The organism is Streptomyces sp. NPDC059740 (assembly GCF_042733155.1).
Classification (GTDB): domain Bacteria; phylum Actinomycetota; class Actinomycetes; order Streptomycetales; family Streptomycetaceae; genus Streptomyces.
In genome coordinates, this window is sequence record NZ_JBHWGP010000011.1 from 168,827 (window position 1) to 225,466 (window position 56,640).

General features: G+C 73.2%; 52 protein-coding genes and 1 tRNA gene (2 of these 53 only partly in view). 32 read left to right on the top strand and 21 right to left on the bottom strand.

Translation table 11 applies throughout. The annotated features are described in order from the left end of the window. The 3 genes from ACFV3R_RS16175 to ACFV3R_RS16185 all read left to right on the top strand — a co-directional run. Positions 1-92: the end of a GNAT family N-acetyltransferase gene (locus tag ACFV3R_RS16175; protein WP_385582267.1), read on the top strand. 532 nt of this gene lie to the left of the window's left edge; 92 of the gene's 624 nt are visible here — the last part of the coding sequence; the start codon falls outside the window, past its left edge; it ends in the stop codon at positions 90-92. A 151-nt stretch (positions 93-243) separates the two neighbouring features. Beyond that, entirely contained in the window at positions 244-1,311 is a 1,068-nt protein-coding gene (glpR, locus tag ACFV3R_RS16180) for a gephyrin-like molybdotransferase receptor GlpR (protein ID WP_385582079.1), read from the top strand. A 76-nt stretch (positions 1,312-1,387) separates the two neighbouring features. After that, positions 1,388-1,460 (top strand) — tRNA-Ala (locus tag ACFV3R_RS16185). Positions 1,461-1,544: 84 nt separating this feature from the next. On the opposite strand, the gene ACFV3R_RS16190 is transcribed toward ACFV3R_RS16185, so the two are convergent. The 8 genes from ACFV3R_RS16190 to ACFV3R_RS16225 form a co-directional block, all read right to left on the bottom strand. Further along, positions 1,545-1,658, bottom strand: coding sequence for an integrase (locus ACFV3R_RS16190; RefSeq protein ID WP_385582082.1), 114 nt, complete (start codon positions 1,656-1,658; stop codon positions 1,545-1,547). 850 nt (positions 1,659-2,508) lie between these two features. Continuing rightward, entirely contained in the window at positions 2,509-3,072 is a 564-nt protein-coding gene (locus ACFV3R_RS16195; protein ID WP_385582085.1) for a hypothetical protein, read from the bottom strand. A gap of 551 nt (positions 3,073-3,623) precedes the next feature. After that, complete coding sequence (locus ACFV3R_RS16200; RefSeq protein WP_385582089.1) at positions 3,624-3,884, bottom strand: YrhB domain-containing protein; 261 nt, start codon at positions 3,882-3,884, stop codon at positions 3,624-3,626. After that, on the bottom strand, positions 3,884-4,681 hold the full coding sequence (locus ACFV3R_RS16205; RefSeq protein ID WP_385582093.1) for a toxin glutamine deamidase domain-containing protein: 798 nt from the start codon (positions 4,679-4,681) through the stop codon (positions 3,884-3,886). Before ACFV3R_RS16205 ends, ACFV3R_RS16200 begins: the two co-directional genes overlap by 1 nt. An 18-nt stretch (positions 4,682-4,699) precedes the next feature. Beyond that, positions 4,700-5,044 carry a WXG100 family type VII secretion target gene (locus ACFV3R_RS16210; protein ID WP_385582096.1) on the bottom strand — a complete coding sequence of 115 codons (345 nt, stop codon included), beginning with the start codon at positions 5,042-5,044 and terminating at the stop codon, positions 4,700-4,702. Next, positions 5,041-5,367, bottom strand: coding sequence for a WXG100 family type VII secretion target (locus tag ACFV3R_RS16215; protein WP_385582099.1), 327 nt, complete (start codon positions 5,365-5,367; stop codon positions 5,041-5,043). The genes ACFV3R_RS16210 and ACFV3R_RS16215 overlap by 4 nt, the downstream gene beginning before the upstream one ends. A gap of 166 nt (positions 5,368-5,533) precedes the next feature. Further along, the gene (locus ACFV3R_RS16220; RefSeq protein ID WP_385582101.1) at positions 5,534-6,106 is read right to left on the bottom strand and encodes a M23 family metallopeptidase; all 573 of its coding nucleotides are present in this window, start codon (positions 6,104-6,106) and stop codon (positions 5,534-5,536) included. Positions 6,107-6,212: 106 nt separating this feature from the next. Next, positions 6,213-6,689 (bottom strand): GNAT family N-acetyltransferase, encoded by a 477-nt coding sequence (locus ACFV3R_RS16225; protein WP_385582104.1) that lies wholly within the window; start codon positions 6,687-6,689, stop codon positions 6,213-6,215. Between the two features lie 171 nt (positions 6,690-6,860). On the opposite strand from ACFV3R_RS16225, the gene ACFV3R_RS16230 reads away from it, so the two are divergent. Both ACFV3R_RS16230 and ACFV3R_RS16235 read left to right on the top strand, forming a co-directional pair. Next, positions 6,861-7,673 carry an exodeoxyribonuclease III gene (locus ACFV3R_RS16230; RefSeq protein ID WP_385582106.1) on the top strand — a complete coding sequence of 271 codons (813 nt, stop codon included), beginning with the start codon at positions 6,861-6,863 and terminating at the stop codon, positions 7,671-7,673. 180 nt (positions 7,674-7,853) lie between these two features. After that, the gene (locus tag ACFV3R_RS16235) at positions 7,854-8,048 is read left to right on the top strand and encodes a DUF1059 domain-containing protein (RefSeq protein WP_385582270.1); all 195 of its coding nucleotides are present in this window, start codon (positions 7,854-7,856) and stop codon (positions 8,046-8,048) included. A gap of 47 nt (positions 8,049-8,095) precedes the next feature. Here ACFV3R_RS16235 and ACFV3R_RS16240 read toward each other — a convergent pair whose 3' ends face one another. After that, positions 8,096-8,881 (bottom strand): MerR family transcriptional regulator, encoded by a 786-nt coding sequence (locus ACFV3R_RS16240; protein ID WP_385582109.1) that lies wholly within the window; start codon positions 8,879-8,881, stop codon positions 8,096-8,098. A 588-nt stretch (positions 8,882-9,469) separates the two neighbouring features. Here ACFV3R_RS16240 and ACFV3R_RS16245 point away from each other — a divergent pair. The 5 genes from ACFV3R_RS16245 to ACFV3R_RS16265 all read left to right on the top strand — a co-directional run bounded on the left by ACFV3R_RS16245 (position 9,470) and on the right by ACFV3R_RS16265 (position 14,582). Next, on the top strand, positions 9,470-11,005 hold the full coding sequence (locus ACFV3R_RS16245; RefSeq protein ID WP_385582112.1) for a flavin-containing monooxygenase: 1,536 nt from the start codon (positions 9,470-9,472) through the stop codon (positions 11,003-11,005). Next, complete coding sequence (locus tag ACFV3R_RS16250; RefSeq protein ID WP_385582115.1) at positions 11,002-11,985, top strand: alpha/beta fold hydrolase; 984 nt, start codon at positions 11,002-11,004, stop codon at positions 11,983-11,985. Before ACFV3R_RS16245 ends, ACFV3R_RS16250 begins: the two co-directional genes overlap by 4 nt. After that, positions 11,982-12,884, top strand: a complete 903-nt coding sequence (locus tag ACFV3R_RS16255) for an SDR family oxidoreductase (protein ID WP_385582119.1) — start codon at positions 11,982-11,984, stop codon at positions 12,882-12,884. Before ACFV3R_RS16250 ends, ACFV3R_RS16255 begins: the two co-directional genes overlap by 4 nt. A gap of 274 nt (positions 12,885-13,158) precedes the next feature. Next, entirely contained in the window at positions 13,159-14,037 is an 879-nt protein-coding gene (locus tag ACFV3R_RS16260) for a hypothetical protein (protein ID WP_385582122.1), read from the top strand. A gap of 137 nt (positions 14,038-14,174) precedes the next feature. Beyond that, entirely contained in the window at positions 14,175-14,582 is a 408-nt protein-coding gene (locus tag ACFV3R_RS16265; protein ID WP_385582125.1) for an ArsR/SmtB family transcription factor, read from the top strand. Between the two features lie 32 nt (positions 14,583-14,614). On the opposite strand, the gene ACFV3R_RS16270 is transcribed toward ACFV3R_RS16265, so the two are convergent. Beyond that, positions 14,615-17,992: a S41 family peptidase gene (locus ACFV3R_RS16270; RefSeq protein WP_385582127.1), complete on the bottom strand. Its 3,378-nt coding sequence runs from the start codon at positions 17,990-17,992 to the stop codon at positions 14,615-14,617. A gap of 49 nt (positions 17,993-18,041) precedes the next feature. Then, complete coding sequence (locus tag ACFV3R_RS16275; protein WP_385582130.1) at positions 18,042-19,433, bottom strand: MFS transporter; 1,392 nt, start codon at positions 19,431-19,433, stop codon at positions 18,042-18,044. A gap of 592 nt (positions 19,434-20,025) precedes the next feature. Here ACFV3R_RS16275 and ACFV3R_RS16280 point away from each other — a divergent pair. The 6 genes from ACFV3R_RS16280 (at position 20,026) to ACFV3R_RS16305 (ending at position 25,497) form a co-directional block, all read left to right on the top strand. Beyond that, positions 20,026-21,231 (top strand): energy-coupling factor ABC transporter permease, encoded by a 1,206-nt coding sequence (locus ACFV3R_RS16280; protein ID WP_385582133.1) that lies wholly within the window; start codon positions 20,026-20,028, stop codon positions 21,229-21,231. A 1-nt stretch (position 21,232) separates the two neighbouring features. After that, entirely contained in the window at positions 21,233-21,994 is a 762-nt protein-coding gene (gene cbiQ / locus ACFV3R_RS16285) for a cobalt ECF transporter T component CbiQ (RefSeq protein ID WP_385582136.1), read from the top strand. After that, complete coding sequence (locus ACFV3R_RS16290; RefSeq protein ID WP_385582139.1) at positions 21,991-22,755, top strand: energy-coupling factor ABC transporter ATP-binding protein; 765 nt, start codon at positions 21,991-21,993, stop codon at positions 22,753-22,755. The genes cbiQ and ACFV3R_RS16290 overlap by 4 nt, the downstream gene beginning before the upstream one ends. Positions 22,756-22,914: 159 nt before the next feature. After that, positions 22,915-24,171 (top strand): serine hydrolase domain-containing protein, encoded by a 1,257-nt coding sequence (locus tag ACFV3R_RS16295; protein WP_385582272.1) that lies wholly within the window; start codon positions 22,915-22,917, stop codon positions 24,169-24,171. Between the two features lie 108 nt (positions 24,172-24,279). Continuing rightward, positions 24,280-24,582 carry a DUF6204 family protein gene (locus ACFV3R_RS16300; protein WP_385582141.1) on the top strand — a complete coding sequence of 101 codons (303 nt, stop codon included), beginning with the start codon at positions 24,280-24,282 and terminating at the stop codon, positions 24,580-24,582. A gap of 132 nt (positions 24,583-24,714) precedes the next feature. Further along, positions 24,715-25,497, top strand: coding sequence for an SDR family NAD(P)-dependent oxidoreductase (locus ACFV3R_RS16305; RefSeq protein ID WP_385582144.1), 783 nt, complete (start codon positions 24,715-24,717; stop codon positions 25,495-25,497). 37 nt (positions 25,498-25,534) lie between these two features. Here the strand turns inward: ACFV3R_RS16305 and ACFV3R_RS16310 are convergent, their stop codons facing one another. Then, entirely contained in the window at positions 25,535-26,419 is an 885-nt protein-coding gene (locus ACFV3R_RS16310; protein ID WP_385582147.1) for an EamA family transporter, read from the bottom strand. A 324-nt stretch (positions 26,420-26,743) separates the two neighbouring features. Then, entirely contained in the window at positions 26,744-28,399 is a 1,656-nt protein-coding gene (locus ACFV3R_RS16315; protein WP_385582150.1) for a penicillin-binding transpeptidase domain-containing protein, read from the bottom strand. A gap of 392 nt (positions 28,400-28,791) precedes the next feature. Here ACFV3R_RS16315 and ACFV3R_RS16320 point away from each other — a divergent pair, with 392 nt between their 5' ends. After that, positions 28,792-29,628 (top strand): PIG-L family deacetylase, encoded by an 837-nt coding sequence (locus ACFV3R_RS16320; protein ID WP_385582152.1) that lies wholly within the window; start codon positions 28,792-28,794, stop codon positions 29,626-29,628. Between the two features lie 135 nt (positions 29,629-29,763). On the opposite strand, the gene ACFV3R_RS16325 is transcribed toward ACFV3R_RS16320, so the two are convergent. From ACFV3R_RS16325 to ACFV3R_RS16335, 3 genes are all read right to left on the bottom strand, one after another. Beyond that, complete coding sequence (locus tag ACFV3R_RS16325; protein ID WP_385582155.1) at positions 29,764-31,137, bottom strand: cation:dicarboxylate symporter family transporter; 1,374 nt, start codon at positions 31,135-31,137, stop codon at positions 29,764-29,766. Positions 31,138-31,270: 133 nt separating this feature from the next. Continuing rightward, positions 31,271-31,774, bottom strand: a complete 504-nt coding sequence (locus ACFV3R_RS16330; protein ID WP_385582158.1) for a DUF3515 domain-containing protein — start codon at positions 31,772-31,774, stop codon at positions 31,271-31,273. 136 nt (positions 31,775-31,910) lie between these two features. Further along, complete coding sequence (locus tag ACFV3R_RS16335) at positions 31,911-33,629, bottom strand: dolichyl-phosphate-mannose--protein mannosyltransferase (protein ID WP_385582161.1); 1,719 nt, start codon at positions 33,627-33,629, stop codon at positions 31,911-31,913. Positions 33,630-33,791: 162 nt separating this feature from the next. Between ACFV3R_RS16335 and rsmI the strand changes: the two genes are divergently transcribed. The 6 genes from rsmI (at position 33,792) to ACFV3R_RS16365 (ending at position 41,191) form a co-directional block, all read left to right on the top strand. Continuing rightward, positions 33,792-34,661 carry a 16S rRNA (cytidine(1402)-2'-O)-methyltransferase gene (gene rsmI, locus ACFV3R_RS16340; protein WP_385582164.1) on the top strand — a complete coding sequence of 290 codons (870 nt, stop codon included), beginning with the start codon at positions 33,792-33,794 and terminating at the stop codon, positions 34,659-34,661. Between the two features lie 282 nt (positions 34,662-34,943). Continuing rightward, entirely contained in the window at positions 34,944-35,465 is a 522-nt protein-coding gene (locus tag ACFV3R_RS16345) for a hypothetical protein (RefSeq protein WP_385582167.1), read from the top strand. A gap of 114 nt (positions 35,466-35,579) precedes the next feature. Continuing rightward, positions 35,580-36,470: a TatD family hydrolase gene (locus ACFV3R_RS16350; RefSeq protein WP_385582171.1), complete on the top strand. Its 891-nt coding sequence runs from the start codon at positions 35,580-35,582 to the stop codon at positions 36,468-36,470. A gap of 1,262 nt (positions 36,471-37,732) precedes the next feature. Then, positions 37,733-38,956 carry a ubiquitin-like domain-containing protein gene (locus tag ACFV3R_RS16355; protein ID WP_385582274.1) on the top strand — a complete coding sequence of 408 codons (1,224 nt, stop codon included), beginning with the start codon at positions 37,733-37,735 and terminating at the stop codon, positions 38,954-38,956. Between the two features lie 169 nt (positions 38,957-39,125). After that, on the top strand, positions 39,126-40,073 hold the full coding sequence (gene rsmA, locus ACFV3R_RS16360; RefSeq protein WP_385582174.1) for a 16S rRNA (adenine(1518)-N(6)/adenine(1519)-N(6))-dimethyltransferase RsmA: 948 nt from the start codon (positions 39,126-39,128) through the stop codon (positions 40,071-40,073). A gap of 182 nt (positions 40,074-40,255) precedes the next feature. Next, the gene (locus ACFV3R_RS16365; RefSeq protein WP_385582177.1) at positions 40,256-41,191 is read left to right on the top strand and encodes a 4-(cytidine 5'-diphospho)-2-C-methyl-D-erythritol kinase; all 936 of its coding nucleotides are present in this window, start codon (positions 40,256-40,258) and stop codon (positions 41,189-41,191) included. Between the two features lie 76 nt (positions 41,192-41,267). Here the strand turns inward: ACFV3R_RS16365 and ACFV3R_RS16370 are convergent, their stop codons facing one another. Then, on the bottom strand, positions 41,268-42,215 hold the full coding sequence (locus ACFV3R_RS16370) for a helix-turn-helix domain-containing protein (RefSeq protein ID WP_385582180.1): 948 nt from the start codon (positions 42,213-42,215) through the stop codon (positions 41,268-41,270). Positions 42,216-42,333: 118 nt separating this feature from the next. Here ACFV3R_RS16370 and ACFV3R_RS16375 point away from each other — a divergent pair, with 118 nt between their 5' ends. Genes ACFV3R_RS16375 through ACFV3R_RS16385 form a run of 3 tightly spaced genes read left to right on the top strand, consistent with a single transcriptional unit; the run spans position 42,334 to position 44,632 of the window. Continuing rightward, positions 42,334-42,945, top strand: a complete 612-nt coding sequence (locus ACFV3R_RS16375; protein ID WP_385582184.1) for a non-oxidative hydroxyarylic acid decarboxylases subunit B — start codon at positions 42,334-42,336, stop codon at positions 42,943-42,945. 2 nt (positions 42,946-42,947) lie between these two features. Then, complete coding sequence (locus ACFV3R_RS16380) at positions 42,948-44,378, top strand: non-oxidative hydroxyarylic acid decarboxylases subunit C (protein ID WP_385582186.1); 1,431 nt, start codon at positions 42,948-42,950, stop codon at positions 44,376-44,378. Positions 44,379-44,404: 26 nt separating this feature from the next. Beyond that, entirely contained in the window at positions 44,405-44,632 is a 228-nt protein-coding gene (locus tag ACFV3R_RS16385; protein WP_385582189.1) for a non-oxidative hydroxyarylic acid decarboxylases subunit D, read from the top strand. A 97-nt stretch (positions 44,633-44,729) separates the two neighbouring features. Here the strand turns inward: ACFV3R_RS16385 and ACFV3R_RS16390 are convergent, their stop codons facing one another. Next, entirely contained in the window at positions 44,730-44,909 is a 180-nt protein-coding gene (locus ACFV3R_RS16390; RefSeq protein ID WP_385582192.1) for a hypothetical protein, read from the bottom strand. 101 nt (positions 44,910-45,010) lie between these two features. Between ACFV3R_RS16390 and ACFV3R_RS16395 the strand changes: the two genes are divergently transcribed. Further along, a complete protein-coding gene (locus tag ACFV3R_RS16395) occupies positions 45,011-46,840 on the top strand; it encodes an ABC-F family ATP-binding cassette domain-containing protein (RefSeq protein ID WP_385582195.1) in 1,830 nt (609 codons plus the stop codon). A gap of 43 nt (positions 46,841-46,883) precedes the next feature. Here ACFV3R_RS16395 and ACFV3R_RS16400 read toward each other — a convergent pair whose 3' ends face one another. Continuing rightward, entirely contained in the window at positions 46,884-48,326 is a 1,443-nt protein-coding gene (locus ACFV3R_RS16400; RefSeq protein WP_385582198.1) for an APC family permease, read from the bottom strand. 521 nt (positions 48,327-48,847) lie between these two features. On the opposite strand from ACFV3R_RS16400, the gene ACFV3R_RS16405 reads away from it, so the two are divergent. Then, positions 48,848-49,543 carry a LuxR C-terminal-related transcriptional regulator gene (locus tag ACFV3R_RS16405; protein ID WP_385582201.1) on the top strand — a complete coding sequence of 232 codons (696 nt, stop codon included), beginning with the start codon at positions 48,848-48,850 and terminating at the stop codon, positions 49,541-49,543. Between the two features lie 84 nt (positions 49,544-49,627). On the opposite strand, the gene ACFV3R_RS16410 is transcribed toward ACFV3R_RS16405, so the two are convergent. Both ACFV3R_RS16410 and ACFV3R_RS16415 read right to left on the bottom strand, forming a co-directional pair. Further along, positions 49,628-49,936, bottom strand: a complete 309-nt coding sequence (locus ACFV3R_RS16410; protein ID WP_385582204.1) for a hypothetical protein — start codon at positions 49,934-49,936, stop codon at positions 49,628-49,630. 32 nt (positions 49,937-49,968) lie between these two features. Continuing rightward, positions 49,969-51,639, bottom strand: coding sequence for a sodium:solute symporter family protein (locus ACFV3R_RS16415; protein ID WP_385582207.1), 1,671 nt, complete (start codon positions 51,637-51,639; stop codon positions 49,969-49,971). Positions 51,640-51,901: 262 nt separating this feature from the next. Here ACFV3R_RS16415 and galT point away from each other — a divergent pair, with 262 nt between their 5' ends. From galT to ACFV3R_RS16435, 4 genes are all read left to right on the top strand, one after another. Further along, positions 51,902-53,002, top strand: a complete 1,101-nt coding sequence (gene galT / locus ACFV3R_RS16420; RefSeq protein WP_385582210.1) for a galactose-1-phosphate uridylyltransferase — start codon at positions 51,902-51,904, stop codon at positions 53,000-53,002. Then, positions 52,999-54,006: a UDP-glucose 4-epimerase GalE gene (galE, locus tag ACFV3R_RS16425; RefSeq protein WP_385582213.1), complete on the top strand. Its 1,008-nt coding sequence runs from the start codon at positions 52,999-53,001 to the stop codon at positions 54,004-54,006. The genes galT and galE overlap by 4 nt, the downstream gene beginning before the upstream one ends. Continuing rightward, positions 54,003-55,163: a galactokinase gene (gene galK, locus ACFV3R_RS16430; protein WP_385582216.1), complete on the top strand. Its 1,161-nt coding sequence runs from the start codon at positions 54,003-54,005 to the stop codon at positions 55,161-55,163. The genes galE and galK overlap by 4 nt, the downstream gene beginning before the upstream one ends. A 310-nt stretch (positions 55,164-55,473) precedes the next feature. After that, a protein-coding gene (locus ACFV3R_RS16435) for an aromatic acid exporter family protein (RefSeq protein ID WP_385582219.1) crosses the window boundary here: on the top strand, positions 55,474-56,640 show its 5' portion. It continues 276 nt past the right edge of the window; the window shows 1,167 of its 1,443 coding nt (coding positions 1-1,167); it begins with the start codon at positions 55,474-55,476; the stop codon falls past the right edge of the window.

Below are 56,640 nucleotides of genomic sequence, written 5' to 3' on the forward strand. Positions count from 1 at the left end.
ACCACATGGTCTTCGCCCTCACGGTCGAGGAGGTGCCGGAGGGATTGCTGCACCGCTATCGGCGCTCACGGCCGGCGACACCAAGAAATTAAGAAATTTGTTCGAATGTCATTGCTGTATGTATGCGCACGCATACAGCGGAACTCAACAATCGCAAAAAAAGTTCGAGATATCAGTCGGCGCGAGCGACACACCGAGCCGATTGGCGGATAGCCTCCCCGAAACCCCTCTACGGTGTGAGACGTGAGCAGCAGCGGCCTCATCTACGCAGTCATCGTCGGGGCCTGGGCCGCCTACCTGGTGCCCATGTGGCTCCGGAGGCAGGACGAGCTCAACGAGGCCCGGCCGACGGAGCGCTTCAGCACCGCCATCCGGCTGCTGTCGGGGCGGGCGGCCATGGAACGCCGCTATGCCAAGGGGCAGGGCGGACGGGCGCTCGGCGATGACGCGGCAGATCCGGAAAGCCCGGACACCTCCGCCACCACGGTGGAGGCCGGGCCCCTGGCGCTACCCCGCGCCGGCCAGTCCCACGTCCCGGAGCCGCACGAGGCCGACCGTGCCGCGGCCCGTCCGGCCCCCCGGTCGACCGGCCCCAGGTCCCCGCTCGCCGAGCGCGCCGCCCGCGCCAAGGTCCTCGCCCGCCGGCGCCGCACCATCACCGTGCTCTTCCTGGTCTTCACCGCGGGAGCGGTCGTGGCGGGCGTCGGCGGCGTCACCTTCCTCTGGGCGCCCGCGGTGCCCGCGCTGCTGCTGAGCGCGTACATCGTCTACCTGCGCTCGCAGGAGCGCCGGCGCTTCGCCTTTGTGATGGACCAGCGGCAGGCCGAGGCGGCGGCCCGCCGGCTCCGGGAGAGCCGCCGCAGCTCCCGCCCCTCGGCGCCCGCCGCCGGCGCCGAGGAAGGCGCTGCCGACGCACGCGTGGACGCCCCCGCCGAGACCTCCCAGGGCCACTCGACGGGTACCGGCCGCAACCACCGCGCCGTGGTGGAGGAGACCGACCACGCCGAGTGGGTCGACCAGCAGCGCGCCTCCTCGCGTCCCGAGCCCGAGGGCTGGGACCCGGTGCCCGTCCCGCTGCCCACCTACGTGACGGCGCCGGTGGCCCCGCGCGCCACCGGCCACGTCGACCTGGACGCCGACGACGCCTGGAGCTCCGCCCGCTCCAGCGCCGCCGCCGACCCGACGCCCCGCCCCGCCCCGCGGCGCTCCCGGCACCGCACCCCGCTGTTCGACCAGTACGCCAACCCGGCGCGCGACCCCGGCGCCGACCCGGCCGAGGACCTGGACCGCCCCCGCGCCGCGAACGAGTGACCTTCCCTCCGCTGACCAGGAACGAAAGCGATTTTTGCCCACCCTCGCGGGGATGCTAGAGTTTCACTCGTCGCAAGGGCCTGTGGCGCAGCTGGTAGCGCACCTCGTTCGCAACGAGGGGGTCAGGGGTTCGAATCCCCTCAGGTCCACACAGCTCAGAACCCCCGCCGGTGATCACTGGCGGGGGTTCTTGCGTTGCGTACAGCAGCGAAGTACAGCAACCGCTGTGGCTCTCAGCCCTTCAGATGCTTGCCCAGCTTCCGCAGCGCCTTGCGGGTCGCCTCGGAGGGCACGTGCGTGTAGATCTCCATTGTCACGGCGATCTTGCTGTGTCGGAGGATCTGCATGGCGATGCGGGGATGGACGTCAAGGGCCGCCAGGAGCGAGCCGCAGGTGTGCCGTGTGTCGGCAGCACGAGCACGTAGGCCGGGTAGAGCGGATCACCGGTTACCCGAGCGGACTCCAAGAAGGTCCGTGCCTCTTCCACCGACCAGGGATGCGGCTTGGGCTTCCGAGCCGGCGGCACCTTGACCAGGCTTGCCACGTTCTTGGAGATCTCCTCTTCCCGCATGGCATTGCTGAGGGCGGAGCGGAGGACGGTACGGGCGCCCTGGACGGTCCGCCGTGAGACGGTCTGGTCGCAGCACTGGCCGATGGCGCAGCAGCGTTGGCTTCGGGTCGGGTTGCGGTCCTCCTGCGGTCGTGCCGCGTCCTTTCCCCGGGCGCAGCACTGGCACTGGGACAGCCGAGAGCTGTTACAGGTTTCTCTACCTCACCAAGCCCCGGCTGCGCTCCCGCGCCGCCGGGCGCGCTCCCGGCTCCGCTGCGCGCAGGCGCTCCTGCTTTCGGCCTGCTCAGCCCTGGCTGTGCCGACGCACGCCCACAACCCATGCCCAGTGTGACCGATGAGTGAGCACCTGCCGCTACAAGCAGATGCCTCCGGCGGGGGCTCGGCCGGCACCGGGACAGAAGGAGCTTCGTAGCCGTCTGCCGGTACGTCGCTTCCATCCCGTCCACCATCAACCCAGGCAGAGCCGAGCAGGCGTGGTCCATGGCGTCCGATTCGTTCGACAGTTGCGCGCTCCACCTGGACACCCTGGACCACGCCCGCTCCACGGTGTGCGGGTCGACGGGCGGACGGGATAAGAGCTGGGGGCGAGGCGGGTGGTGGGCAGGGGGGGTACGTCCCTTACTTGATCAGTACGACGCTTCTCTGGGCTCCCTGTCCTCGTTCCGATGCACCCGCCGCTCTGCCTCGTCTTCCAGGCGAGTGATTGCCATTCGTGCCCCCTTGAGACGCTTCTGCGCACGGATGGAGTCCAACGTGACCACGTATCCGGGAAGAAGCGTGATGAAGGCCAGCGCCAGCGTGATCGCCCAGAAGATGAACCGCGCATTCCCTGAGGCTGGCCCGGACTCCTTACCAGGGCCACCGTCTTCACAGAGCCAGCGGAGCGCGGTGGCGGTGCAGGCCACCATCGATGTGCTCAGAGAGAGCCATAACCCGTACAGCCCGAACGGAGGTAGAGGTCTGCGAGTCCAGCCAGTGCGGGCACTCTCCCATCCCTCTCGTGCCCGGGCGAGACTTCCCCGATCTGCCGCTTCAGCCATGGCGACGTGAGCTTCGTTGTAGTCCTGGAGCATCTCGTCATTCCACGCTCGGAGTCTCCTACTGAGTTGTTGCACTTCGATCGTCCCGATGGCCCAGACGACAGGAGCCAATGCTGCAGCTGTGGTTGCGAAGCCCTCCGACATTTGCATCTCGCCATTATGGAGAGTCGGTCGCCCTCTTCGGGATGGGCCGGAGGGCTCCCGCCCGAAGCTGAGCAGCGCTTCAGGATCGACTGTGACGTCTGGAGGGCTAACGCGAGTGTTGTCGTACAGCAGCGAAGTACAGCTGGAGTTCTTCCACACGGTCGACCTGGACTACCCGGCCGCACTCGCCGTAGCCCAGCCCGTTCGGGAAGGGATGCCGCACAGGATGGCCGCTGCTCTGATCGCCACGGTGGAACCGAAGGCGTGTGAGGGGTGCGGGTTTCCTGCCTACGGCCTCCGTCGTTGACAGCTACGCTGCCCGGGTGTGTAGCGGGCGCGGGGGCGGCCGGAGTGCGCCTGTCTGAGGTCGGCTGAGTGGGAAGCGTGCCTCGTCGGTGAGGGCAACGGGCTTGGGGCAGGGCGCCACACGGGCCGCCGTGGAGAGCGGCCGGGATGACGGCTGGCCCGCGGCAGTCCGGCGGGCCGTCGGCGCACTGCCCACAAGAGCTCCGTGGTGCCACAATGCAGGCACCGCCACCAGGAGCGGTCTTTGTCACTCACATCCAGATGTGGCGGTCCATGATGGTGCCCATGCGGGCTTTGCCCGTCGCGAGGTCGACCAGGATCGGCCAGCAGTCGAGGAGCATGTCCGCTGCATCGCGAGTGTCCAGGTACTGAACGGAGTTGAACGGAATGATCAGGATTCCGTTCCTCTCCTCGACGTTCTCGTAGTCGATTTCCAGTTCCGGGTCGTCAGGGTTGGTCTCGCTGCTCAGCAGGGATTCTGCGCGGCTGATGGCTTCCGAGTGGTTCAGCATCAATTCGTCCTCATGAATCGGTAGTCGGCCCAATTGTAAGCATGTCCCGCGTGGCCGATCTGGCCGTCCAGGAAAATCACGTCTCCACTGCGGTTGATCACGTTGAAGACGTGACCGCCGTACTTGTCGTTCCCGAACACGATGCCGCGTGCGCCGTCTCCGGCATTTTTCATGTCCCTGACTATCCAAGAGAAAGATCTTGGGTGAAAAGACCTGCCGGGAAAGTTCTTTTCAATGGTGGCCAGGGAGCCTCGGCTCAGAGTGGGGAGGGCAGAGGCCGGTGCACCGGAGAGGGTTCGGTCGACGGATATTGTGCAGGCTCGGCAGTTGGTCATGCCGCCGCCGGGGTTGATGAGCTTGGGTAGATCGGTCGTGATCGGTGTTCTGTAGGTATCGCCGAGAAGGGTCGTCCCGCCGCCGCCCTCCCCCCAGCGCACATTGCCGACGCCGTCAAAGGCTGACGCTCTGCCGCCGAGAGCACGCTCGGCCACCCCGGTGCCGGCGCCGAGGGCCCCACCCAGCTCCCCGGTCACGGCGGCTGCGCTGAGTTCGTGGAGATCGATGCCCTGCTGGTCGCCCAGGAGGTTGCGTCCGCCCTGTGCCACCACAGCGTCGACGGTGACGGCTTCCATGCCGCCTACGGCGGCGGAGGCAAGAACGGTCCCTGCGATGTCGGCGACGGTGGCGGAGACAGCGACGCCCGCGCTGCTCGCAGCGGCCACGATGGCCTCGGTCGCCGCCCCGGCCGCCGCCTCTGAAAGCCCGCCGGTGAAGAGGGCCAAGGCTGTACCGGCCACGAGGACGGCACCGGCTATCTACAGCTCGTGCTCGATCTTCCGCTCGGCCTCGGCGACCTCGTCCGCGAAACGGTCCAGGGCCCGGGCCATGACCCGTGCTGCGCCGGCGAGGTCATCCAGGTAGCCCCTTCCACCACCGTGGTACCTGCGCCAGAAATCACTGAAGGCCTCGATTCCAGGGCCTTTGTTGGTGTCGATGACATCCTGGGCCTTCTTGTGGCATGCGGCGGTGCAGTCCTCGACGTCGTCGGCGAAAGTGCGCCAAGCGCGGGCGGCCTCGTGCAGCTGGTCCGGATCGCCTTCCGGCCACCACATGCCGGTGAGGTCCTGCACTATCTCCTTTGCTTTGTCGGCTGCGCTCACCTCTCCCTCCGGTGAGCGTCGAACCCGGAGGCCGACCGGTGGTCCGCCTCCTCGTGGTTGGCTGCCATGTCGCGCATTGCGTCGTGGATACTGTGCAGGCCCTTCGTGAGGGCGGCTGTGGCCTTCTCGATGCTGTGCAGATGCGGGGTGTAGACGTGGGCGAATTTCTGGCCCTGCTCGTCTTCACCCCAGGGTTCGCCGAGGCCGGCCAAGGCATGCCGGAGCCTTGAAGCAGCTTGGGCGACGGCGGATGCCTCCCTGCTGAAGGCGGGAGCCGAGTTCTTGAGCTGGTCGACGTCCACATCGAATCCGGAGTCGGACACGAGCCCCCCTGTCCTTACGCGTGTACCGGTTGATTCAACGTACCCGGAAGCACCGACACGGATGGCTGGTGCCCTGCGTTGCCCCCTTTGCCTTCATGGCGCTGGGGGCAGGGGCTGATGTGGTCTGGACGGACTTTCCTTGCACAGCGGTCCGGGTCCTCGTCCGTCAGTCGTGGTGGTCCGGCACTGCTGCCTCTCCCGGGGTGGCCCGGGTGGAGAGCTTCACGCCGTGGGCGGCGAGGTGGGCGAGGGGGTCGACGTCGGAGCCGTAGTTCTGGTTGCGGCGGATCTCGAAGTGGAGGTGGGGGCCGGTGACGCGGCCGGTGGCGCCGCTGTGGCCGAGGAGGGTGCCGGAGGCCACGGTGCGGCCGGGGGAGACGGCGACCCGGGACAGGTGGGCGTAGAGGGCGTAGTAGCCGTCGGCGAGGCGCAGGAGCACGGTGTTGCCGTAGTTGCCGTAGGGGCCGGCCACCAGGACGGTGCCCTCGCTCACCGCGCGGACGAGGGTGCCGGTCGGGACGGCGAAGTCGACTCCGGTGTGGTGTCCCGCCAACCAGTCGCCGGGCACGCCGTAGGCGCTGGAGACGCGCAGCGGCACCGTCATCGGCCGGCTCCACGGGGCGGGGCCTGCGGCGGCGGAGGAGAGGCCGGTCAGGCAGAGCGCCGCGAGGAGGGCCGCCGGGGCCAGGCGGCGGGCCGGCCGGCGTCGCGAGGTCGAGCTGCGTGGTGTGGGGTGCATGGTCCGAGCCAAAGCCCGGGCCGGGCGTCCCGCACCTCGGGCGGAGGCCGGGCCGCTCGAAAGGGGGAGGTGGGGCGGCTTCCCGGAGGCGTCCGGGAAGCCGGGCTCAGTGCAGCGGCTTGGCCATGTGGATGCTGCCCTCCTGGTCGCGGTAGCAGCCGAAGCCGGGCACCGGGGTGTAGCCGCTGGAGCGGTAGAGGGCCACGGCCTCGGGCTGCTGGTCGCCGGTCTCCAGGACCATGCGGAGCCGGCCCGCCTCCCGTGCGTCGGACTCCAGACGGCCCAGGATGCGGCGGGCCAGGCCCTGCCCCCGTGCCTCCTCCAGGACGAACATCCGCTTGATCTCGGCGTCGCCGTCGCGGTAGCCGTCCTCGCCCTCGGCCATGGAGCGCCAGCCACCGGTCGCCAGCGGGCGGTCGTCCTCGTAGGCGATCAGGTAGATGCCGTTCGGGGGGCGGAACATGTGCGGGGACAGCGGTGTCACATCGCCCTCGTCGCCGTAGCGGCGGGCGTACTCCTGCTGGACGAGGCCGTCCAGCTTGACCGCGTCGGGGTGGTCGTAGCCGACGGTACGGATCTCCATTCGAGCAAGGGTACGGCGGGTCGGGGGCCCGCGGGTGGGGGTGTGAGGCGCCTCGCACGCCCGGGGAGGCGCGGTGCCGGCGCGGTGGGTGGCGGTTGCGGGGGCACCGCGGGCCGGGGCGCGTTTCGGTTAGGGTTCGGCGGCGAAGTGTCCGGATCGAGGAGTCCCGCTGTGCTGACCGTCTCCAGCGTCAACGTCAACGGCCTGCGTGCCGCCGCCAAGAAGGGGTTCGTGCCCTGGCTCGCCGGGACCGGTGCGGACGTCGTGTGCCTCCAGGAGGTGCGGGCCGAACCGGAGCAGCTGCCGGCCGGGGTGCGCGAGCCCGAGGGCTGGTTCGCGGTGCACGCGCCGGCGGCGGCGAAGGGGCGGGCCGGGGTGTCGCTCCTCACGCGGCGCGAGCCGGAGCGGGTGCAGGTGGGGTTCGGCTCGCCCGAGTTCGAGGACGCCGGACGGTACGTCGAGGTGGACCTCCCCGGCCTCACCGTGGCCAGCCTCTACCTGCCCTCCGGCGAGGTCGGCACCGAGCGGCAGGAGGAGAAGGAGCGGTTCATGACCGCCTTCCTCCCCTACCTGCGGGACCTGCGGGTGCGTGCCGCGGCGGCCGGGCGTGAGGTGCTGGTGTGCGGGGACTGGAACATCGCCCACCGCGAGGCGGACCTGAAGAACTGGCGGGCCAACCGGAAGAACGCCGGGTTCCTGCCGGAGGAGCGGGAATGGCTCGGCAAGGTGCTGGACGAGGGCGACGGCGGCTACGTCGACGTCGTGCGGGCCCAGTACCCGGAGGCGGACGGGCCCTACTCGTGGTGGTCCTACCGGGGCCGGGCCTTCGACAACGACTCCGGCTGGCGCATCGACTACCACGTCAGCACCCCGGGTCTGGCCGCCCGTGCGGTGAAGGCGGAGGTGGAGCGGGCCGCCTCGCACGACCTGCGGTGGAGCGACCACGCGCCGGTGACGGTCACGTACGACATGGCGGCCGGCTGAGGGGAGCCGCTCCGCTGCGGGGTTCCCTTCGCCGCCAAGGCGGGCGCCGCCGCCGCTCCGGGCCGGCCGGCCCCCGGGTCCCCGGGACCGCGTGAGCGGGTGGTTTGGCCCCGGGGCCCGGCGGCGCGACCCTGGGGAGTGAGCACCGACGACGTCGCTGAGCGGAAGAAGGTGTCCTCGATGCGCAAGGTGGCCGACTGCCGGGACTACCCGAGCGAGTCGAACTGCACGCTGACCATCTCCGGCGAGGAGGACGAGGTGGTGCGGGCCGCCGCGGAGCACGCGGTGTCCGTCCACGGCCATGACGACTCCCCCGAGATGCGGGAGCAGATCCGCGGCATGCTCAAGGAGGAGAGGACGCCGCAGACCGCCTGAGAGATCCGGTCCGGCGGGTGTGCTCCCTCCCGCCGTCCGTCCTCCCGTTATCCGTCCCCGCCCTCCGCCGCGTCCCCGTGCGCCGGCGGGGGGTTCTCGTGTGGCGCGTCCGGGCGGCGGCCGGTGCGCAGCCACCCCTCGACCTCGGAGCGGATGCGGCGGTCCATGGCCATGGACATCTCTGCGTCCAGGATGGCCTGGGTGACGGGGCGGAGCTGTTCCAGCAGGGCTGTGAGCTCGGCGACGCGTTCGGTCTCCGGGACGTCCGAAGGGCCGTGCGTCAGCAGCGGGGTGACGACGTGGTGGTGGAGCACGTCGGTGAAGAGCCGGGCCAGGGCGTCGGCGTGCTCGCGCACCCTGCGGCCGGCGGCGAGCACCGCGGCGAGCGGCACGCCCTTGTCGACGAGCGTGGTGGAGGCGTCCAGCAGGCGGCGGCTGACGTGGACGAAGTCGTCACCGTCGACGGCCAGGTAGCCGATGTCCAGGGAGTCGGCCAGGTTCTCTGCCGTGACGTCGTCCTTGAAGTGGTCGGCCAGCTCCTCGGCGGTGAGGCGCACCGGGGTCTCCTGGGACCAGGGCGCGACCAGCGGTTCCCGTACCCCCAGCAGTTCGCCGACGTCGTGTCCCTGGTCGAAGGCGGAGAGCAGCTCGGCGATGCCGCTCAGGGCGTGGCCGCGTTCCAGGAGGCCGCTGATGATCCGCAGGCGGGCCAGATGGTGCTCGTCGTACCAGGCGATGCGGCCCTCGCGGCGGGGCGGCGGCAGCAGCCTGCGTTCCCGGTAGAAGCGGATGGTGCGGACGCTGACGCCTGCGCGTTCGGCGAGCTCGGTCATGCGGAACTCGCGCACGGGTGAGGGGGAGCCGGCCGGAGGGTGCGGTGTGTCCGCGGTCCGCGGTGGCGTGGCCGTGTCCCGGGCGGCTCTCTCGCCGGTCCGGTCGCCCGGTCCGGGCTCCGCTTGCTCGTGCCTCGTGTTGCCTTCTGCCACACGATTCACCTTAGAGGTCCTTGCAAGATGCCCGCCCGGGCCGCGTGGTCTGGCACCGCACCTCGCGGCGTTGCCGAAAAGTCCTGGTAGCTCCGCCACGAGGACTCCCCGGCGCCTTGCGATGCACGGCACCGGACCACGCGACTTCATCGGACGCTCATATGGCAAGGACCCCTCAGAGGGCGGGGCGGCGGAGCGGACGGGCGTCGGCCGGGGAGCCCGCCCGGCAGGGACCGAGAGGGGCGCCGGCAGGGCGAACCGTCGGTAACTTCCCTTGTCCGCACCCCTACCGCTCGGTACGCGACTGTCCTACCCTCCCATTGTGCCAGTGATTGCTGGCGCGATCAGTCGGCCGGGTCCGGCGCGCCCGCGGGGGCGGTCGTCGCGGGCCGGTCGCGGCACAGCGGCCGAGGAAGTCACGACGCGGGAGGCGGCATGGCGACGCGTGAACACGCACACGTGAGGGTGGCGGTGATCGGATCCGGGTTCGGTGGCCTGGGTGCGGCGATACGCCTGCGCCGGGAGGGGATCACCGACTTCGTGATCCTGGAGCGGGCCGACGCGGTCGGCGGCACCTGGCGCGACAACAGCTACCCGGGGTGCGCCTGCGACGTGCCCTCCCACCTCTACTCCTTCTCCTTCGCGCCCAACCCCGCCTGGCCGCGCAACTTCTCCGGGCAGCCGCACATCCGCGCCTACCTGGAGCGGGTCACCGACACCTACGGCCTCCGCCCCCACCTGCGCTTCGACTCCGAGGTGCTCAGCGCCCGCTGGGACGCCGACGCCCTGCACTGGCAGCTGGAGACGGCCGGCGGGTCGCTGACGGCGGACGTGGTGGTCTCCGCCACCGGCCCGCTCTCCGACGCGAAGATCCCCGACATCCCGGGCCTGGAGACCTTCCCCGGCCGGGTCTTCCACTCCTCGCGCTGGGACCACGACTACGACCTGCGCGGCAAGCACGTTGCGATGATCGGCACCGGCGCCTCCGCGATCCAGATCGTGCCGTCCATCCAGCCGACGGTGGACCGCCTCACCCTCTTCCAGCGCACCCCCGCCTGGGTGCTGCCGCGGGCCGACCGCCAGATCAGCGGACTGGAGAAGTGGCTGCACGGCAACATCCCGCTGACCCGCTCCGTGCGCCGCCAACTGCTGTGGATCATCCGCGAGTTGCAGGTCAGCGCCTTCACCAAGCGGCCCAGCGAACTCGGCCTGGTGGAGAACATCGCCAAGGCGCACCTGCGCCGCGCCGTCAAGGACCCGGCCCTCCGCGCCCGGCTGACGCCCGACTACCGCATCGGCTGCAAGCGCATCCTGCTCTCCAACACCTACTATCCGGCGCTCGCTCAGCCCAACGTCGACCTCGTCACCTCCGGGCTGAAGGAGATCCGCGGCAACGTCCTGGTCGCCGCCGACGGGACCGAGACCGAGGCCGACGCGATCGTCTTCGGCACCGGCTTCCACGTCACCGACATGCCCATCGCCAGCCGCGTCACCGGCGCGAACGGCACCACGCTGGCGGAGGAGTGGAAGGACGGCATGGAGGGCCTGCGCGGCACCACGGCCGCGGGCTTCCCCAACTTCCTCACGATCATCGGCCCCAACACCGGGCTGGGCAACAGCTCGATGATCCTGATGATCGAGGCGCAGCTGAACTACCTCGCCGACTACGTCTCCCACCTCGACACCCTCGGCGGGAAGATCGCGCTGAACGCCCGTCCCTCGGCCGTCCACGCCTGGAACCACTTCGTCCAGCAGCGCATGGAGCGCACGGTGTGGACCACCGGCGGCTGCGACAGCTGGTACCTGGACGCCAACGGCCGCAACACCACCGCCTGGCCCGGGACCACCGCCGAGTTCCGCAAGGCGACCCGCAAGGTCGACCTCGCCGAGTACGAGGTGCTGCGCCCGCCGCACGAGCGCGTGACCGCCCTGACCGCACCGGCCGCGACCACGACGGGAGCCACCGCATGAGCCGCCGCCCCGGACACGTCACCAGCGGGCCGTACGCACCGCCCGCCCCGCGCGAGCAGCTGACCCTCACCTCCGCCGACGGCTCCCGGCTGTACGCCGAGGTCCACGGCCCGAAGGAGGCGCCGGCCGTCGTCCTCTCGCACGGCTGGACCTGCTCGACGGCCTTCTGGGCGCCGGTCGTGCGCGACCTCGCCGCCGACCACCGCGTCGTCCTCTACGACCAGCGCGGCCACGGCCGCACCCCGCCGCCGGTCTCCGGCGTCTACTCCACCGACGCCCTCGCCGACGACCTCGTGGCAGTCCTGGAGGGCACGCTGGCGCCGGGGGAGCGGGCGGTGCTCGCCGGGCACTCCATGGGCGGCATGACGATGATGGCCGCCGCCGACCGGCCGCAGTTCCGGGCCCGCGCCGCCGCCGTCCTGCTCTGCTCCACCGGCAGCGCCGACCTGGCCGAGGAGTCCATGGTGGTGCCGCTGCGCTCGCCGGGCGGCCGGCACCTGGCCCACCGCGCCATCCTCGGCGCGAAGGCGCCCCTGGGACCCGTCACACCCCTCGGGTCGCGCCTCCTGCGGTACGTGACGCTGGGGCCCGAGGCGACGCCCGAGATGATCGAGGCCTGCGCCCGCATCGTGCACGCCTGCCCCACCACGCCGCGCTCGCGCTGGGGCAAGGTGCTGGGCCGGCTGCACCTGACGGCGGGGGCGGGGAAGCTGACCGTGCCGACCGCCGTGATCGCCGGCACCGCCGACCGCCTCACCCCGGTGGTGCACGCGCGGCGACTGGCCTCCGTCCTGCCGAATCCCGCGGGCCTGACCGAACTGCCGGGCCTTGGCCACATGACGCCGATCGAGGACCCGGACACGGTGGCCGCCACCGTCCGCGAGCTGGCCCGCGACCACCTCACGCCCGCGGCCGCCCCGGGCGGCCGGGCCCCCGCCACCACCGCACGACCCAGCGACGCAGAGGAGAAGAGCGCGTGAACGCCGCACAGGGAGTCCTGCAGGACAGGGTCGCCGTCGTCACCGGAGCAGCGCGCGGCGTCGGGGCGCTGCTGGCCCGCAAGCTGTCGGCGCGCGGCGCGAAGGTGGCGCTCGTCGGCCTGGAGCCCGCCGAACTGAAGGCGGTGCAGGCCCAGTTGCATGGCGAGGCGGAGCACTGGCACGCCGACGTCACCGACTCCGAGGCCATGGCCCGGGTGGCGGCGGAGGTCAAGGAGCACTTCGGCCGGATCGACGTGGTGGTCGCCAACGCCGGGGTGGCCACGGGCGGTCCGCTCATCGACTCCGACCCCGAGGCCTGGCGCCGCGTCATCGAGGTCAACCTCGTCGGCAGCGCCGTCACCGCACGCGCCTTCCTGCCGGCGCTGGTGGAGTCCAGGGGCTACTTCCTCCAGATCTCCTCGCTCGCCGCACTCACCCCGGCGCCCATGATGACGGCCTACTGCGCGTCCAAGTCGGGCGTGGAGGCGTTCGCGCACGCGCTGCGGGCCGAGGTCGGCCACAAGGGGGTCAAGGTCGGCGTCGGCTACCTGAGCTGGACCGACACCGACATGGTGCGCGGCGCCGACAGGGACGAGGTGATGCGGGAACTGCGGCAGCGGCTCCCGTGGCCGACGAACAAGACCTACCCCCTCGGCCCGGCCGTCGACCGCCTGGTGGCCGGCATCGAACGCCGCTCCCCGCACGTCTACGGCCAGTGGTGGCTGCGCGGCATGCAGGCCGTGCGCGGCACGGTGCCCTCCGTCGTCGGCACGGTCGGCATCCGTGAGATGCGCCGGTTCGGCAGCAGGCTGGACGGGATGCGGGTGGGGCTGGTCGGCGCCGGCGGCACCGCCTACGAGCAGGCGCGGGAGAAGCGCGAGGCGGGGAAGCGGGGCTGACGGCGAGGCCACGCCGCTGCGTGCGTCCACACGTGGATCTGTGGCCGAGCCTCTGCGCAGCGCACGCCCGTGCCGCACGTGACCGAGCTTGCTGATCACACCACAGCGCACCCGGGCGTCGGAACCTTTCAGCCGATCGTGTATCTGCCCTGCGGTGCAGGGAACGTGGTATGAAAAACCCGACGAGACGGGGTGGGGCTACCGGATGGTGCGGGCGATCCGCCCCGAGAAATTTCACAGGGTCGTGGGGGAGGGGGAACGAATGGGGTCACTCATGGTGCTTGCCCTGGCGGTTGTTCTCGTTCCCCTCTTCTTCCTCTTGGTGACGAACTACCAGGACAGTTTCCTCTACCGTCTGACGCACCGCAGGGCGTTCGCGGAGCAGCGGGAGCGCGACGAGCTGTATGCGCGGATGCAGGAAGAGCACGAGAGTCGAAGAGTGGAGCGCGAGCGCCTGGAGGCGACAAGGCGGGAGCAGCGCGACCGCGAGGTGCGCAGAGACCCGGAGTGGCGGGAGAAGGTCTACGACCACTTCCTGCGGTGGCACTTCGCTGAAGCGGATGCGTCCGAGGAGCGGGAGCAGCGGCTTTTCTGGAATTTCCGGGGAACTCGCCTCACTCAGGACGAAGTCGAGAAAGCCGGCTACCGGGCCACCCGAGAAGGGTATCTGGTGCAGGACAGGGAGAAGTGGCGTCTCACGCGTCGTGGGCGCCGAATCTTCGAGGAGTACGGGGGAGACAGGAAACGGATGGACGAGGCGGAGAAGCAGCGACGTCAGCCACACATCAGGATCGACGCCCGCGGAGCGGGCACGGTGGCGCACACCATCCATGGTGGCGTTCACGGGACCACCGTCAACAATGCCTGGAACAGCCCGCCGCCCCAGGTGGACCTGCGGGCCGCCCTGCAGATGGTGCACCAGCTGAGGGAGGCGCTCGCCACCACCGACGACCTGTCCGACCTTGCGAGGGGGCGGGCATCGGGCGACCTCGGGGAGGTCGATCGCGAGCTGAACGCACCTGCCGACGAGCGGGACCCGCGTCGTGTCCGCACCGCCCTGGAGAACCTCCGCACCACATTGGCCGGTACGAACGGGCTGATCGAGGTGGTGAACAAGCTCTGGGACCACCTGCACGCCTGGTTCGCCTCCTGACGACACTCCCGGACGGCCGGGTGCCCTGCGTGGGGCGTCGGGCCCGGAGCGTGACCCCACGTGTCCGGCCGGCCCCGTACCGCCATGACGTACGGTGAGGACCGTAAGCGCCCGGCGCCAGTGACCAGGAGCCGCCCATGTCCCCGACCGCACGGCAGTCGTCCGCCGGAGCGGCCCCGGCGATCCGTGTGCTGCCCGAGCCCCCGGACGCGCCGCAGCCGCTGCCGGAGCCGGCGACGGCCGACCTGCGCCTGGAGACGGTGCTGGCCGCGCTGAGCGACCCGCTGCGGCTGCGGATCGTCCAGCGGCTGCTGCTGGAGTCCGAGGAGTTCGACCACACCTGCGGCTGGTTCCACATCGACCGGCCCAAGTCCTCCCTCACCCACCACTTCCGCACCCTGCGTGAGGCGGGCGTCACCCGGCAGCGCCAGTACGGCCTGGAACGCCGCAGCCAGGTGCGCGTCGCCGACCTGCGAGAACGCTTCCCCGGGCTGCTGGAGCTGGTCGCGGCCTGGACGCCGGCGGCGGAGGACGGGGAGGGCTGAGCACCAGCCCCAGCCCCTGCCCGGGTACCTGCCTAGCGCGGCGGCAGCGGCGGCCGGCGCAGGTCCGGGACGTCGGAGAGGCCGGGCGGGGTGTGCGCGGGGTGCTGCTCCAGAAGTTCCAGCGCCGCCAGGACCGCGACGCCGAGCTGCGGATGGCGTCCCTCGGCCCAGTCCAGTGGTGACCGCAGGGTTTCGATGTCCGGCTCCACGCCGTGGTTCTCCACGCCCCAGCCGTAGGCGTCGAACCAGGCGGCGTTCATCGGCACGGTGATCGAGGTGTTGTCGATCAGGCGGTGGCGGCCGGTCATGCCGATCACCCCGCCCCAGGTGCGCATGCCCACCACCGGCCCGATGCCGCGCAGCCGGAACGCCGCGGTGATCATGTCGCCGTCGGAGGAGGTCATCTCGTCGGCGACCGCCACGACCGGGCCGCGCGGGGCGTTGGACTGGTAGGAGACCGGTTGCGCGTCGCGCGTCAGGTCGTAGCCCATGACCGTGCGGGTCAGCTGCTCCACCACGAGTTCGGAGATGTTGCCGCCCGCGTTGCCCCGGACGTCGACGATCAGCGCCTCGCGCGCCACCTCGCCGCGCACGTCCCGCACGAACTGCGCCCAGCCGGAGCCGCCCATGTCGGGGATGTGCAGGTAGCCGCAGCGCCCGCCGCTCAACTCCCGCACCACTTCCCGGCGTTTGGCCACCCAGTCCTGGTAGCGCAGCGGTCGTTCGTCGATGAGCGGGGTGACGGCGACCCGGCGGGCGGGGCCGGGCTCGCCCTCGCCCGGCGCGAAGGTCAGCTCCACCGAGGTGCCCCCCGCCGCGCCCAGCAGCGGGTAGGGCCCGGCGACCGGGTCCACCGCCCGCCCGTCGACGTGGGTGAGCACCGACCCCTCCCGCACCCCGGAGCCCGCCAGCGGGGAGCGTGCCCGGGAGTCCGAGGACTCGCCCGGCAGTACCCGCCGCAGCACCCACGCCCCGTCACGGCAGACGAAGTTGGCGCCGAGCAGCCCGATCGGGCGTTGGTAGTGCGGCGGCCCCTCGTTGCGGCGGGCGCCCGTGACGTAGGCGTGCGAGGTGCCGAGCTCCCCCAGCACCTCGCGCAGCAGGTCGGCGAACTCGTCGGGGGAGGCGACCCGGTCCAGCAGCGGCCGGTACTGCTCCAGGACGCCGTCCCAGTCCAGGTGGCACATGCCCGGGTCCCAGAAGTAGGCGCGGACGATGCGGCCGGCCTCGGCGTAGGCCTGCCGCCACTCCGCGGCCGGGTCGACCTCGTGCAGGATGCGGCGCAGGTCGAGGACGGTGGAGTCGCCGTCCGCCGGCTCGTCGGCCGGGATCGAGCGCAGTTCGCCCTCGTCGTTGACGACGATGCGGGTGCCGTCGCCGCTGACCGCGAACGAGTCCAGCGCGCCGGTCAGTTCCGTGCGCCGCGCCTTGACGAGGTCGAAGTGCTCCAGGGTGGGACGTCCTGAGGTGTCCCCGGGGGCGGCGAAGGTCTCGCCCAGCGCCCCCGAGATCGGCCAGCGCAGCCACACCAGTCCGCCGCCGCTGACCGGGCTGAGCGCGGAGTACTTCGAGGCCGGCACCGGGAACGGGGTGACGCGGCTGGCCAGGCCCTCGGCCTCCACCAGCACCGCGCCCTCGTCCGTCGGCGTCTCGACCCGGTCCAGGCCGCCCGCCGCGGTCCGGCCGTCGGGCAGCAGCGCGAACGGCGAGGGCGTCGCCGAGGAGAGCGGCACCAGGTGGGGGCGGCAGCCCAGCGGGAAGGAGAGGTCGCCGGTGTGCACGTCGTAGACCGGGTCGAAACCCCGCCAGGACAGGAATGCCAGGTAGCGGCCGTCGCGGGTGAAGACGGGCTTCTCGTCCTCGAAGCGCCCGTCGGTGACGTCGACCGTCATCTGGTTGGCGAGGCGGGCCAGCACGATCTTCCGCAGCGACCTGCCGACCACCGGGTGGGACCAGGTCAGCCACGAGGAGTCGGGGGAGAAGGCCAGGTCGCGCACCGGGCCGTTGTCGGAACGCGTCACCTCGATGACGGCGCCGGGCACGTCGGGGTCGCGGGTGCCGGTCTCCGCGTCCAGGCGTTCGGCCTCCGCGGTGGGCACCGCCGACACCTTGCCCGCGTCGCCGAGCCCCTGCTCCTTCGCGGACGCCTCGACCGTCTCGCCGTACGGCTCCTCCTCGGGGACGGTCAGCAGCAGGAGCCGGCCGTCGTGCGAGGCGATCGCGAGCCGCGAGCCGTCGGGGGAGGCCACCATCTCCTGCACCCGGCCCAGCGCACCTGCCGCCAGCCGCCGGGGGCGGCCCACGCCCCGGGCCCGCGGCAGGTCGGCGATCTCGACCGCGTCCTCGCCCTCGGCGTCGGTCACGTACGCCACCCGGCCCGTCGGCCCCAGCATCTCCGGCAGCCGCACCCGCACCCCGGGCACGTCGTGCAGGGCGCGCGCCGGACCGTCACGGTGGGTGAGCCAGTACAGGCTGCCGCGCACGCCCACCGCGCTGGCCCGGCCGGTCTCGTCCACCGCGAGCGAGGTGAGGTTGGAGGAGGCCGGGACCTGGTAGGTGCGGCGGCCGGTGCGCGGCCCGCCGAGCCGGACCTGCAGGCGCCGGGGCACGGCGCGCGGGCCCAGGTCGTCCACCAGCCACAGGTCGCCCGCGCACTGGTAGACGATGCGCGATCCGTCGGTGGCCGCGTGGCGGGCGTAGAACTCGGCGTGGTCGCTGTGGCGGCGCAGGTCGGTGCCGTCGGGCAGGCAGGAGTAGACGTTGCCGACGCCCTCGTGGTCGGAGAGGAAGGCGATACGGCCGGCGACGAACATCACCGCGTCCAGGTGGCCGCCCAGGTCCGGCAGCAGCCGCCGGCCGTGCAGCCACAGCCGGCCGGTGGCGCCGCCGCGGTAGCGCTTCCAGGCCGCCGGCTCGTGCGGGGGCTTGCCCGTCAGCAGCAGGGTGCGGCTCTCCCCGTCGACCTCGCCCACCGCGATGTCGGAGACCGGGCCCCAGGGCAGCTGCGCGCCCGGGCTGCCGTCGGTGGGGACGGTGTAGGCCCACGAGTAGTAGGCGAAGGGCTGGCCGTGCGAGGCGACCGCCAGGATGCGCCCGTCCGGCGTCCAGCCGCACACCCGCGCGTCGGTGCTGCCCCAGTACGTCAGGCGGCGCGCGGGACCGCCCTCGACGGGGACCAGGTGGATCTCGGGGTCCAGGCTGCGCCAGGTGGTGAAGGCGACGTGGCCGCCGTCGGGGGAGAAGCGGGGGTGGCCCACCCGGGTCCGGTCGGCGGTCAGCCGCCGGGCCCGCGGGGGACGCCCCCCGGCGCCCTCGGGCACCAGGGGGGCGACCCACAGGTCGTCCTCGGAGACGAAGCACAGCAGGTCGTCGTGGAGGTGCGGAAACCTCAGGTACGCGCTGTCACTCATCCCGTCCATGGTCTGGGCGCGGGCGCGGGTCGGCAAGCGCGGCGGACGGTCAGGGCCCGGAGGGGGGCGGCGCGGGGGCCGGGGAGGGGACGAGCACCGGCTCGGCGCGGGGCCGGCCGCGGGCCGCCTCGGTGAGCTTCAGGCCGTTGGTCTCCGGCGCCCACATCAGGGCGGTGACCCCGCCGACCAGGGAGACCAGCCCCATGAAGGCCATGGACCACCCCAGGCCCAGGTGGGCCAGGCTCAGCGGCAGCACGAAGGTGCCGACGGCGGCCCCCACCCGGCTCGCGGCGGAGGCCAGGCCGACCCCGGAGGTGCGCACCGAGGTGGGGAAGACCTCGTCGGGGTAGATGCCGGGCAGGATGCTCATCAGGCCGTAGGAGTACAGGTAGCCGAAGAAGCACACGGTGGCGAGCCAGAGCGGCAGCAGGTGCCCGAGGCTCACCAGGAACAGCGTGGCCGCGCAGCCGAACATCGGCCAGACCAGCAGCGCCCGCCGCCCGATCCGGTCGACGAGGAACCAGCCGGAGGCCGCACCGGCCAGCGCGATCACCGTCCCCAGCAGGGCCGCGGCCAGCGCGTTGCCGCTCAGCCCGATGGCGCGGAGCACGGTGGGCTGGAAGAAGGTGATCGCGAAGTACGGCAGGACGATGCAGATCCAGAAGGTGCACACGAACACGGTCTGGCGCAGGTACGCGGAGGAGAACAGGACGCGGTAGCGGGTCGGTTCGGCCGTCTCGGCCGCCAGGTCCTCCAGCTCGTGGGCGTCCTGGAAGGTCTCCCGCATGATCGCCTGGGCCTCGTCGTGGCGCCCCTTGGACAGCAGCCAGCGCGGCGACTCCGGCAGCCCGTGGCGGGCCAGCAGGCACAGCGCGGCGGGCACGGCGCTGGCGGCGAGGGTGACGTGCCAGGCGTCCGGCCAGTGGGTGTTGACGAGGTAGCCGATCAGGTAGGCGACCACGTACCCGACGTTCCAGAGGATCTCCAGGATGCCGAGGTAGTTGCCGCGTCTGGCCCGGGGGGCGAACTCGGCCAGCATCGGCGAGCCGATGGAGTAGTCGGCGCCGACCGCGATGCCCATGAGGAGCCCGAGGGCGAAGACCTCCCAGGGCTCGGTGACGAAGAACATCAGCACGGCGGCGAGGAGGAAGACCGTCAGGTCGAGGGTGAACATCGGGCGCCGGCCCAGGTGGTCGGTGACCCAGCCGAGGAGCAGTCCGCCGAAGAACGTGCCGACCAGGGTGGAAGCCGAGATCAGCTGGTCCCACAGGGGGGTGACGCCGATGTCCCGGCTCATCGCGCTGCCCGCCAACGCCGCGGCCACCGAGGCGAAGACGAAGCCGTCGACGAACATGCCACCACCGGTGGCCAGGGTCAGTCGCCGCAGGAAGCCGCGGTGGTCCGGTGGGCGGGTGGCGGGGGTGGGGGAGAGGGGCGTCATCGATCGGGCCTTCCGTGGCGTCGGGTTCTGTCGGGGCGTCCGGTGTGTCCTTCGGTCCTCTCGGTGCGGGGTCGGTGGGCGGGGCCTCGGCGGTGCTCGGGGACACCGGGCACCGTCGGTCGGTGGTGGTCGCGGGTGCGACGCGAGGGGTCGGACAGTCCTGAGCTTCTCCCGTGAAGCCCGCGAAGAGAAGTGCTCAAAGGTGAGGATGGCGTGCCGGAATGCCGGGACGGGCCCGGTGCGCATGTGGTATTGCGGCCCGCCGGGCGACGCCCCGGCCGGAGCCCGGTGCCCGGTGACGGCCTCGTGTGCGGGCGGGTGGCCGGCCGGGGCCGCGCGACCGGTCCGGGGCGGAGGAGGTGCCCCCGCCGGCCCGCCGGGGGGCGAGGCCCTCCGCGGTGCGGTCTGCCGGCCCCTCCCGCGCGGTTCGCCCGCCGCCCCACGGGCCCCACTTCGCCTTCCCCACCCCTCTCACCAGCCCTGTCCCGCTTCCCGCAGATAAGGTGTTCTTGCGACTTTGTTGCAGTACCGCCACCATGAGAGGGCTGTCCGCCCTCGGCCAGCCCAGCAGACGCCAGCGAGAGAGCCCCCCATGCATGTTCCTGACGGATTCATCAACGCCCCGGTCTCGGTGGCGACCGGTGTGGTCGCCGTCGCCGCCGTGGGCGTCAGCCTGCGCGGTGCCCGTCGCGAACTGGCGGCCGGCGGACCGGGCGGCGAGGCGCTCGCGCCCATGGCGGGGCTCGTCGCCGCGTTCATCTTCGCCGTGCAGATGCTCAACTTCCCCGTCGCGGCGGGCACCAGCGGACACCTGCTGGGCGGGGCGCTGGCCGCGATACTCGTCGGCCCCTTCACCGCGGTGCTCTGCGTCTCGGTCGTCCTCCTCATGCAGGGCGTGCTGTTCGCCGACGGCGGCCTGACGGCCCTCGGCGTCAACATCACCGACATGGCGATCACCACCACCGTCGTCGCCTACCTCGTCTTCCGGCTGCTGGTGAAGGTGCTGCCGCGCCGCCGGTCGTCCGTCACCGGTGCGGCCTTCGTCTCCGCGCTGGTGTCGGTGCCCGCCGCCGCCTGCGTCTTCACGCTCGTCTACGCCCTCGGCGGGACCACCGACATCCCCATCGGACGGGTCTTCACCGCCATGGTCGGCGTCCACGTCCTCATCGGCATCGGTGAGGCGGTCATCACCGCGGCGACCGTCGGCGCCGTCCTCGCGGTGCGGCCCGACCTCGTCCACGGGGCCCGCGGCCTGAGCAAGCCGCTGGAGCTGCGGACCTCGCCGCTGACCCCGGTGCGGCCCGGCGAAGCCCGCACCGCGCAGGCCGGCGGCGAGGCGGCCCCCGCGGAGCCGGCCGCCCGGCCCGAGCCGGCCGCCCGGCCCGAGCCGGCCGCCGCCGAGCAGGACGCCGCCCCCGCCGCGCAGCCGCAGGCCGCCGCCCCGCGCCGCCGGTCGGTGCGCGGGCTGTGGATCGCCGGGCTGCTGGTCGCGGTGGTGTGCGCCGGCGGCATCAGCTACTACGCCTCCTCCAGCCCCGACGGCCTGGAGAAGGTCGCCCACGACCAGGGCATCGACAAGAACGAGACCGACCACGCCTCGAAGGACTCGCCGCTGGCCGGCTACAGCGTCAAGGACATCACCGACGCCCGCCTCTCCGGCGGTCTCGCCGGCGTCATCGGTGTCGGCGTGACCCTGGCCGTGGGCAGCGGCGTCTTCCTGGTCGTGCGCCGCCGTCGCGGCGGTGCCCAGGACCCGGCCGGGATCACCGTGCCCGGCGCCGAGCGGGAGACGGTCTGAGATGGGGGCGGGCCACTCCCACCGGCTCTACCGGCCCGGGCACTCGCCGGTGCACGCGCTGCCCGCCCACTGCAAGATCGCCGCGGCCTTCTGCTTCGTCCTCGTGGTGGTCTCCACCCCGCGCGCGGCGTTCTGGGCGTTCGCGCTGTACGCGGTCCTGCTCGCGGCGGTCACCGCTGCGGCCCGCGTACCGGCCGCCTTCCTGCTGCGGCGGCTGCTCATCGAGGTGCCCTTCGTGGCGTTCGCCGTCCTCATGCCCTTCGTCTCGCAGGGCCCGCAGGTCCACGCGCTGGGCATGGACCTGTCCGTCTCCGGGCTGTGGGGCGCCTGGAACGTCCTGGCCAAGGGCACCCTGGGCGTCGCCACCTCCGTCCTGCTGGCCACCACCACCGAACTGCGCGCCCTCCTGCTCGGCCTGCAACGCCTGCGCATGCCGCCCCTGCTGGTCCAGATCGCCTCGTTCATGATCCGCTACGGCGACGTGATCACCGACGAGATGCGGCGCATGCGGATCGCCCGCCTCTCCCGCGGCTTCGAGGCGCGGGGCGTGCAGCACTGGGGAGTGCTGGCCAAGTCCGCCGGGGCGCTGTTCATCCGCTCCTACGAGCGGGGCGAGCGCGTCCACCTGGCCATGGTCAGCCGCGGGTTCACCGGCACCATGCCGGTCACCGACCCCGTCACTGCGACCCGCGCCCAGTGGGCGCACGCCGCGGCACTGCCCGTCCTGGCCCTCGCGGTCTGTCTGGCAGGCTGGGCAGTGTGAACGCCCCCACGACCCCGCCCTCGCTGCACACAGCCGGCCTCGCCTACGCCTACCCCGACGGCCACCAGGCGCTCTTCGGCGTCGACCTCACCGTCGGGCGCGGTGAACGGGTGGCGCTGCTCGGCCCCAACGGCGCCGGCAAGACCACCCTCGTCCTGCACCTCAACGGCATCCTCACCGGCGGCGCCGGCTCGGTCACCGTGGCGGGGCTGCCCGTCGTACGGGAGAACCTCGCGGAGATCCGCCGCCGCGTCGGCATCGTCTTCCAGGACCCCGACGACCAGCTCTTCATGCCGACCGTCCGCGAGGACGTCGCCTTCGGCCCCGCCTCGGCCGGGCTGCGCGGCGCCGAGCTGGACGCGCGGGTGGCCGAGGCGCTGGACCGGGTCGGCATGGGCGACTTCGCCGACCGGCCGCCCCACCACCTCTCCTTCGGCCAGCGCCGCCGGGTGGCCGTCGCCACCGTCCTGGCGATGCGGCCAGAGATCCTGGTGCTGGACGAGCCCTCCTCCAACCTCGACCCGGCCTCCCGGCGCGAGCTCGCCGACATCCTGCGGGCCCTGGACGTCACCGTGCTGATGGTCACCCACGACCTGCCGTACGCCCTGGAGCTCTGCCCCCGCTCGGTGATCCTCTCCTCGGGCGTCATCGCCGCCGACGGCACCACCCAGGACCTGCTGTGCGACGCCGACCTGATGCGCGAGCACCGCCTGGAGCTGCCCTTCGGCTTCGACCCCCGCTCGGTGACGCTCCCCACCTGAGACACCGCCGGGCGGGCCGCCGCGCACCCCGGCCGACGGCCCGTCCGGCTGTGACGATCCCCACGCCCCCGCCGCTGTGGTCACCGACACCATTGCGGACGTTGCACCATTGATGGGTCACCGAGGCGACGGAAGAGAACGGGAAGCAGGAAAGCAGTGGTGGACGTCCAGGGCACGGTCGCGGGCGCTTATCAGCCGGTGCGCGACGCCTTCGCGGCCAACTTCGCCGAGCGTGGCGAGCGCGGCGCGGCCGTGGCCGTCTACCGGCACGGCGTCAAGGTCGTCGACCTGTGGGCCGGTACCCGCGACGCCGACCCCGACCGCACCCCCGCAGCGGCCCGCCGCGGCCGGCACGCACGGCCCGCCCGCCCCGCACCGCAGCCCGGGGACGACCCGCACACCCCGTGGCAGCAGGGCACCGCCCAGATCATCCGCTCCGCCGGCAAGGGCACGGCGGCGCTCGTCCCGCTGCTGCTGCACCAGCGCGGCCAACTCGACCTCGACGCACCCGTCGGCACCTACTGGCCGCAGTTCAAGGCCGCCGGCAAGGAACGCGTCCTGGTGCGCCACCTGCTGGCCCACCGCGCGGGCCTGCCCGTCCTGGACACCCCGCTCACCCCCGAGCAGGCCGTCGACGAGGAGAGCGGCCCCGCCGCCCTCGCCGCGCAGGCACCGGTGTGGGAGCCCGGCACCGACCACGGCTACCACGCGCAGACCTACAGCTGGCTGCTGGGCGAGCTGGTGCGCCGCGCCACCGGCCGCACCCTGGGCACCTGGTTCGCCGAGGAGATAGCCGGACCGCTCGGCCTGGACCTGTGGATCGGCGTCCCCGAGGCCGAGCAGCACCGCGTGGGACGCATCGCCGCCGTCGAGGCCCCGGCGCCCAAGGCCTCCGCCGGGCTGCGGATGCGCCCCAAGAAGGCCGTCGCCGAGGCCTACGCCGACCCCGGCTCACTGACCCGCCGCGCCTTCTCCACCATCGCGCCGGCCGCCGACGAGAACGACCCCGCCTACCGGGCCGCCGAACTCGCCGGCTCCAACACGGTCGCCACCGCGCGCGCCCTGGCCCGCTGCTACGCCGCCCTCCTCGGCCCCGTCGAGGGCCACCCCCGGCTCCTCGCGCCGGCCACCCTGACCCTGGCGCGCAGCGAGGAGTCCGCGGGCCCCGACCGCACCCTCGTGGTCAACACCCGCTTCGGCCTGGGCTACATGCTGCACAGCCCCTCCGCCCCGTTCCTCGCGCCCGGCTCCTTCGGCCACCCCGGCCGCGGCGGCCCCCTCGCCTTCGCCGACCCCGAGTCGGGGATCGCCTTCGGCTACGTCACCAACGGCATGCAGTCCGGCGTCACCGTCGACCCCCGCGCGCAGGCGCTGGTGCGGGCGGTGCGCCGCTCGCTGGAGAACGCCGAGGACTGACCGCCCGGCGGCCCGGCGGGGCGGAAACCGGGTGCGGCGCGGCGCCCGGCGCCCCAGGATGAGGCCCGGTGGCATCCGCCCCCGCACCGCCCCCGAGAGGACACGAGCGTGTTCCGAGTGACCGTCCGCGGCAAGTTCGACGGCCTGACCGAAGCCGACCGCACCGCGCTGAAAGCCACCCGCGACCCCTTCCAGGCCGCGTTCACCCCCGAGGGCACCTTCAGCTACGACACCTCGGTCTCGGCCTTCACCTTCCGCTGCCAGGTGCCGGCCGCCGCGGAGGAGGACGGGGAGGCGGAGGCCACCGCCGGGGCGCTCGCCGCCCTCGACGCGCACGGCCTGCCGTACCAGGTGCTCAAGGTCGCCGTTACCGACATGCGGACCGTCAGGATCCGCCGCAAGGGACGCTGACCGGCCCGGTCGGGCCTCCCGCCCCGAGGCCGACGCCCCCTGGCCCGGTGGACGGTGACCGTCCTACGCTTCCCGCCGGCGGGACCCGGACCGGCACGGCCCCGGGCCCGGACTTGAGGAGGAGGCGGGGCGTTGCGACGGTTCGAGGGATACGCGGCGATGGTCACCGGCGCGGGGCGCGGCATCGGCGAGAGCGTGGCCCGCAGGCTGGCGGCCGAGGGCGCGCGGGTGCTGGTGACCGACGTGGACGCGGCCCGGGCCGAGGAGGCCGCGGCGGGGGTTTGCGCCGCGGGCGGTGAGGCCCTGGCGCACCCCGCGGACGTCACCTCACGCCCCTCGGTGGAGGCCGCCGTGCGTTGCGCCGTGGACCGCTTCGGCCGGCTGGACGTCCTCGTCAACAACGCCTACGCCACCCACGAGGAGGCACCCCGGCTGGAGGACGAGGACGACGAGGGCTGGCAGCGCGACCTCGACACCACACTCACCGGTGCCTTCCGCTGCTGCCGCGCAGCCCTCCCGCACCTGGCCGCGGCAGGCGGCCGGGGATCAGTCGTCAACATCGGCTCGGTCAACGGCATCCAGGACTTCGGCGGCCACGCCTACAGCGCCGCCAAGGCCGGGCTGGCCTCGCTGACCCGCACCCTCGCCGGGCAGGCCGCCGCCCGCGGGGTCCGCGTCAACCTCGTCGCCCCGGGCACCGTCGCCACCCCGGCCTGGGAGGACCGCGGCACCGACCTGGAGCGGGCCGCCCGCGCCTACCCCCTCGGCCGCGTCGGCAGGCCCGAGGACGTGGCGGCGGCCGTCGCCTACCTCGCCTCGTCCGACGCGGCCTGGGTCACCGGCGTCACCCTCCCCGTCGACGGCGGCGTCCTCATCGCCAACAGCGAGCTGCGGCGGGCGCTGGCGGGGCAGTAGCCCCCGGGCGCTCCCCGCCCGCCGCGCCCCGGCCGGATCACCCCGTGTGCAGCATCAGCCCGATCCCGGCCACCATCAGCCCCGCCGCGGCGAACCGCGGCAGCCCGAACCGCTCCCGGAAGACGACCGTGCCGATCGCGGCGCCCACCAGGATCGAGGACTCGCGCAGCGCCGCCACCGGCGCCAGCTCCGCCCGGGTCTGCGCCCAGAGCACCAGCCCGTAGGCGGCCAGGGACAGCATCCCGCCGAACAGCCCTCGCCACACCACCGGCCGCAACTGCGTCCCCAGCGCCCGGCCGCGGACGGCCAGCGCCACCACCGGCACCGGCAGCGCCTGCACGAGCATCAGCCAGCCGACATAGCCCAGCGGCGAACCGGAGGCCCGCACCCCGACACCGTCGACCGTGGTGTACGCGGCGATGGCCAGCCCGGTGGCCACCGCGGCGGCGACCGCGGCCCCGCTCGGCCTCGCCGCTCCCCGCCCGTCCCCGCCCGCCGCGCCCCGCCCCGGCGTCAGCAGGCCGCTCAGGGCCAGCAGCACCAGGCCCGCGCAGGACAGCGCCACCCCGGCGATCGCCCAGCCGCCGGGCACCTCGCCCACGAAGAGCGCCGCCAGCACGGTGACGACCAGCGGCGCGGTGCCCCGGGCGATGGGGTAGACCTGCCCGAAGTCGCCCAGCCGGAAGGACCGCATCAGCGCTGCCTGGTAGGCGAGGTGGAGCACGGCGGAGACCGCCAGGTACGGCCAGGCGCCGGCTGCCGGGAACGGCGCCAGCACGGCCGGGACCACCCCCGCGAGCGCGCCGCCCGTCACCACCAGCGTGAACGCGACCAGCTTGTCGGCGAGGGCGTGCGCCATCGCGTTCCACCCGGCGTGCAGGACCGCCGCCAGCAGGACCGCGGCCACCACCGTCGGGGTCACGCCGGCTCCCCGGGCCCTGCCCCCGGCCGGCGGTCCCCCGGGGGCGCCCCGTCGCGCGGCCGGGCCTCGGCGGGGACGGGGAGGACGGGTTGGGCGAGGAACATGCCCGCACGCTAACGAAGGCCCCCGGGCCGCCGCGACCCCCTGCCCGGACGGGGGCGGAGCGCCCGCGCCGGCCGGACCGCACCGTCACGCGGCGGCCGGTCACGCGGCGGCCGGTCACGCGACGGCCGGTCACGCGGCGGCCGGTCACGCACCGGGGCCCCGCCACCGGACGTGGTGGCGGGGCCCCGGGAGGCTGCGCGGCCCGGGCGGACCGCCGGCTCACCCCGCCGTCAGCACCGCCCGCACCAGCGGCCCGGCGTTGGTGCCGCCGTGCCCGGACGCCGGGACCACGGCCGCCGCCGCCACGTCGTCGCGGTAGGCGGTGAACCAGGCGTTGGGCTTCTTCTGGTTGTCGACCTCCGCGGAGCCGGTCTTGGCGCCGATGTCACCGGAGAGCCCGGCCATGGCCTCGGCGCCGGTGCCCGAGGTGGCCGTCAGACGCATCAGGTACTTCAGCTTCGAGGCGGTCGAGGCGTTCAGCGTCTTCGGGGCCCTGGCCAGGGTGCGGTGGTCCACGCTCGGCGCCACCAGGTAGGGCTGGTGGAAGCCGCCGGTGCGCACCGTCGCCGCGAGCGAGGCCACGTTCAGCGGGTTCATGCGTACCCCGCCCTGCCCGATGAGGGAGGCCGCCATCTGCGCGTCGCTCTGCACCGGCACCGAACCGTCGAAGGAGGGGATGCCGGTCTGCCAGTTCAGGCCGATACCGAAGTAGTCCCGGGCCTCCTGGGTGAGGTCGGAGTTCTCCAGCTTGGGCGCCATCTTGATGAAGGCGTTGTTGCAGGAGGCGGCGAAGCTCTGCGCGAAGGTGCCGTGGTCGATCTTGGACTTGTCCAGGTTCTGGAACTTCCAGCCGCCGTAGGTGAAGTACTGCGGGCAGGGGTGTTCCTTCTCGGGGGAGGTCAGGCCCTTGTCCATGAGCAGCGCCGAGGTGACGATCTTCATCGTCGAGCCGGGGGCGAGCGAGCCCTGCGTCGCGCTGTCGAAGCCGCCGGCCGGCGAGTTGGCGATGGCCAGGACCTCACCGGTGCTCGGCTTGAGCGCCACCAGCGAGGCGTGGTCCCTGGTGGCCACCGCCTTCTCGGCCGCCGACTGCATGGTGGCGTCCAGGGTGGTGTGGAGCGTGCCCGGCGTGCCCTGGGAGAGGGTCTTCAGCGTCTTGTCCGGCTGCTGCTTCGCACCGCCGCGGGCCTTGGCCCGGTCGACGAAGAACTCCACGCCCGGCTTGCCGTCGGTCTTGTCGCCGTAGCGTTCCCGCAGGGCGGCGAGCACCCCGGACAGCGCCGGGTGCTGGGCGGCGGTCAGCTCGCGTCCGGCGCGGTCGACGGCCTTGATCGGCGGCGCGTCGGCCTCACCGGTGCGGAGCTGGTCGCCCTCGCCGAGATCGGGGTGGATGACGGACGGCTTCCAGTCGACGACCGGCTTGCCGGTGGTGGTGTCGCGGACCACCGTCAGCGCCGTGGCGTAGGAGACGGGAGAGGTCAGGCCCTTGTACTCGATGCGGCCGCTGACCTGGAAGGGCACCTTCGCCCCGGTGGGCGCGGTGGGCGTGAGCGTGACGTGGGAGATGTGGGCGGTGGTGCGGTAGGCGGTCAGGGCGGTGCCGGCGGCCTTCTCGTCGTCGGTGAGGGCGGCGGCGGCCTTGACGTCCTGCGCGCTCCAGGCCTTGAGGAAGCGCTGTGCGGTGGTGCGGACCTCGGTGGCGCTGGGCGGGCCGGTCTTCACCGAGGGAGAGGGCTTCGCGTCGTCGCCGGCCTGCACCTGCTGACGCTGGTCGCCGGAGTGCGCCATCCAGGCACCGATGCCGACGCCGGCTCCCGCGAGGACCACCAGGCCCGCCGCCCCGGCGACCACGCCGTTCCTGACCTCACGCCGCATGACCACTCCAACCCCTCCCGGAACCTCGTCCCTGCCACGCTCACAAGAACGTGCTGCGCACTCTAGGGGACACGGGGCGGTGCTCTTGACCCGCAGCCGGGTCGGTCACCGGAATGTGACCGGGCGGGGCGGGGGGCCTTGGGCGCCGCGGGGGCGTTCGTCGGGAAGGAGGGAGCCGGTGAGGTGTGACCGGCCGGGCCGCGTGTAACCGTCGGGAAGGAGGGCACCCCGGTCGCCCCAGGTCCGCCACGAGTGCGTGCCGGTCGGGAACAGCTGATCGGTGCGGTGCCGTTGTCCCACTGCGGGCCAGGCCGCCGGCAGGCGCCTGGCCCGCCGTCGCGGCAGTCCGCCGCGCACCCGGACCCGTCGTACCCCTGTGGAAGGACCCCTCCATGTCTGACCGGCCCTTGACGCTCATGGCAGTGCACGCCCACCCCGACGACGAGGCCACCAGCACCGGCGGCGTCCTTGCCCGGTACGCCGCTGAGGGCGTCCGCACGGTTCTGGTGACCTGTACCGACGGCAGCTGCGGCGACGGGCCGGGCGGCGTCAAGCCGACCGATCCCGGACACGACCCGGCGGCCGTCGCGCTGATGCGGCGCCAGGAACTCCGGGCCAGCTGTGACGTCCTGAAGATCAGCGACCTGGAGATGCTCGACTACGCCGACTCCGGGATGATGGGCTGGCCGAGCAACGACGCCCCGGGTTCCTTCTGGCAGACCCCGGTGGAGGAGGGCGCCGCCCGGCTCGCGGACCTCATGCGGCACTACCGGCCCGACGTGGTCGTCACCTACGACGAGAACGGTTTCTACGGCCACCCCGACCACATCCAGGCGCACCGCATCACGATGGCCGCGCTGGAGATGGTGGCCGAGCCGGCGCCGAAGGTCTACTGGACGACGATGCCCCGTTCGGGGATGCAGCGGTTCGGCGAGGTGATGCGCGAGTTCGGCGAGGAGATGCCGGAGCCCGATCCCGCCGAGGCCGCCGCGATGATGGAGATAGGCCTTCCCGACGAGGAGGTCACCACCTGGGTGGACACCACCGGGTTCAGCGGGCAGAAGTTCGACTCGCTGGCCGCGCACGCCAGCCAGGGCGAGAACATCTTCTTCCTCAAGATGGGCAAGGAGCGGTTCGGCGACCTGATGTCCATGGAGACCTTCGTACGGGTCCGGGACACCACCGGCGCCGCCCTGCCCGAGAACGACCTCTTCGCCGGACTGCGCTGACCCGCAGGCTCGACGCGGCTCGACGGCCTGACGCCGGCGCCGTCCGGGCCGACCGGAGGCGTCCTGTGGCGCACGTTCCCACGAGCGTGCGCCACAGGACGGAGGAGACCGGCCGGCGGTGACCGCCGTGCGCCCTCAGCGGTCCCTTGCGGCCTCGGTCACCGGGCCCGTCACCCCGGTGGCCCCGGGCGTCCCCGCCCGGGACGGTGCGAGCGGCTCGCCGCCGGCCAGGACGGTCCTGGCGGTCACCCGGTCCAGGGCGCCCTCCCACCGCGAGACGACGAAGACCGCCACGCAGTTGCCCAGGAGGTTGGTGGCGACCCGCATGGAGTCCATGATCCGGTCCACGCCCAGGAGCAGCGCGACCGCCGACGCGGGGATGACGCCCAGCGCGGAGGCCGTGGCGGACAGGGCGAGGAAGGCCGAACCCGGCACCCCGGCCATGCCCTTGCTCGTCAGCATCAGCACCAGCACGACCGTGATCTGCTGGCCCAGCGTCAGGTGGACGTCGACGGCCTGGGCGATGAACAGGGTGCCGATCGAGAGGTAGATCGACGCCCCGTCGAGGTTGAAGGAGTACCCGGTGGGCACCACCAGCCCCACGGCGTCGTCACGGCAGCCGGCGGCCCGCAGCTTCTGCATCATGCGGGGCATCACCGTCTCGCTGGAGCCAGTACCGAGGGCCAGCAGCAGTTCCTCCCTGGTGTACCGGACGAACTTCCACAGGCTGAGCCCGGTGACGGCCCGCAGCGCGCACCCCAGCAGGACGACGAAGACCAGCGCGACCCCGTAGCAGACGGCGATCAGCTTGCCGTAGGTGCTCATGGCGCCGAGCCCGTACTGCGCGACCAGGTGGGCGGTGGCCCCCAGGACGGCGAGCGGCGCGAGCTTCATGATGTAGCCGACGACGGTGAAGACGACCTCCTGGCCCTGCTCCACCAGCGGCAGGATCTGCGGCACCCGCTGCCGGCCCAGGTGCAGCAGGGCGACCCCCACCAGGCAGGCCAGCACCAGCACCTGGAGCAGGGAGTTCTCGGCGAAGGCGCCGACCGCGCTGTTCGGCAGCGAGTCGAGGACGAACTGCGCCGTGCTCGGCAGGTGGCCGCCGCCCGTCTGCGCGTCCACGGCCCCCTTGTCCAGCGAGTCGGGGTCCACGTGCATCCCGGCGCCCGGGGCCAGCAGGTTCGCCCCCACGAGACCCACCACCAGGGCGACGCTGGTGGCCGCCTCGAACCAGATCAGCGCCTTGACGCCGATGCGCCCGAAGGACTTCAGGTCGCCCGCCTTGGTGATTCCGGTGACGACCACGCAGAACACCAGGGGGGCGATGAGCGCCTTGATCAGACGGACGAAGCCGTCCCCGAGCGGTTGCAGCGCCCCGCCCACCTGCGGCCACTGGCTGCCGACGAGTACGCCGACCAGCAGGGCCACCAGCACCTGGGCGAACAGACTGGAACGCAGGGTGCGCCCCACGCGACGGACGAAGGCACCTTCGGGGGGGTGTGGCACGGGCCCTCCAGGGAACGCGAGTTCTGGGATGCGGACTTCGTTTTCCGTTGCCCGCCACTATGAGCCCCACGTGATCTTCGGTAAAGGGTCCAGTTCCGCTCGGCTGTCTCTTTGTGGGTTCATCCAGTCCGGGTCACACCGTGTCGCCGGGCGCGAGACACCGGTGCCGCCCCTGGCGGAGCGGTCGCACCGCGCGTTCCAGGTCGACCAGGACGTCGCCCGGCGAGGCCTCCCGGGCCCCGACCGTCACCTCGACCGCGGGCTCCCGGCCGTAGGTCGTCAGGGTCCGCACCCCCTCGGTCTGCGCACGGTGCTCGTCGAGGACCCAGTCCACGCCGTCCACGGTCATGCAGGGATCCGGCGTCGGTGCGGGGGGCGTCACCCCGCAGCGCAGCACGACGCTCCCGTCGCCCCACGCCGCGGTGCCCGCCCCCGTGGTCTCCACCCGCTGCCGCCCCAGAAGTTTCCGGGGCAGCCTCGCGAGGGCGTCGGCGCAGGCGCGGTCGCCGGCGTGGGGGGCCTGGTCCACCGAGTAGGCGGAGGGGACGAGGAGTGCGCAGGCCACCGCGGTCAGCGCCCCCGCAAGGAGGACGCCGCCGACGAGGAGGCCCTTCGCGCGCCGTGAACGGGAAGTCATGGGGTCAGTCTCCGCAAGGACGCGGGGGCGCGGCCGCGGTTTCCCGGAACCAGGAGCAGCCACCGCTTCCGGCAAGGTCAGTGGCGCACGTCCCGCCGCACGTGCGCCACCGGACGTCCCTTGCCGGAACCGGTTGCTAGATCCAGGAGTCGAACCACATCCGGTGCTGCCAGGCGTCCTTGGAGATCGGCAGGCCGGTGTAGATCGGGTAAAAGTAGACGAAGTTCCAGATGATCAGCAGGACCAGCACGGCCGAGGCCACGATGCCCACCGTCCGGCGCCGCTCGTCAGAGCCCGGGGGCCCGACCAGTGCGCCGATGGCCATCGCCAGGGCCAGGCAGACGAAGGGCACGAAGACGACGGCGTAGAACAGGAAGATCGTGCGGTCCTGGTAGTGGAACCACGGCAGGTAGCCCGCGGCGACACCGCAGGCGATCGCCCCGGCCCGCCAGTCGCGGCGGAAGACCCAGCGCCACAGGACGTACAGCAGGGCCAGGCACCCGGCCCACCACAGCAGCGGTGTGCCGAGCGCCAGGACCTCGCGGGCGCAGCCGCCCGCCGCGGTGCAGCCGTCGTGGCCGGTCGCGGGGGCCTCGTAGAAGTAGGAGACGGGCCGGCCCTGCACCAGCCAGCTCCAGGGGTTGGACTGGTAGGTGTGCGGCTGCGAGAGGTTGGTGTTGAAGTCGAAGACCTGCAGCTCGTAGTGGATGAGGCTGCGCAGCCAGTCCGGCACCCAGGTCCAGCCGGCCGCGCGTCCCTCCGGGGTGCTCGCCCAGTCGCGGTAGTAGCCGCCGCGGGTGACCAGCCATCCCGTCCAGGTCGCCAGATAGGCGAGCACGCCGAGCACGGCGGTGGCCAGGAAGGTCGGCAGCAGGTCGCGGTGGAGGACCGTCCGGTACGGCCGCCGGGCTCCGGCGACACGGCGGGCGCCGACGTCCCACAGCAGGACCATCACCGCGAACGCCGCCAGGTAGAAGGCCCCGTTCCACTTGGACGCAGTGGCCAGGCCCAGGCAGAGGCCGGCCGCCAGCCGCCACGGCCGCCTGCCCAGGCGCATCGTGGCGACCGTGGCGTCCGGCCGGGTGAAGCCGTCGGCGTCCACCGGCAGCGCCGCGGCCAGCTTCGCGCGGGTGCGGTCCCGGTCCACCAGCAGGCAACCGAACGCCGCCAGCACCCAGAACATCACCAGCAGGTCCAGCAACGCGGTGCGGCTCATCACGAAGTGCAGGCCGTCCACGGTCATCAGCAGCCCCGCCAGGCAGCCCAGCACCGTGGACCGCATCAGCCGGCGACCGATACGGCAGAGCAGGAACACCGACACCGTGCCGACCAGCGCCACCGTGAACCGCCAGCCGAAGGGGTTCATGCCGAACAGCCACTCGCCGACCGCGATCATCCACTTGCCGAGCGGTGGATGCACCACGTACGAGGGGTCGGAGCTCAGCAGCACCTTCGAGGGGTGGCCGACCAGGGCGTTGTTGGCGTCCTTGGCCCAGGTGCCCTCGTACCCGAACTGGAGCAGGGACCAGGCGTCCTTCGGGTAGTAGGTCTCGTCGAATATCACCGCGTGCGGGCTGCCGAGCCGTACGAAGCGCAGCACGCCCGCCACCAGCGCCACCAGCAGCGGTCCGCCCCAGCCCGACCAGCGCGCCAGCCGCGCGGCGAGCGCCGGGCCGCAGCCCAGCAGGGACCAGACCCGGGTGCCGGGCTGCGGGAAGGGCGGCACCAGCCGCTCCCGCAGGTCTGCCCCGACCCGGGCGGTGTACCCGAAGCGGCGCAGCCGCTGCTGCCACACCGGCGGGCCCTCCGGGGCCTCCTCGGCGGCGGGGAGGTTGGTCGCGGTGTCACTCGTCACCGGGCCATCGTAGGGAAGCCGGCTGTGGGACCGGGTCCCACGCGGCCCGGTTCAGGGCCGGGCGTGGCATACCTGACACCCGAGGGGCCCACCCCGGGCCCTCCCTGCGCCGCGGGGCGCCGCGCCGCGCCGGCCCGGGCGGCCCCCTGCGAGGATGGTCGGGTGACTGGAACGCTCGTACTCGCCGGAACACCGATCGGTGACACCTCGGACGCCCCGCCCCGCCTCGCCCAGGAGCTGCTCGCGGCCGACCTGATCGCCGCCGAGGACACCCGGCGGCTGCGACGGCTCACCCAGGCGCTCGGCGTCCACACCACCGCCCGGGTCGTCTCCTACTTCGAGGGCAACGAGTCGGCGCGCACCCCCGAGCTCGCCGAGGCGCTGGCGGGCGGTGCGCGGGTGCTGCTGGTCACCGACGCCGGCATGCCCTCGGTCTCCGACCCCGGCTACCGGCTCGTCGCGGCGGCCGTGGAGCGCGGTGTGCGCGTCACGGCCGTGCCCGGGCCCTCCGCCGTCCTCACTGCGCTGGCCGTCTCCGGGCTGCCCGTCGACCGGTTCTGCTTCGAGGGGTTCCTGCCCCGGAAGGCGGGCGAGCGGCTCGGCCGACTGCGGGAGGTCGCCGCCGAGCGCCGCACCCTCGTCTACTTCGAGGCCCCGCACCGCCTCGACGACACCCTGGCGGCGATGGCCGAGGTCTTCGGCGCCGACCGCCCGGCCGCGGTGTGCCGGGAGCTGACCAAGACCTACGAGGAGGTCAGGAGGGGCCCGCTGGCCGAACTGGCGCAGTGGGCTGCCGAAGGCGTGCGCGGCGAGATCACGATCGTGGTCTCGGGCGCCGCCGAACCGGGCCCCGCCGACCTGGACGCCGGGGAACTGGTGCGCCGGGTACAGGTGCGGGAGGAGGCGGGAGAACGGCGCAAGGAGGCGATCGCCGCGGTGGCCGCGGCGGCGGGCCTGCCCAAGCGCGAGGTCTTCGACGCCGTCGTCGCCGCCAAGAACGCCGGGGGCGGGCGGCCGGCCGCGGGGAACTGAGGGGCGCTGCGGGGGAGCGGCACGGCTCTCGGCGCGGGCCCCGGCCCGCGCTCCGGCCCGGTCATCCGTTCGACCTCGTCGGCCGTTGGCAAAGCCGCTTAAAGCGCTGGTCTCGCCGGGACGGGCGGTTCGTCACGGGTTCGCCACTCCTGTGCCAAATATGTGCCAACAGGTGGCGGACGCACTGTCGGCCTGCCGTTCGGAGGAGTCCACTGGAGAGAGGGGATTCCTTCCCCCGCCGAACCACACCTTGTCCTCAGCAGTGGACAAGAGGAGCTGCACATGAGTGAGATCGCAGGTATTCCGGCAACCTCCAGCGGACCCCACCCCACCCCGCCGCAGCACGGGCACCCGCACCCCGACGCACACGAGGCGTACTCCTTCGCCTGCATGAGGTGCGGCCACGGCTGGGAGCAGGCGTACGACATAGAGCACCACGTCGACGCCGAGGGACACACCACCGTCGTCTACATAGCCGACGGCGTCCGTGTCCCCTCGCCGCTGACCCGGCCCACCTGCCAGAACTGCGACGGGCACCTGGTGCGCATCATGCGGGCCGGCCGCGTGGACGCCGCCTCCCAGGCCTCGACCGGCGGCCTGGCCGCCGCCGGCCGCAAGCCCGTCGTCGGCGGGCGGACGCGCGGGAAGACCGCACCCGGGGCACCGGCCTCCGAGCAGGCCGGGGAGGCCCCGGGCCGGGAGCCCGGCTCGACCGTGGCCGCGGACCGGCGCCCCCACCGGCATCTGTCCGACCTGTTCCATGCCCTGTGGGAGCACGTCCCCCCGCACCACCACCGCGCCTGACCGGCCCACGCGGGGCGCGAGGCGGCCACCGGGCCGGCCGCGCCCCGCGTCGCGCCGGCGGCCGGCCCGGGCCGCCCCGACGCCTGCGGCGGCACCCGCCATAGGATCGCGGCCATGAGTTCCCAGGCCGACAAGGACACCCCACCGCCCCTGCCCGAGCCGCTGCCGGTGGCCGTCGCCGACTCGCACACCCACCTGGACATGCAGTCCGGCACCGTCGAGGAGGCGCTCGCCAAGGCCGCCGCCGTGGGGGTCACCGCCGTCGTGCAGGTCGGCTGCGACGTGCCGCGCTCGGAGTGGGCCGCGGACATCGCCGCACGTCACGAGAGTGTTCACGCGGCGGTGGCCCTGCACCCCAACGAGGCGCCGCGGATCGTCCACGGCGACCCCGAGGGAGCCCCGGGCGCCGCGGCGGACGGCGGGCCGCGGGCCCCCGGCGGTCGTGCCGCCCTCGACCAGGCGCTGGCGCGGATCGACGAGCTCGCCGCGCTGCCCCAGGTCCGGGGCGTGGGGGAGACCGGCCTGGACTACTTCCGCACCGGCGAGGAGGGCCGCCGGGCGCAGGAGGACTCCTTCCGGGCACACATCGAGATCGCCAAGCGCCACGGCAAGGCACTGGTCATCCACGACCGGGACGCCCACGCCGACGTGCTGCGGGTGCTGCGCGAGGAGGGCGCCCCCGAGCGGACCGTCTTCCACTGCTACTCCGGCGACGCCGACATGGCGCGGGAGTGCGCCGAGGCCGGCTACTTCATGTCCTTCGCCGGCAACGTGACCTTCAAGAACGCCCAGAACCTGCGGGACGCCCTGGCCGCCGCCCCCGCAGAACTCGTCCTCGTCGAGACCGACGCCCCCTTCCTCACCCCCGCCCCCTTCCGCGGCCGCCCCAACGCCCCCTACCTGATCCCGGTGACGCTCCGCGCCATGGCCGAGGTCAAGGGGCTGGACGTCGCGGACCTCGCCGGTACCGTCGCCGCCAACACCGCACGGGCCTTCGCCTACTGACGCGGACGGCGGAGGGCAGCGCGCAACGCTGGGTGAAGAGGCGACTTTGGAGAGTTACCGGCGCTGAGCTACATTCCGGGCCGTCAACCGGATCCCGGGGCAAGTGAGGCGTCGTGAGTCGATCTCGTGGAAGCCGCAGCGTGGCGGCCGTCGGTGACGGTCCGCACCAGGCGGTGCCGTACCCCGCGGTGCAGCCCCAGGCCGGGCCGGAGGAGCCGTGGCGCGACCCCCGGCGTCCCTCGGACGGGTGGTACCCGGGACACGAGACGGTAACGGCCGGGTACGGCGACGCCCCGGCCACTACCCCCGCGGCGCCCTGGGGGGTGCCCCGCCCCGCCTCCCCGCCCGACGCGCGCACCGCCGAGCCCTCGGACCGGCCCGGCCAGGACACCTGGGACACGCCGGTCCGCAGCGTCCCGCCCTACGAGGCGGTCCCCTTCGGCGACCCGCCCCCCTACGGCGAACCGCCGGCAGCCGGACCTCTCGACGGCCCGGCGCGGCAGCTGTACCGGGGGCCGGCCGAGCCGCTGCGGGTGGTGCCCGAGCCGTACGGCGGGGGCGAGCCGGCCTGGGCGGGGTGGGAGCCGGCACCCGCGTCCGGTTACGGCCGACCGCAGGCGGACACCTCGGTGCTCACCAGCCGGGGCGCCTTCGGGCCCGTGGACACCGGCCTGTTCCGCACCGCCTTCGCCACCGGCGGCAGGCACCCCGCGGCAGGCGAGGGCTTCGGTCCGCCGCCGCAACCGGCCACGCCCGACGGCCACCACCCCGCCGCTGCCCAGAGCCCCGCCCCCCACCCGTGGGACCGGCCCGTCGCCCCGACCGCCGTCCTCCCCGCCACGGCGTGGCCGGGCCCGGCCCCCCAGCAGTGGCCCCAGCCGGTGGCCGACACGCTCACGCCGGTACCCCCCGGGCTCGCGGACAGCGCCCCGGCCCGCGAGGGGGAGCACCGGGACGCGGCGCTGCCCCTCGCCCCCGTGCGCAGCCTCCCGCCCGTCTCCCACCGCCGGCCGCAGGCACCGGCAGGACAGCCCACGGGGCGCCGCAGAGCCGAACCGTCCACCGCTGCACCGCCGACCGCACAACCGTCCGCGGCCCACGGCGAGGACGCGGCGGCCGGTCGTGAGGCCGCCCGTCCCCTCCCCGCCCGCAGCGCCCGCCACGCCCGCCCGCCGACGGGCGGCACCGCCCGCGACACGGCAGGCGCCACCGGCCTCGCCGACCAGACCGTCCCGCAGCCCCGGCACGCCGCACCCCGCGCTGTGCCCACCCCCCGGCCCGCCGCCTCCGGCAGCCACCGCGGCCAGGCGGCGGCCGGCGGACGCCGTGCCGCCGGCCGGCCGGCCCCCCGCCGCGCAACGCGCAGCGCCCCCCGCCGCCGGGACGGCGAACGCTCCGAGGCGCTGCGCCGGCTGCTGCCGCAGGCCCTGGTGGTGGCCTTCCTGGCCGGCGGCACCTCCGCCTTCGTCGCGGGCGAGAAGGCGGTCCGGCTCAGCGTCGACGGAGCCCCCCGCACCCTGCACACCTTTGCCGGGGACGTCGACGAACTCCTGGCCGCCCAGCACGTCGACGTCGGCGAGCACGACATCGTCGCGCCCGCGCCCGGCACCGACATCGCCGACGGCGACGAGGTCGTGGTGCGCTACGGGCGTCCCGTGATGCTCACCCTCGACGGGCGCCGCCGCCGGGTGTGGACCACCGCGCGGACCGTGGACGGCGCCCTGCGCCAGCTCGGCGTCCGTGCCGAGGGCGCCTACCTCTCCGCCTCGCGCTCCTCCCCGATCGGCCGCCACGGCCTGGACCTGGCGGTCCGCACCGAACGCGGCGTGGTCTTCGTCGCCGACGGCCGGGAGCACCTGGTGCGCACCAACGCCGCGACGGTCCGTGAAGCTCTGGAGCAGGCCGGCATCACCCTCGACGGGGACGACACCACCTCGGTGCCGCTGGACAGCTTCCCGCGCGACGGCCAGTCCGTCTCGGTGCTCCGCATCAGCGGCTCGCAGCAGGTCCGCGAGGTGTCGCTGCCGTACCGCACCGTCCGCCGCGAGGACCCCGACCTGTTCCGGGGCACCGAGTCGGTGGTGCAGCAGGGCCGGCCCGGCGTCAAGCGCCTGACCTACCACGTGCGGACCGTCAACGGCGTCAAGCAGCGGCCCCGCAGGACGGGCGAGGTGGTGGTGCAGGCGCCGCGGGACGAGATCGTCCACGTCGGCACCCGGCCGCTGCCCACCTCGGTGGCCGGCGCCGACGGTCTCAACTGGCACGCCCTGGCCCAGTGCGAGGCCGGTGGCAGGCCCCACGCGGTGGACCCCTCGGGCACCTACGGCGGCCTGTACCAGTTCGACCAGGGCACCTGGCACCGCCTCGGCGGCCAGGGCAGGCCGCAGGACGCACCCGCCCAGGAGCAGACCTACCGGGCCAAGAAGCTGTACGTCAGCCGGGGGGCGAGTCCGTGGCCGGTGTGCGGCCGTAAGCTTCACCAGTGAGCCGGGCCGCCATCCGGCGCGCCCGCGACCAGCGGAGCCGGCTCACAGAACGCGGCGCGGCCCGGCTGGGGCGGTGCGAGAGGCGAGCGGACACGGAAGGGCACACGTCGTGCCGGCACCACCGGCGGCCACGGGCCCCGGCGCGGTGGCCGGGACGGCGGACACGGGCATGAGCGAGCGCAGCGCAGACGGCAGGGGCGGCACCACGGGCACGGCGGGTGCCCCGGACGGCGAGGCCGCGGGCGGCGCCGCCCCGCCCGGTGAGGGCCCCGGCGCCCTCCTCGGCCCCGCCGACGTCCGGGAACTGGCCACCGCCCTGGGCGTGCGGCCCACCAAGCAGCGCGGCCAGAACTTCGTCATCGACGCCAACACCGTGCGCCGCATCGTGCGGACGGCCGAGGTGCGCCCCGAGGACACCGTGGTCGAGATCGGGCCGGGCCTCGGCTCGCTGACCCTGGCGCTGCTGGAGGCCGCGGGCCACGTCACGGCCGTCGAGATCGACGACGTCCTGGCGGCGGCCCTGCCCACCACCGTCGCCGCCCGGCTGCCGGAGCGCGCGGACCGCTTCGACCTGGTCCACAGCGACGCGATGCTGGTCACCGAACTGCCGGGCCCGGCCCCGACCGCGCTCGTCGCCAACCTGCCCTACAACGTCGCGGTGCCGGTGCTGCTGCACATGCTGGCCACCTTCCCCACCATCGAGCGCAGCCTGGTCATGGTGCAGTCCGAGGTGGCCGACCGGCTGGCCGCCCGGCCCGGCAACCGGGTCTACGGCGTGCCCTCGGTGAAGGCCGCCTGGTACACCGAGGTGCGCCGGGCCGGCGCCATCGGCCGCAACGTCTTCTGGCCCGCGCCCAACGTCGACTCCGGGCTCGTCTCCCTGGTGCGCCGCCCCGGCCCGCCCGAGACCACCGCCTCCCGCGCGGAGGTGTTCGCCGTCGTCGACGCCGCGTTCGCCCAGCGCCGCAAGACGCTGCGGGCCGCCCTCGCCGGCTGGGCGGGTTCGGCCGCCGCCGCGGAGGCGGCGCTCACCGCCGCCGGGGTGTCTCCGCAGGCCCGCGGCGAGTCGCTGACCGTCGAGGAGTTCGCCCGCATCGCCGAGCACCGGCCCCGCTGACGCCACGGGCGTCCCCGCACCCGCCCCGGGCTCCCTCCGCCGCAGCTCCGGCCGCCCGGGTCCGGCACCGGCCAAGCCCAGCACCGACCAAGCCCCGCCGCAGCCCAGCGGTCGTAGCCCAGCCCCGCCGCGGCCCAGCCAAGCCGCAGCCCCGCACCCGCCCAGCAGAAAGGGGACGCCGCGTGAGCGCGCCCGTCACTGCCCGCGTCGCCGCCAAGGTCAACCTGCAACTCGCCGTCGGCGGCCTGCGCCCCGACGGCTTCCACGACCTCGCCACCGTCTTCCTCGCCGTCGACCTCCACGACGAGGTGACCGCCACCCCCGCCGACACCCTGCGGCTCACCGCCGAGGGGCCCGAGGCCGACCAGATCCCGCTGGACGGCGACAACCTCGCCGCCCGCGCCGCGACCCTGCTGGCCGAGCGGCACGGCGTGGCCCCGCTGGTCCACCTCCACATCGACAAGGCCATCCCGGTGGCCGGCGGCATGGCGGGCGGCAGCGCCGACGCGGCCGCGGCCCTCGTCGCCTGCGACGCCCTGTGGGGCACCGGCGCCGACCGCGCCGAACTCCTGGAGCTGAGCGCCGAGCTCGGCAGCGACGTCCCGTTCAGCCTGGTGGGCGGCGCCGCGATCGGCCGCAGCCGGGGCGAGGACCTCACGCCGGTGCCGGTCGGCGCGGACCTGCACTTCGTCTTCGCCGTCGCCGACGCCGGGCTGTCCACCCCGGCCGTCTTCCGCGAGTGCGACCGGCTGCGCGCCGAGTCGGGCGGGGGCGTCACCACCCTGGAGGTGCCCGACCCCGAGCCCTCGCCCCGGCTCCTGGCCGCCCTCGCCGACGGGGACGTCACCGCCCTGGCCGCCGCCCTGGCCGGCGCCAACGACCTCCAGCCGGCGGCGGTCTCGCTGCGCCCCGCCCTCGCCGCCACGCTCGACGCCGGCACCGGGGCGGGTGCACTGGCGGCACTGGTCTCGGGCTCCGGCCCGACCACGGCGTTCCTCGCCGCCGACGCCGGGCACGCCGAGCGGATCGCCGCGGCGCTGCGCGGGAGCGGCACCTGCCGTGCGGCGCACGTCGCCCGCGGGCCGGTGGCGGGGGCGACCCGCGTGGCGCGGCGGTAGCAGCGGCGAACCGCGAACCGCGGACCGCGACCGCAGGCCGGGGACACGGGCGGTGACGCGGGGACGGGCCCTGCGGTCAGCCCCCGCCGCGCCGTCCCGGCCGGTGCGGTGCCGGCCGGCCCCGGGCCTGGGCGCGGAACTCCAGCGGGGTGCGACCGTCGCGGGCACGGAAGAACTTCGCGAAGTCGCCCGGGTCGCGGAAGCCCACCTGCCGCGCCACCTCCGCCGAGGCGGCCTCGGTGTGCACCAGCAGCCGCTTGGCCTCCAACAGCACCCGGGCGTCAAGGTACTGCTTCGCGGTGGAGCCGGTCGCGGCCAGCGTCGCCCGGGTCAGGGTGCGGGTGCTCCAGCCCAGGGCCGCGGCGTAGTCACCGACCCGGTGGGTGCCGGCGAAGTCCCGCTCCACCGCGGCGCTGTAGGCGCGGAACGCCTCACCGCCGGCCGGTGAGGGGGCGGTCCCCGGGCCCGCGTGGGCCAGCCGCAGCAGCAGCACCCCGAGCAGCATCCGCAGGGTCTCGACGTGGACGTCCAGGGGGAGCGAGGCCAGGTCGGCGTACTCCTCCTCCAGGTGCCGCAGCGCCAGGTCCACCGCCGCCAGGTGCCGCCCCGCGGGTCTGACCGGCGACTGCTCGTAGGGCGGCTGGGCCGTCACGAACCCCGGCTGCCAGATGACGAAGGTGCCGCGCGCCGCCCGCAGGCCCGCCGGGTGGTACTGGTGCACCTGCCCGGCCCGCACCCACAGCCAGTCGCCCGCGCCCAGCACGTGCTCGGAGAAGTCCACGGTGTGCCCCAGCGTGCCGGAGCGCACGTGCAGCAGGTGGTGGAAGGTCGGGCGCATCGGTGAGGACAGCGGGATGCCGCGGCGGCGCCCGCGGCGCAGCAGCTCCTCGAAGTCCAGGACGTCCATGCCGAGCGGGGCGCCGAGCGAGGGCCGGTAGGAGACGTCGGTGATGCCGGCGTGACGCGGTCCGCCACCGGGGCTCCCGGCGGGCGGTGTCTTCCTCGAACGACCGTTTTCTCCCATGCTCAGTCCTCAGCGTACCGTCGCCCGCCGATTGCGGCTCCTACCGTCGTAGGGGGGCGGTACCCACCTGGGAATTCCGCCTCACCTGCGAGAACTCGGAAGGTGGAGGTGAGAAGCGGTGCGGCTGATCGTGGGAATGACCGGTGCCACGGGCGCGGTGCTCGGCGTCCGGCTGCTGGAGTGGCTGGCGGAACTTCCCGAGGTGGAGACCCACCTGGTGATGAGCCGCTGGGCGCGCGCCACGATCGAGCTGGAGACCGGCCGCACCGCCCGGGAGGTGGCTGCGCTCGCCGACGTCGTGCACGGCCCCGAGGACCAGGGCGCCACCGTCTCCTCCGGCTCCTTCCGCACCGACGGCATGATCGTCGTGCCCTGCTCGATGAAGACGCTCGCCGGCATCCGCGCCGGGTACGCGGACGGGCTGGTGGGCCGTGCCGCCGACGTCGTCCTCAAGGAACGCCGCCCGCTGGTGCTCGTCCCCCGCGAGACGCCGCTCAGCGAGATCCACCTGGAGAACATGCTGGCCCTGGCCCGCATGGGGGTGCGCATCGTGCCGCCGATGCCCGCCTTCTACAACGCGCCCCGGACCGTGGACGACATCGTCGACCACCTCACGGCCCGCGTCCTGGACCAGCTCGACCTGCCCGCGCCCGCCGCCCGCCGCTGGGAGGGCATGCGCGCCGCACGCACCGCCACCGACCGCCCCGGGGCGGCCGGGAAAGGAAACTGACCATGGCTTACGACGACCTCCGCGCCTTCCTCGACACGCTGCGCGAGGAGGGCCAGCTCCTCCACGTCACCGAGCAGGTGCTGCCCGAGCCCGACCTGGCCGCCGCCGCCAACGCCGCGGGCCGCATCGGCGAGGGCGCCCCCGCCCTCTACTTCGACGACGTGGCCGGTTTCGACGACGCCCGCATCGCACTCAACGTCCACGGCTCCTGGCGCAACCACGCCCTCGCCCTGGGCCTGCCCGTGGACACCCCCGTGCGCGAGCAGGTCGAGGAGTTCGCCCGCCGCTGGGACGCCTTCCCCGTCACCCCCGAGCGCCGCGAGGACGCGCCGTGGCGGGAGAACACCCTCACCGGCGAGGACGTCGACCTCTTCGCCGTCCTGCCGCTGTTCCGCCTCAACGACGGCGACGGCGGCTTCTACCTCGACAAGGCCGCCGTGGTCTCCCGCGACCCCGACGACCCGGACCACTTCGGCAAGCAGAACGTCGGCACCTACCGGATGGAGGTCGTGGGCCGCGACCGGCTCGCCATCCAGCCCGTCCCCATGCACGACATCGGCCTGCACCTGAAGGCCGCCGAGAGCCGTGGCGAGGACCTGCCCGTGGCCATCACCCTCGGCAACGACCCGGTCATCTCCATCGTCGCCGGCATGCCGATGGGCTACGACCAGTCCGAGTACGAGATGGCGGGCGCACTGCGCGGCGCCCCCGCACCCATCGCCACCGCCCCGCACACCGGCTTCGACGTGCCCTGGGGCTCCGAGGTCGTCATCGAGGGCGTCATCGAGAGCCGGGTGCGGGAGATCGAGGGCCCGTTCGGCGAGTTCACCGGCCACTACTCCGGAGGCCGCCGCATGCCCGTGATCCGCGTCGAGCGGATCTCCCACCGCTCCCACCCGGTCTTCGAGTCCCTCTACATCGGCATGCCGTGGACCGAGGTCGACTACCTGGTGGGCCCCAACACCTGCGTGCCGCTGCTCAAGCAGCTCCGGGCGGAGTTCCCCGAGGTGCGGGCCGTCAACGCCATGTACACCCACGGCCTCGCCGTGATCATCTCCACCGCCAAGCGCTACGGCGGCTTCGCCAAGGCCGTCGGCATGCGGGCCATGACCACGCCCCACGGACTGGGCTACGTCACCCAGGTCATCGTCGTGGACGAGGACGTCGACCCCTTCGACCTGCCGCAGGTCATGTGGGCGATGTCGGCCAAGGTCAACCCGGCCGAGGACGTGGTGATCCTGCCCAACCTGTCCGTGATGGCGCTGGCGCCCGCGGCCCAGCCCGCCGGCATCACCAGCAAGATGATCATCGACGCGACGACGCCGGTCGCCCCCGACGTCCGCGGCCACTTCGCCACCCCCGCCCGCGACCTGCCCGAGACCGCGCAGTGGGTGGAGCGCCTGAAGTCCCTCATCGCCGCCCAGTCCCGCTGACCCGCGACCCGTCAGGAAGGAAAGCCATGACCTGTTGCCCCCGCTGCGCCCACGAGGGCGTCGCCACCGTCACCACCTCCCCCGTCCCCGGCGTGTGGACGGTGCTGAGCTGCGAGCGCTGCCGCTACATGTGGCGCACCACCGAGCCGGGCCGCCGCACCCGCCGCGAGGAGTACCCGGAGGAGTTCCGCCTCACCGAGGCCGACATCGACGGGGCCCTGGAGATGCCGGTCGTGCCGCCGCTGCGGGGGTGAGGGACGACCGGGGGACGCTCGCGGCGCGGCACCGAGCCCGCCGCGCGGCGGCCGCTCAGGGCCTTCTCCCCGGGGGGCCGCTCCGGAGCGGGGAGACTCACTGCGCCTCGGCCCCCGCCCGCACCACGGCCGCCAGCGCGCGGGCCGTCGCCAGGTTGCAACGGCTCAGCTCGATGAGGGCGAACGGCCGGGCGCCGTAACAGGACAGCGTGTCGAGCCCCAGGGACGGCAGGACGATGCCCGCCGCCGTGAGCGCGGCACGTACCTCCTCGCCCACCTCCCGGGACGCCGTCAGCCCACCCGCCGGGCCCGACTACGCTGGGGAGCCGGCCCGGCTCGAAGACGCCAGGCCGTCCCCGTCCACGTCACAGGAGCGAGATGGCCGCGAACCTCGTCAATCTGGAAGCCGTCGGCAAGGCGTACGCGCTGCGCACGCTGCTGGACGGTGTCTCCCTCGGCGTCAGCGAGGGGGACCGGATCGGCGTCGTGGGCCGCAACGGCGACGGCAAGTCCACACTGATCCGCATCCTCGCCAAACTCGACGACGCCGACCGGGGCCGCGTCACCCACACCAGCGGCCTGCGGCTGGGGGTGCTCACCCAGCACGACTCCCTCGACCCCGGGGCCACCGTCCGCCACGAGGTCATCGGGGACCTCGCCGACCACGAGTGGGCCGGCGACGCCAAGATCCGCGACGTCCTCACCGGCCTGTTCGGCGGCCTGGACCTGCCGGGCTTCCCGCAGGGTCTGGACACCGTCATCGGGCCGCTCTCCGGCGGTGAGCGGCGGCGCATCGCGCTGGCCAAGCTCCTCGTCGCCGAGCAGGACCTGGTCGTGCTGGACGAGCCCACCAACCACCTCGACGTCGAGGGCATCTCCTGGCTCGCCGACCACCTGCGGGCCCGCCGCTCCGCCCTCGTCGTCGTCACCCACGACCGCTGGTTCCTGGACCGGGTCTGCACCCGCATGTGGGACGTGCAGCGCGGTGACGTCCACGAGTACGAGGGCGGCTACAGCGACTACGTCTTCGCCCGCGCGGAGCGGGAGCGCATCGCCGCCACCGAGGAGGCCAAGCGGCAGAACCTGATGCGCAAGGAGCTGGCCTGGCTGCGCCGCGGCGCCCCGGCCCGCACCAGCAAGCCCCGGTTCCGCATCGAGGCCGCCAACGAGCTCATCGCCGACGTGCCGCCACCCCGCGACAACGCCGAGCTGATGAAGTTCGCCACCTCGCGGCTGGGCAAGACCGTCTTCGACCTGGAGGACGTCACCGTCCAGGCCGGCCCCAAGCTGCTGCTCAAGCACCTGACCTGGCAGCTCGGGCCCGGCGACCGCATCGGCCTGGTCGGCGTCAACGGCGCCGGCAAGACCTCGCTGCTGCGCGCCATGGCCGAGGCCGCCCGCACCGAGGGCGAGGAGCAGCCCGCCGGCGGGCGGATCAAGGTCGGCCGCACCGTGAAGCTGGCCTACCTCAGCCAGGAGGTCGCCGAGCTCGACCCCACCTGGCGGGTGCTGGAGGCGGTGCAGAACGTCCGCGAGCGCGTCGACCTCGGCAAGGGCCGGGAGATGACCGCGGGCCAGCTCTGCGAGAAGTTCGGCTTCACCAAGGAGAAGCAGTGGACGCCGGTCGGCGACCTCTCCGGCGGTGAGCGGCGGCGCCTGCAGATCCTGCGGCTGCTGATGGACGAGCCCAACGTCCTCTTCCTCGACGAGCCCACCAACGACCTCGACATCGAGACGCTCACCCAGCTAGAGGACCTCCTGGACGGCTGGCCGGGCACACTGGTGGTCATCAGCCACGACCGGTTCTTCATCGAGCGGACCACCGACCGGGTGCACGCCCTGATGGGCGACGCCACGCTGCGGATGCTGCCGCGCGGCATCGAGGAGTACCTGGAGCGCCGGGAGCGGATGGTCCAGGCCCCCGCCCAGCCGGCGCCGGGGGCGGGTGCTCCCGCGCCGCAGGGGGAGACCGCGCAGGCGGCGCCGCAGAAGTCGGCCGCTCAGGTGCGGGCCGCGCAGAAGGAGCTGCAGAAGATCGAGCGCCGGCTGGACCGGATCTCCGGGAGCGAGTCCGAGCTGCACGCGCGGATCGCCGAGCACGCCACCGACTTCGCGAAGGTCGCCGAGCTCGACGCCGAGCTGCGCGGGCTGGCGGAGGAGCGCGAGGAGCTGGAGTCGCGCTGGCTGGAGCTGGCCGAGGACGCGTGAGCGGCGGGGCCCGGCCGGGCCCCGCCCCCGGCGCGGTGCCCGCTCAGTCCGCGGGCTGCGCCGACGCCTCCTGCGGCCCCCGCTCGTCCTCCGGCACCACGATGACCCAGTGCGTGGCGCTGCGCGGCCGCAGGTAGACCGCCCAGTACAGGGCGGCCAGCACCACGATGGCGCCGGTGATGGCCAGGCTGCTCCAGCTCTGCTGCGTCAGCACCCACGCCAGCACCAGCACGAGGACGGCGGGGATCACCGGCCACAGCGGCATCCGCCAGGCCAGGCGGTCGCGGTGGACGCCGCGGCGGGCCATCAGGGCGCCGAGCGAGACGAACAGGTACATCGCGGCCACGGCGACGCCGGTGACCTCGCTGAGGGTGTCCAGGTCGACGAAGCAGAGCACCGCGCCCGGCACGCCCACCACCAGCGTGGAGACCCACGGCGACCCGAAACGCCGGCCGACGTGGCCCAGCGCGCGGTTGACGGGGCGGGGCCAGGCCGCGTCCCGGGCCGAGGCGAACAGCACCCGCGAGTTCTGGATGACCATGACGATGGCCGCGTTGACGATGGCCAGGGCGATGCAGAGGCTGACGAAGGTGCCGACGGCGGAGTTGCTCCAGCCCCGCACCAGGCCGGCGACGTCACCGGTGGCCAGGGTCTTCAGGTCGGGCGCGCCCAGGGTGATGGCGACGACGGGGACGAGGATCACGACGACCCCGACCACCAGCGTCCACAGCACGGTCCGGGAGACGGTGCGGTGCGGTTCCTTCATCTCCTCCGCCAGGTACACGGCGGTGGAGAAGCCCTGGAGGATGAAGAGCGCCGCGGCGAGCCCGGTGACCACCAGCCCCGCGGTGACGGCGGTGTGCCCCGCCCCGGAGGCCATCACGGGGTGCAGCAGGACCGAGGCCGGACGGTGGGCGTGCGAGAAGCCCAGGGCGGCCACGACGCCGCAGGCGACGACCTCCAGCACCAGGAAGACGCCGGTGATCCAGGCGTTGGCCCGCAGGTCCAGCAGGCCCATCACGGTGGAGAGCAGCATGACGGCCGCGCCGGTCCACTGGGCGTTCAGGTGGAGCACCGGCGCGAGGTACTCCGCGGTCCCCAGCGCGATGATCGGCGGCACCACCATGACGACGACCAGCGACAGGATGAAGACCAGCCACCCGGCCAGGCGCCCCATCAGCGTCCCCACCATGGCGTACTCGCCGCCGGAACTCGGTATGAGAGTGCCCAGTTCGGAGTAGGTGAAGGCGACGCCCACGCAGAGCACCGCGGCGATCGCGATGACCAGTGCCGTCCCCGTGCCCAGGCTCGCGAAGCTGCCGGGGACCACCACGAACAGCGAGGAGGCGGGGGTCAGGCAGGAGAGGGTGAGCAACGTGCCGCCGAGCACCCCCAGGGAGCGTTTGAGCCCTTCCGGCCGGTCGTCGGCGGGGGCGGCGGGAACAGGGGGATCGGTCGTGGGGGGCGGGGAGAGCTTCTCGGTCATGCGGTTCCCGTCAGTGTGAGCAGGAGTGGTGCGTATCGCCTCCGGGACGAGCGTGTCCTCGGGCGAGGACACGGGAACCGGCGTTCACCTGCCGGTGTCCGGCATGAAACCCGCGGGGGACCAGTGCGTCAAGAGTTCTCAGACGACGGAATCCGCAGCGAGAAGGGGCCTTTGGTCGTTAAATCGTCTGTCTCACAGGGGGAATGGTCCGCAATCCGTGCTTGTCAGGGAGAGGGAAACTTTTCCCGGGTCCCGGGTCGGACACCGGATGCGCCAGTGGGGCCCCACGGCGGCCGGCGCCGGCGCCCCACCGTTGCGCAGGGGGCGGGCAGCACGCTCACCGGGCGGGCCGCCGCCGGCCGTGCGGGAACCGTCCCGTTACCCCCGGGGAGCGTGTAACTTCGCGGGTCAGGACCGGCGTTCGCGAGAAGGGCCGGACGAGGAACGGTCGCGGGGCGCTGGGCGCCCGCCGGGAGGCGGGAGGCCGGCAGCCGCCCGGTGGCGCGCCGGAGGTGGACGGGATGGGTGTCAGGCTCGTGGTGGTCGACGACCACCGGCTGCACGCGGAGGCACTGGCCTCGGCGCTGCGCCAGCGAGGGCACCGGGTGCTGGCCGCCACGGCGCCGGCACACCTGGCGGCCGAGGCGGTGGCCGCGCGCTCGCCCGAGGTCTGCCTGTTCGGCACCGCGCGTCCCACGGCCGAGGGCGTCTTCGACCCCGTCGAACGCATCCGCCGGGACCGTCCGCAGGTGGCGGTGGTGGTGCTGGGGCCGGTGCCGAGCCCCCGGGGCGTGGCGGCGGCGTTCGCGGCGGGCGCCTGCGGCTACGTCCGGCACGACGAGCGCATCGAGGGCGTGGAGCGGGCGCTGGCCAAGGCGCGGGCGGGGGAGGTGGCGGTGGCGCCCCGGCTGCTGCGCGAGGCGTTCGAGGACCTGCTCAACCCGGGGGAACAGCCGCAGGACGAGGCGGCCCGGCTGCTGCGGCTGCTGACCGGCCGGGAGGTGGAGGTGCTGCGGCGGGTCGCCGAGGGCGAGGACACCCGGCTGATCGCCGCCGGCATGGGCATCGCACCGAGCACCGCCCGCACCCACATACAGCGGATACTGGTCAAGCTGGAGGTCGGCTCCCGGCTGGAGGCGGCGGCCCTGGCGGCCCGCACCGGCCTGCTGGTCCGCGCCGCACAGGGGCCCGGCGAGGACGCGGCGTACCCGGGCTGACCGCGGGCGCCGGTGGTGCCGGAACGGCTCGGGGCCGCCCGGGCGCGTGCGCGCGCCGGACGGCCCCGTGAGGTCTCGCCGCTGCTACTCCTTGTCGGCGACGGCCTCCGCGATGTCCTCGGCCGTGGGCGGCTGGGTGGGCCGCAGCCACATCCACAGCAGGAACAGCAGCCCGAGGATCAGCATGCCGATGCCGGTCCACAGGTTGATGTTGACGTCCTGGGCCTTCTTGATGTCCGCGTCCGACGCCGTGAAGCCGGCGATGGTCACGATGACGCCGTAGAGGACGAACAGGCCGCCGATGATGCGGCGCACGTCGAACAGCCGGGCCGCGCTCGCGGACTTCCGCTCCAGGTCCTGGACGTCCTTCTGGAAGTCCTTGGGTTCACTCATGGTCGTACCTCACAAGCTCGTCGCTGAGCGCGTCAGAGGGAGAAGGGGATGTAGCAGATGACGGCGAGGGCGATGGCCCCCCAGCCCAGCAGGGCGGGCTTGCGGTACCAGGCGTCGTCACCCTCCGCGGGCAGCTCCTCCATGCCGGGGGAGCGGGTGCCGTAGACCAGGCCGGCCAGCGACTCCGCGCTCTTGGGCTTGGTGAACATCGTGACCAGGAACATCACGACGGCGCCGAGGACGAACGCGACGATCGAGGAGACGAAGTTGGCGCCCTGGTCGGAGGGGATGTCGATGACCCCGCCCTTGTAGAGCCAGAAGTAGTTGACCATCGCGCCGACGGTGCCGGCGAGCAGACCCCAGAAGCCGGCGGCGGCGGTGGTGCGCTTCCAGAACATGCCGATGATGAAGACCACGAACAGCGGCACGTTGAAGAAGGAGAACAGCGTCTGCAGGTAGTTCATGATGTTGCTGAACGACCCGGCGATGAACGCGGTACCCATGCCGATCAGCACGCCGACGGCGGTGACGACCCGGCCGGTCTTCAGGTAGTAGGAGTCCGGGCGGCCCTTCTTGACGTACGCGGCCCAGATGTCGTTGGTGAAGACCGTGTTGAACGAGGAGACGTTGGCGGCCATACCGGCCATGAACGCGGCGAGCAGACCGGTGACGGCGATGCCCAGCACACCGTTGGGCAGCAGGTCGCGCATGAGCACCGGGATGGCGTCGTTGTACTGCAGGCCGCCCTTGGTCTTGCCGAGCGTCGGCTCCAGGGCGAGGGCGATCAGGCCGGGGACGACGACCACGGCCGGGATGAGGATCTTCGGGAACGCGGCGATCAGCGGGGTGCGCTTGGCGGCGGAGAGGTTCTTCGCGGACAGGGCGCGCTGCACCTCGGCGAAGTTGGTCGTCCAGTAGCCGAAGCTCATCACGAAGCCGAGGCCCAGCACGATGGTCAGCCAGTTGGCGCCGAGCGGGTTGGGGTGGCCGATGCCGGTGCCCTGCCACGCCGTCATGAAGGCGTCACCGTGGCTGTGGGTCAGCTTGTCCGAGAGGCCGCCCCAGCCGCCGACCCGCTTCAGGCCGAGGATGGTCAGCGGGACGAGGGCCGCGAGGATCACGAAGAATTGCAGCACCTCGTTGTAGATGGCCGAGGAGAGGCCGCCGATCGTGATGTAGGCCAGGACGAAGAGGCCGGCGACCACGATCGCCACCCACTGCGGCCAGCCCAGCAGCGCCTGGAGCACGAGCGCCATCGCGTACAGGTTGACGCCGGCGATCAGCACCGAGGAGACCGCGAAGATGATCGAGGACAGCAGGTGCGAGGACGGACCGAACCGGTGGAGCAGGAACTCCGGCACGCTGCGGACCTTGGAGCCGTAGTAGAACGGCATCATCACCAGGCCGAGGAAGACCATCGCGGGGATGGCGCCGACCCAGTACCAGTGGACGGTGTAGATGCCGTACTGCGCGCCGTTGGCCGCCATGCCGAGGATCTCGGTGGCGCCGAGGTTGGCCGCGACGAACGCCAGCCCGGTGACCCAGGCGGGGAGCGAGCGGCCGGAGAGGAAGAAGTCCAGGCTCGTCTTGACGCTTCGCCTGGCTGCGAAGCCGATGCCCAGAACGACGATGAAGTAGATCGCCAGGATGGTGTAGTCGAGCCCGTTTGTGGGGAGCCGAAGCCCTTCGGCCAACGTGATCATGGGGGGCACTCACTTCTCCGGGTTCTGGGGCGGACCCCCAGAAGGCACAGCGGTGTGCGGTTTCGGAACGAGCGAAAAGCTACGCGTGGTCTTACAGAAACTGAACACTTCTGTTGCTTCTGTGTGTTGGATTGTGATCGGCGTGCCCGACTTGCGGTGCTTGTGGTGATAAGTCGATTCACCCCTCGTAACATTGACGCGACTGTTGGTTCATGGTTCATTGTGTTGGCTTGTGTTTTATTGTGAGCGTGGAGGCGGCTCGGTGAAGAAGACGACGACGAAGCTGGCGGACGGCCGGGAACTGATCTACTACGACTCGCGCGAGGACGTCGTGCGGGACGCCGTCGACCGGCGGCCCCTGGACCCGGTCACCACGGCCTCCGAGATCCGCCACGACCGGCTCCTGGGCGACGCCGTCGCCGTCGCCTCCCACCGCCAGGGCCGCACCCACCTGCCGCCGGCCGACCAGTGCCCGCTGTGCCCCTCCCGCGAAGGGCGTCTCTCGGAGGTCCCCGACACCGACTACGAGGTCGTCGTCTTCGAGAACCGCTTCCCCTCCCTCTCCGGCGAGAACGGCCGCTGCGAGGTCGTCTGCTTCACCTCCGACCACCAGGCGTCCTTCGCCGACCTCAGCGAGGAGCAGGCCGCCCTCGTCCTTGCGGCGTGGACCGACCGCACCGTCGAACTCGCCCGGCACCCCGGCGTCGAGCAGGTCTTCTGCTTCGAGAACCGCGGCGAGGAGATCGGCGTGACCCTCGGCCACCCCCACGGCCAGATCTACGCCTACCCCTTCACCACCCCGCGCACCGGGCGGATGCTCGACAACCTCGCCGCCCACCACCGCGCCACCGGGGAGAACCTCTTCGACGAGGTCGTCGCCGGTGAACTCGCCGACGGGCGCCGCGTGGTGCTGGAGACCGACCACTGGGTCGCCTTCGTCCCCTACTCCGCGCACTGGCCCTACGAGGTGCACCTCTACCCCCGCCGCCGCGTCCCCGACCTGCCCGCCCTCGGCGAGGAGGCCCGCGCCGAGTTCCCCGGCGTCTACCTCGAACTGCTGCGCCGCTTCGACCGGATCTTCCCCGACCCGGCCGCGGACACCGCCGACCCCAGCGCCCCCGGACTGGAGCGCACCCTGAAGACGCCGTACATCGCCGCCTGGCACCAGGCCCCCTTCGGTGACTGGTCCGCCCGCGGTGTGGGCCGTGAGGAGTACGCACTCCACCTGGAGCTTTTCACCATCCGCAGGACTTCCGGCAAGCTGAAGTTCCTCGCGGGTTCCGAGTCCGGCATGAACGTGTTCATCAACGACGTGCCGCCGGAGGCTGCGGCCGGACGACTGCGGGAGGTAGCGGAGAAGTGAGCAACAAGTACCTGGTCACAGGTGGTGCGGGCTACGTGGGCAGCGTGGTGGCGACCCACCTGCTGGAGGCGGGCCACGAGGTCGTCGTCCTGGACGACCTCTCCACCGGTCACCGCGAAGGGGTGCCGGCCGGCGCTGAGTTCGTCGAGGGCCGCATCCAGGACGCCGGCAAGTGGCTCGACCCCAGCTTCGACGGGGTCCTGCACTTCGCCGCCTTCTCCCAGGTCGGCGAGTCCGTCGTCAACCCCGAGAAGTACTGGCGCAACAACGTGGGCGGCACCGTCGAGCTGCTGACCGCCATGCGCGAGGCGGACGTGCGCCGGCTGGTCTTCTCCTCCACGGCCGCCACCTACGGCGAGCCGCAGCGCAGCCCCATCACCGAGGCCGACCCCACGGCCCCCACCAATCCCTACGGCGCCAGCAAGCTCGCCGTGGACCACATGATCAGCGGTGAGTGCGCCGCCCATGGTCTGGCCGCGGTCTCGCTGCGCTACTTCAACGTCGCGGGCGCCTACCGCGAGGCCGGTGAGCGCCACGACCCCGAGTCGCACCTCATCCCGCTCGTCCTCCAGGTCGCCCAGGGCCGCCGCGAAGCCGTCTCCGTCTTCGGCGACGACTACCCCACGCCCGACGGCACCTGCGTGCGCGACTACATCCACGTCGCCGACCTCGCCGAGGCGCACCTGCTCGCCCTCGACGCCGCCACCGGGGGCGAGCACCTGATCTGCAACCTCGGCAACGGCAACGGCTTCTCGGTCCGCGAGGTGATCGAGACCGTCCGCAAGGTCACCGGCCACCCGATCCCCGAGGTCGCCGCGCCGCGTCGCGGCGGTGACCCGGCCACCCTCGTCGCCTCCGCGCAGACCGCCTACGACCGGCTCGGCTGGCGCCCCAGCCGCGCCGACCTCGCCGGCATCGTCGCCGACGCCTGGGACTTCGCCCAGCGCCTGGCACAGGAGAAGTCCGCCGCCGGCCCCACCGCAGCACAGGAGTCCCAGTCATGACCGCGCCCTCCGCCGAGTCCGTCGCCCAGGGGTTCCGGGAGCTGTACGGGGACGCCCCCGACGGTGTGTGGGCCGCCCCCGGCCGCGTCAACCTCATCGGCGAGTACACCGACTTCAACGAGGGGTTCGTCATGCCCCTCGCCCTGCCGCACGCCGCGGTCGCCGCCGTGTCCCGGCGCACCGACGGCCGTCTGCGGCTGCATTCCGCGGACATCGACGCCCCCCTCGTCGAACTGCGCGTCGAGGAGCTCACCCCGCACTCCGACGGTGGCTGGGCCGCCTACCCCGCGGGCGTGGTCTGGGCGCTGCGGGAGGCCGGCCACCAGGTGAGCGGTGCGGACCTGCACCTGGCCTCCACCGTCCCCACCGGCGCCGGACTCTCCTCCTCCGCGGCGCTGGAGGTGGTCACCGCCTTCGCGCTCAACGACCTGTTCGACCTCGGCCTGGCCCCGGCCGAACTGGCCCGCACCGCCCAGCGCGCCGAGAACGACTTCGTCGGCGTGCCCTGCGGCGTGATGGACCAGATGGCCTCGGCCTGCGGCGAGGAGGGCCACGTCCTGCACCTGGACTGCCGCGACCTGTCCACCCGTCAAGTTCCCTTCGACCTGGCCGCCGTCGGGCTGCGGCTCCTCGTCGTCGACACCCGCGTCAAGCACGCGCTCGGCGACGGCGGCTACGCGGAACGCCGCGAGGGCTGCGAGGCCGGCGCCCGCGCCCTGGGCGTCTCCCACCTGCGGGACGTCGCTCACGAGGAGCTCGACGCGGCGCTGGAGCGGCTCACCGACGAGCGGGTGCGGCGCTACGTGCGCCACGTCGTCAGCGACGACCACCGGGTGGAGCAGGTCGGCGCCCTGCTGGACGCGGGCGACGTCCGCGCCATCGGCCCGGTCCTCACCGAGGGCCACCGCTCCCTCCGCGAGGACCTGCGCATCTCCTGCCCCGAACTCGACCTGGTCGTCGAGACGGCGGCCCAGGCGGGAGCGCTGGGCGCGCGCATGACCGGCGGCGGCTTCGGCGGCTCGGCGATCGTGCTGGTCGAGGAGGCCGAGGCGGAGACCGTCGGCAAGGCCGTCACCGAGGCGTTCGCCGCGGCCGGCTTCACCGCGCCCCGCGTCTTCACGGCGCTGCCCGGCGCGGGCGCCCGCCGCCTGGCGTAGGGCTGCAACGGCGCGAAGGGCCGGGCCCCCAGCGGGGCCCGGCCCTTCGCCGTCACCGGCCGGGGCGGCGGACCGGGCGTGGGTGGTAGAGGGCCACCGCCCCGGCCGTCTGCCGCCTACCCGCCCGCGGAACGGCCAAGGGGGCACCCGTTCATCCCCGCACGTCCCGCCTCCTCGCGCCGGTACGCGCCGCGCCGCGGTGTCGGCTCGCCCACACCGTCCGGGACGGGAGGGATGGGTGGGACGAACAGGGGTACTGAGGGTGCGGACGAGACACCCCGAGGTGGTGGTGCACAGGAGCGGACGGGGAGTGAGGACGGGAATGGAGAAGGCGGCCGGCGGAACCGACGCCCAGGGCGCGGGCGGGCAGAGCAGGTGGACCCGGATCGAGCAGTGGTGGCGGCGTGCCCTGCGCAGCGACGGCCACGAACGCCACACCCTTCTCCTGATCCTCAAGAGCACCCTGGCCGCCACCGGGTCCTGGGTGATCTCCCATGACGTCATGCAGGCCCAGTCCCCGGCCTTCGCCCCCTTCTCGGCCATCCTCATCATGCAGGTCACGGTGTACCAGTCGGTGGTGCAGTCGCTGCGGTACGTGGGGGCGGTCGCCGCGGGGGTCGCGGTGCAGGCGGCCCTGGGGTTCGTCCTCGGCCCCGACCTGCTGACCTTCGTACTGGTCGCCCTCATCGGTCTGACCCTCGCCCGCTGGCCCGCGCTCGGCTCCCAGGGCTCCCAGGTCGTCACCGCCGCCTTCTTCGCCTTCTCCACCTACGTCGGCGCCACCAGCACCGTCCATAAGGTGACACAGCTCGGCCAGATCATCCTCCTGGTGCTCATCGGCTGCGGCGTGGGCGTGCTGGTCAACCTGGCCGTGGTGCCCCCCATGCGGTACCGCAGCGCCGAGTACGGCATCCGTACGCTGGCGCAGTCCCTCCACGGCCTCGTCGACGACATGGAGCCTGCCCTGCGCGAAGGGGAACTGGACGAGGAGAGCACCTCCCAGTGGCGTTCGCGGGCCATGGCCACCGAGAGCGAGATCCGGCAGGCCAGGTCCGGTCTGGAGACGGCACGCGAGAGCCTGTACTGGAACCCCCGCCGGCTGCTGCGCCGCCACCGGGGCCTGGACGCCGGCTTCACCGGCTACGAGGAGGTCCTCAAGGCGCTGGAGCGCACCCTGTACCAGGTCTCCTCCCTCACCCGCAGCCTCGACCAGTGGCAGTCCCGCGAGGTGTCCGAGGACGACGGCGACTACCGGGCCTTCCTGGGGTGCTACGCCGAGTTCCTGTCCTCCGTGGGAGAGATCGCCAGGGTCCTCGGCACCCTCGACGAGGACTCCCTGGTCGACCAGGCGCGGCAGCTGTGCGGCCTGGCGGACGAGGCGCAGCGGTGCCGGCGCGAGGTCTCCGAGCACGCCGACCGCGAGAATCTCCCCCTGACCGACCCGTCCCTGCCCTACGGCGTGCTGGTGGTCGAGGCG

Coding starts and splice junctions, on each gene's coding strand:
- ACFV3R_RS16370 (WP_385582180.1), bottom strand. CDS start 42,215: ATGGGAGAAAACGGTCGTTCGAGGAAGACACCGCCCGCCGGGAGCCCC.
- ACFV3R_RS16240 (WP_385582109.1), bottom strand. CDS start 8,881: ATGACCGAGCTCGCCGAACGCGCAGGCGTCAGCGTCCGCACCATCCGC.
- ACFV3R_RS16400 (WP_385582198.1), bottom strand. CDS start 48,326: ATGACCGAGAAGCTCTCCCCGCCCCCCACGACCGATCCCCCTGTTCCC.
- ACFV3R_RS16275 (WP_385582130.1), bottom strand. CDS start 19,433: ATGACGCCCCTCTCCCCCACCCCCGCCACCCGCCCACCGGACCACCGC.
- ACFV3R_RS16265 (WP_385582125.1), top strand. CDS start 14,175: ATGTCCCCGACCGCACGGCAGTCGTCCGCCGGAGCGGCCCCGGCGATC.
- ACFV3R_RS16385 (WP_385582189.1), top strand. CDS start 44,405: ATGACCTGTTGCCCCCGCTGCGCCCACGAGGGCGTCGCCACCGTCACC.
- cbiQ (WP_385582136.1), top strand. CDS start 21,233: ATGGGGGCGGGCCACTCCCACCGGCTCTACCGGCCCGGGCACTCGCCG.
- ACFV3R_RS16200 (WP_385582089.1), bottom strand. CDS start 3,884: ATGCTGAACCACTCGGAAGCCATCAGCCGCGCAGAATCCCTGCTGAGC.
- ACFV3R_RS16345 (WP_385582167.1), top strand. CDS start 34,944: ATGAGTGAGATCGCAGGTATTCCGGCAACCTCCAGCGGACCCCACCCC.
- ACFV3R_RS16220 (WP_385582101.1), bottom strand. CDS start 6,106: ATGCACCCCACACCACGCAGCTCGACCTCGCGACGCCGGCCGGCCCGC.
- ACFV3R_RS16225 (WP_385582104.1), bottom strand. CDS start 6,689: ATGGAGATCCGTACCGTCGGCTACGACCACCCCGACGCGGTCAAGCTG.
- ACFV3R_RS16195 (WP_385582085.1), bottom strand. CDS start 3,072: ATGCAAATGTCGGAGGGCTTCGCAACCACAGCTGCAGCATTGGCTCCT.
- ACFV3R_RS16250 (WP_385582115.1), top strand. CDS start 11,002: ATGAGCCGCCGCCCCGGACACGTCACCAGCGGGCCGTACGCACCGCCC.
- ACFV3R_RS16350 (WP_385582171.1), top strand. CDS start 35,580: ATGAGTTCCCAGGCCGACAAGGACACCCCACCGCCCCTGCCCGAGCCG.
- ACFV3R_RS16410 (WP_385582204.1), bottom strand. CDS start 49,936: ATGAGTGAACCCAAGGACTTCCAGAAGGACGTCCAGGACCTGGAGCGG.
- ACFV3R_RS16245 (WP_385582112.1), top strand. CDS start 9,470: ATGGCGACGCGTGAACACGCACACGTGAGGGTGGCGGTGATCGGATCC.
- ACFV3R_RS16190 (WP_385582082.1), bottom strand. CDS start 1,658: ATGCAGATCCTCCGACACAGCAAGATCGCCGTGACAATGGAGATCTAC.
- ACFV3R_RS16380 (WP_385582186.1), top strand. CDS start 42,948: ATGGCTTACGACGACCTCCGCGCCTTCCTCGACACGCTGCGCGAGGAG.
- ACFV3R_RS16330 (WP_385582158.1), bottom strand. CDS start 31,774: ATGACTTCCCGTTCACGGCGCGCGAAGGGCCTCCTCGTCGGCGGCGTC.
- ACFV3R_RS16320 (WP_385582152.1), top strand. CDS start 28,792: ATGTCTGACCGGCCCTTGACGCTCATGGCAGTGCACGCCCACCCCGAC.
- ACFV3R_RS16270 (WP_385582127.1), bottom strand. CDS start 17,992: ATGAGTGACAGCGCGTACCTGAGGTTTCCGCACCTCCACGACGACCTG.
- ACFV3R_RS16415 (WP_385582207.1), bottom strand. CDS start 51,639: ATGATCACGTTGGCCGAAGGGCTTCGGCTCCCCACAAACGGGCTCGAC.
- ACFV3R_RS16405 (WP_385582201.1), top strand. CDS start 48,848: ATGGGTGTCAGGCTCGTGGTGGTCGACGACCACCGGCTGCACGCGGAG.
- ACFV3R_RS16395 (WP_385582195.1), top strand. CDS start 45,011: ATGGCCGCGAACCTCGTCAATCTGGAAGCCGTCGGCAAGGCGTACGCG.
- ACFV3R_RS16260 (WP_385582122.1), top strand. CDS start 13,159: ATGGTGCTTGCCCTGGCGGTTGTTCTCGTTCCCCTCTTCTTCCTCTTG.
- rsmA (WP_385582174.1), top strand. CDS start 39,126: ATGAGCGAGCGCAGCGCAGACGGCAGGGGCGGCACCACGGGCACGGCG.
- galK (WP_385582216.1), top strand. CDS start 54,003: ATGACCGCGCCCTCCGCCGAGTCCGTCGCCCAGGGGTTCCGGGAGCTG.
- ACFV3R_RS16235 (WP_385582270.1), top strand. CDS start 7,854: ATGCGCAAGGTGGCCGACTGCCGGGACTACCCGAGCGAGTCGAACTGC.
- ACFV3R_RS16280 (WP_385582133.1), top strand. CDS start 20,026: ATGCATGTTCCTGACGGATTCATCAACGCCCCGGTCTCGGTGGCGACC.
- ACFV3R_RS16315 (WP_385582150.1), bottom strand. CDS start 28,399: ATGCGGCGTGAGGTCAGGAACGGCGTGGTCGCCGGGGCGGCGGGCCTG.